General features: G+C 63.3%; 48 protein-coding genes and 1 tRNA gene (2 of these 49 running past the window's edge). 40 read left to right on the top strand and 9 right to left on the bottom strand.

All coding sequences use genetic code 11. The features are described 5' to 3' along the window. Positions 1-212, bottom strand: partial view of an STY4528 family pathogenicity island replication protein gene (locus AABM56_RS15685; RefSeq protein ID WP_347883467.1) — the start only. Its footprint begins 847 nt before the window's first position; 212 of the gene's 1,059 nt are visible here — the first part of the coding sequence; it begins with the start codon at positions 210-212; the stop codon falls past the left edge of the window. Positions 213-719: 507 nt separating this feature from the next. On the opposite strand from AABM56_RS15685, the gene AABM56_RS15680 reads away from it, so the two are divergent. From AABM56_RS15680 to AABM56_RS15525, 32 genes are all read left to right on the top strand, one after another. Continuing rightward, positions 720-989: a hypothetical protein gene (locus tag AABM56_RS15680; RefSeq protein WP_347883466.1), complete on the top strand. Its 270-nt coding sequence runs from the start codon at positions 720-722 to the stop codon at positions 987-989. Positions 990-1,718: 729 nt separating this feature from the next. After that, the gene (gene flgB / locus AABM56_RS15675; RefSeq protein WP_347883465.1) at positions 1,719-2,141 is read left to right on the top strand and encodes a flagellar basal body rod protein FlgB; all 423 of its coding nucleotides are present in this window, start codon (positions 1,719-1,721) and stop codon (positions 2,139-2,141) included. Between the two features lie 2 nt (positions 2,142-2,143). Continuing rightward, positions 2,144-2,581: a flagellar basal body rod protein FlgC gene (gene flgC, locus AABM56_RS15670; protein WP_347883464.1), complete on the top strand. Its 438-nt coding sequence runs from the start codon at positions 2,144-2,146 to the stop codon at positions 2,579-2,581. A 12-nt stretch (positions 2,582-2,593) separates the two neighbouring features. Continuing rightward, the gene (locus AABM56_RS15665; RefSeq protein ID WP_044340937.1) at positions 2,594-3,304 is read left to right on the top strand and encodes a flagellar hook assembly protein FlgD; all 711 of its coding nucleotides are present in this window, start codon (positions 2,594-2,596) and stop codon (positions 3,302-3,304) included. Between the two features lie 26 nt (positions 3,305-3,330). Beyond that, positions 3,331-4,680 carry a flagellar hook protein FlgE gene (gene flgE, locus AABM56_RS15660; protein ID WP_347883463.1) on the top strand — a complete coding sequence of 450 codons (1,350 nt, stop codon included), beginning with the start codon at positions 3,331-3,333 and terminating at the stop codon, positions 4,678-4,680. Positions 4,681-4,849: 169 nt separating this feature from the next. Further along, entirely contained in the window at positions 4,850-5,593 is a 744-nt protein-coding gene (locus AABM56_RS15655) for a flagellar basal body rod protein FlgF (protein ID WP_007160441.1), read from the top strand. 46 nt (positions 5,594-5,639) lie between these two features. Beyond that, positions 5,640-6,425, top strand: a complete 786-nt coding sequence (flgG, locus tag AABM56_RS15650) for a flagellar basal-body rod protein FlgG (RefSeq protein ID WP_027598031.1) — start codon at positions 5,640-5,642, stop codon at positions 6,423-6,425. Positions 6,426-6,446: 21 nt separating this feature from the next. Beyond that, complete coding sequence (gene flgH, locus AABM56_RS15645) at positions 6,447-7,142, top strand: flagellar basal body L-ring protein FlgH (RefSeq protein WP_133862455.1); 696 nt, start codon at positions 6,447-6,449, stop codon at positions 7,140-7,142. 11 nt (positions 7,143-7,153) lie between these two features. Beyond that, positions 7,154-8,254 (top strand): flagellar basal body P-ring protein FlgI, encoded by a 1,101-nt coding sequence (locus tag AABM56_RS15640; RefSeq protein WP_133862454.1) that lies wholly within the window; start codon positions 7,154-7,156, stop codon positions 8,252-8,254. Between the two features lie 12 nt (positions 8,255-8,266). Beyond that, positions 8,267-9,487, top strand: a complete 1,221-nt coding sequence (gene flgJ / locus AABM56_RS15635) for a flagellar assembly peptidoglycan hydrolase FlgJ (protein WP_273861436.1) — start codon at positions 8,267-8,269, stop codon at positions 9,485-9,487. A gap of 8 nt (positions 9,488-9,495) precedes the next feature. Beyond that, complete coding sequence (flgK, locus tag AABM56_RS15630; RefSeq protein ID WP_347883462.1) at positions 9,496-11,535, top strand: flagellar hook-associated protein FlgK; 2,040 nt, start codon at positions 9,496-9,498, stop codon at positions 11,533-11,535. A gap of 11 nt (positions 11,536-11,546) precedes the next feature. Next, positions 11,547-12,848, top strand: a complete 1,302-nt coding sequence (gene flgL / locus AABM56_RS15625) for a flagellar hook-associated protein FlgL (protein ID WP_347883461.1) — start codon at positions 11,547-11,549, stop codon at positions 12,846-12,848. 118 nt (positions 12,849-12,966) lie between these two features. Further along, positions 12,967-13,962: a UDP-N-acetylglucosamine 4,6-dehydratase (inverting) gene (gene pseB / locus AABM56_RS15620; protein ID WP_347883460.1), complete on the top strand. Its 996-nt coding sequence runs from the start codon at positions 12,967-12,969 to the stop codon at positions 13,960-13,962. Then, positions 13,959-15,134: a UDP-4-amino-4,6-dideoxy-N-acetyl-beta-L-altrosamine transaminase gene (pseC, locus tag AABM56_RS15615; protein WP_347883459.1), complete on the top strand. Its 1,176-nt coding sequence runs from the start codon at positions 13,959-13,961 to the stop codon at positions 15,132-15,134. Before pseB ends, pseC begins: the two co-directional genes overlap by 4 nt. A gap of 58 nt (positions 15,135-15,192) precedes the next feature. After that, positions 15,193-15,906 (top strand): pseudaminic acid cytidylyltransferase, encoded by a 714-nt coding sequence (gene pseF, locus AABM56_RS15610; RefSeq protein WP_347883458.1) that lies wholly within the window; start codon positions 15,193-15,195, stop codon positions 15,904-15,906. After that, entirely contained in the window at positions 15,894-17,387 is a 1,494-nt protein-coding gene (gene pseG / locus AABM56_RS15605; RefSeq protein ID WP_347883457.1) for a UDP-2,4-diacetamido-2,4,6-trideoxy-beta-L-altropyranose hydrolase, read from the top strand. The genes pseF and pseG overlap by 13 nt, the downstream gene beginning before the upstream one ends. Next, positions 17,384-18,436 (top strand): pseudaminic acid synthase, encoded by a 1,053-nt coding sequence (pseI, locus tag AABM56_RS15600; RefSeq protein ID WP_347883456.1) that lies wholly within the window; start codon positions 17,384-17,386, stop codon positions 18,434-18,436. The genes pseG and pseI overlap by 4 nt, the downstream gene beginning before the upstream one ends. Beyond that, on the top strand, positions 18,433-19,722 hold the full coding sequence (locus AABM56_RS15595) for a class I SAM-dependent methyltransferase (RefSeq protein ID WP_347883455.1): 1,290 nt from the start codon (positions 18,433-18,435) through the stop codon (positions 19,720-19,722). The genes pseI and AABM56_RS15595 overlap by 4 nt, the downstream gene beginning before the upstream one ends. Continuing rightward, positions 19,719-24,410: a methyltransferase domain-containing protein gene (locus tag AABM56_RS15590; RefSeq protein WP_347883454.1), complete on the top strand. Its 4,692-nt coding sequence runs from the start codon at positions 19,719-19,721 to the stop codon at positions 24,408-24,410. Before AABM56_RS15595 ends, AABM56_RS15590 begins: the two co-directional genes overlap by 4 nt. Before the next feature lie 362 nt (positions 24,411-24,772). Then, the gene (locus AABM56_RS15585; RefSeq protein WP_347883453.1) at positions 24,773-26,209 is read left to right on the top strand and encodes a flagellin; all 1,437 of its coding nucleotides are present in this window, start codon (positions 24,773-24,775) and stop codon (positions 26,207-26,209) included. Between the two features lie 72 nt (positions 26,210-26,281). Beyond that, positions 26,282-26,671, top strand: coding sequence for a flagellar protein FlaG (locus AABM56_RS15580; RefSeq protein ID WP_347883452.1), 390 nt, complete (start codon positions 26,282-26,284; stop codon positions 26,669-26,671). 71 nt (positions 26,672-26,742) lie between these two features. Continuing rightward, positions 26,743-28,197, top strand: a complete 1,455-nt coding sequence (gene fliD / locus AABM56_RS15575) for a flagellar filament capping protein FliD (protein WP_347883451.1) — start codon at positions 26,743-26,745, stop codon at positions 28,195-28,197. 94 nt (positions 28,198-28,291) lie between these two features. Further along, positions 28,292-28,672 (top strand): flagellar export chaperone FliS, encoded by a 381-nt coding sequence (gene fliS / locus AABM56_RS15570; RefSeq protein WP_026083956.1) that lies wholly within the window; start codon positions 28,292-28,294, stop codon positions 28,670-28,672. 14 nt (positions 28,673-28,686) lie between these two features. Further along, the gene (locus AABM56_RS15565) at positions 28,687-28,998 is read left to right on the top strand and encodes a flagellar protein FliT (protein WP_133862436.1); all 312 of its coding nucleotides are present in this window, start codon (positions 28,687-28,689) and stop codon (positions 28,996-28,998) included. A 164-nt stretch (positions 28,999-29,162) separates the two neighbouring features. Next, on the top strand, positions 29,163-30,641 hold the full coding sequence (locus tag AABM56_RS15560; protein WP_263258889.1) for a sigma-54 dependent transcriptional regulator: 1,479 nt from the start codon (positions 29,163-29,165) through the stop codon (positions 30,639-30,641). A gap of 194 nt (positions 30,642-30,835) precedes the next feature. Further along, a complete protein-coding gene (locus tag AABM56_RS15555; protein WP_133862434.1) occupies positions 30,836-32,035 on the top strand; it encodes a PAS domain-containing sensor histidine kinase in 1,200 nt (399 codons plus the stop codon). Continuing rightward, the gene (locus tag AABM56_RS15550; RefSeq protein WP_133862433.1) at positions 32,032-33,414 is read left to right on the top strand and encodes a sigma-54 dependent transcriptional regulator; all 1,383 of its coding nucleotides are present in this window, start codon (positions 32,032-32,034) and stop codon (positions 33,412-33,414) included. Before AABM56_RS15555 ends, AABM56_RS15550 begins: the two co-directional genes overlap by 4 nt. A 241-nt stretch (positions 33,415-33,655) precedes the next feature. Continuing rightward, a complete protein-coding gene (tkt, locus tag AABM56_RS15545; RefSeq protein ID WP_133862432.1) occupies positions 33,656-35,740 on the top strand; it encodes a transketolase in 2,085 nt (694 codons plus the stop codon). Next, entirely contained in the window at positions 35,737-38,556 is a 2,820-nt protein-coding gene (locus tag AABM56_RS15540) for a bifunctional transaldolase/phosoglucose isomerase (RefSeq protein ID WP_347883450.1), read from the top strand. The genes tkt and AABM56_RS15540 overlap by 4 nt, the downstream gene beginning before the upstream one ends. Before the next feature lie 18 nt (positions 38,557-38,574). Further along, a complete protein-coding gene (gene gnd, locus AABM56_RS15535) occupies positions 38,575-39,552 on the top strand; it encodes a phosphogluconate dehydrogenase (NAD(+)-dependent, decarboxylating) (RefSeq protein WP_133862430.1) in 978 nt (325 codons plus the stop codon). A gap of 83 nt (positions 39,553-39,635) precedes the next feature. After that, a complete protein-coding gene (gene zwf, locus AABM56_RS15530) occupies positions 39,636-41,192 on the top strand; it encodes a glucose-6-phosphate dehydrogenase (RefSeq protein WP_133862429.1) in 1,557 nt (518 codons plus the stop codon). After that, positions 41,174-41,992 carry an HAD family hydrolase gene (locus AABM56_RS15525; RefSeq protein WP_347883449.1) on the top strand — a complete coding sequence of 273 codons (819 nt, stop codon included), beginning with the start codon at positions 41,174-41,176 and terminating at the stop codon, positions 41,990-41,992. Before zwf ends, AABM56_RS15525 begins: the two co-directional genes overlap by 19 nt. 354 nt (positions 41,993-42,346) lie before the next feature. Here AABM56_RS15525 and AABM56_RS15520 read toward each other — a convergent pair whose 3' ends face one another. Then, entirely contained in the window at positions 42,347-43,249 is a 903-nt protein-coding gene (locus tag AABM56_RS15520; protein ID WP_133862427.1) for a LysR family transcriptional regulator, read from the bottom strand. 145 nt (positions 43,250-43,394) lie between these two features. Here AABM56_RS15520 and AABM56_RS15515 point away from each other — a divergent pair, with 145 nt between their 5' ends. Continuing rightward, a complete protein-coding gene (locus AABM56_RS15515; protein ID WP_133862426.1) occupies positions 43,395-44,123 on the top strand; it encodes an SDR family oxidoreductase in 729 nt (242 codons plus the stop codon). On the opposite strand, the gene AABM56_RS15510 is transcribed toward AABM56_RS15515, so the two are convergent. Together AABM56_RS15510 and AABM56_RS15505 are read right to left on the bottom strand one after the other, a co-directional pair. After that, positions 44,120-45,040 (bottom strand): LysR family transcriptional regulator, encoded by a 921-nt coding sequence (locus tag AABM56_RS15510; protein WP_133862425.1) that lies wholly within the window; start codon positions 45,038-45,040, stop codon positions 44,120-44,122. The genes AABM56_RS15515 and AABM56_RS15510 overlap by 4 nt on opposite strands. Before the next feature lie 62 nt (positions 45,041-45,102). Continuing rightward, positions 45,103-46,101: an acyltransferase gene (locus AABM56_RS15505; RefSeq protein ID WP_133862424.1), complete on the bottom strand. Its 999-nt coding sequence runs from the start codon at positions 46,099-46,101 to the stop codon at positions 45,103-45,105. Between the two features lie 480 nt (positions 46,102-46,581). On the opposite strand from AABM56_RS15505, the gene AABM56_RS15500 reads away from it, so the two are divergent. The 5 genes from AABM56_RS15500 to AABM56_RS15480 all read left to right on the top strand — a co-directional run bounded on the left by AABM56_RS15500 (position 46,582) and on the right by AABM56_RS15480 (position 52,430). Continuing rightward, the gene (locus tag AABM56_RS15500) at positions 46,582-47,928 is read left to right on the top strand and encodes an aspartate aminotransferase family protein (RefSeq protein WP_133862423.1); all 1,347 of its coding nucleotides are present in this window, start codon (positions 46,582-46,584) and stop codon (positions 47,926-47,928) included. A gap of 57 nt (positions 47,929-47,985) precedes the next feature. Next, positions 47,986-49,479 (top strand): CoA-acylating methylmalonate-semialdehyde dehydrogenase, encoded by a 1,494-nt coding sequence (locus tag AABM56_RS15495; RefSeq protein WP_133862422.1) that lies wholly within the window; start codon positions 47,986-47,988, stop codon positions 49,477-49,479. A 310-nt stretch (positions 49,480-49,789) separates the two neighbouring features. Further along, positions 49,790-50,470, top strand: a complete 681-nt coding sequence (locus AABM56_RS15490) for an SDR family oxidoreductase (RefSeq protein ID WP_347884129.1) — start codon at positions 49,790-49,792, stop codon at positions 50,468-50,470. 100 nt (positions 50,471-50,570) lie between these two features. Beyond that, complete coding sequence (locus AABM56_RS15485; protein WP_133862421.1) at positions 50,571-51,308, top strand: hypothetical protein; 738 nt, start codon at positions 50,571-50,573, stop codon at positions 51,306-51,308. A 63-nt stretch (positions 51,309-51,371) separates the two neighbouring features. Next, complete coding sequence (locus AABM56_RS15480; protein ID WP_347883448.1) at positions 51,372-52,430, top strand: Gfo/Idh/MocA family oxidoreductase; 1,059 nt, start codon at positions 51,372-51,374, stop codon at positions 52,428-52,430. A gap of 6 nt (positions 52,431-52,436) precedes the next feature. Here AABM56_RS15480 and AABM56_RS15475 read toward each other — a convergent pair whose 3' ends face one another. From AABM56_RS15475 to AABM56_RS15465, 3 genes are all read right to left on the bottom strand, one after another. Further along, on the bottom strand, positions 52,437-52,979 hold the full coding sequence (locus AABM56_RS15475) for an invasion associated locus B family protein (RefSeq protein ID WP_133862419.1): 543 nt from the start codon (positions 52,977-52,979) through the stop codon (positions 52,437-52,439). A 75-nt stretch (positions 52,980-53,054) separates the two neighbouring features. Beyond that, on the bottom strand, positions 53,055-53,393 hold the full coding sequence (locus tag AABM56_RS15470; RefSeq protein WP_133862418.1) for a zinc ribbon domain-containing protein YjdM: 339 nt from the start codon (positions 53,391-53,393) through the stop codon (positions 53,055-53,057). 70 nt (positions 53,394-53,463) lie between these two features. Further along, the gene (locus tag AABM56_RS15465; RefSeq protein ID WP_263258893.1) at positions 53,464-54,477 is read right to left on the bottom strand and encodes a sensor histidine kinase; all 1,014 of its coding nucleotides are present in this window, start codon (positions 54,475-54,477) and stop codon (positions 53,464-53,466) included. A gap of 263 nt (positions 54,478-54,740) precedes the next feature. Here AABM56_RS15465 and AABM56_RS15460 point away from each other — a divergent pair, with 263 nt between their 5' ends. Then, on the top strand, positions 54,741-55,115 hold the full coding sequence (locus AABM56_RS15460; RefSeq protein ID WP_347883447.1) for a response regulator: 375 nt from the start codon (positions 54,741-54,743) through the stop codon (positions 55,113-55,115). A gap of 82 nt (positions 55,116-55,197) precedes the next feature. Here AABM56_RS15460 and AABM56_RS15455 read toward each other — a convergent pair. Both AABM56_RS15455 and AABM56_RS15450 read right to left on the bottom strand, forming a co-directional pair. Continuing rightward, positions 55,198-55,273, bottom strand: a tRNA-Asn gene (locus tag AABM56_RS15455). Between the two features lie 82 nt (positions 55,274-55,355). Further along, the gene (locus tag AABM56_RS15450) at positions 55,356-56,558 is read right to left on the bottom strand and encodes an amino acid aminotransferase (RefSeq protein WP_133862416.1); all 1,203 of its coding nucleotides are present in this window, start codon (positions 56,556-56,558) and stop codon (positions 55,356-55,358) included. A gap of 247 nt (positions 56,559-56,805) precedes the next feature. On the opposite strand from AABM56_RS15450, the gene uvrB reads away from it, so the two are divergent. Then, on the top strand, positions 56,806-57,671 hold the beginning of the coding sequence (uvrB, locus tag AABM56_RS15445) for an excinuclease ABC subunit UvrB (protein WP_133862415.1). The gene runs 1,144 nt beyond the window's last position; 866 of the gene's 2,010 nt are visible here — the first part of the coding sequence; its start codon is at positions 56,806-56,808; its stop codon lies beyond the right edge, outside the window.

Raw genomic sequence — 57,671 nt, 5'->3', positions numbered from 1 at the left:
CCCGCCCGTTGTCCTAACGGCGTGGTGCTGAGATAGCGTCGAAGCTGGCTCAGACTCGTAAGCGAACTCACACCGTCTGCATCACTGAGCATGCGTAAGACCTGCCACCCGTTGCGCTCCAGCGGCGTCAGCCGCGGATCTACCAGCAGTGCGATTGGCGTCGTGAACCAGTTAGTCGATGCGTAGCGCTTGTGCGTGCAATAGTTTCCCATTTGCTCTCCCCCTACGAAGGCCGTTCGGCTGTCAGCGAGTCTCGTGGGGGCTGGATTGGTCTGTCCCAGAACAATCTGATTTGGCCCGTTACCGTATTTCTGTTGCGTACCAAATGGTCTGCTGTAGACCAACCTAGATGAGTCATAGGTAGCGAGCGTCGTCACGGGTTGCTAGGGCGCGTTCCAAAACGGTAAATTTGCATTGTCGTGGTCAATCCCACGACCGGGTGTGACAACCCGATTCGTTCGAGGCGCGGTAGCGCTGTAGCTAGACCACATCTGTTGTTTTCTATGGCGGGCCGTGTGGGGCAGGCTTTTGCCTGGCCGGTTGCCTCGGACGCCGGTTTGTCACCCCCTCACGGTCCGCCTCCCATCACCGAGTGACAACGGCGGGTGGCGGCTCCTTAATCGTCTGAGGAGCAGTTAAAATGCCTGTATCTCCTTTTAAGCCCGAGCTCCGCCTTGGCGCTACCTGTATGCCATCTACCTCTACAACGGAGGTTTGCTATGGCTGAGAAGAATCCCTCTATCGTCCCGTTCCCCAGCAAGCCAATCACGCTCGACCAAATGGATCTTTCCACTCGATCTATCGATGCCGATGCGGATCTTCGTGCCTCAATGCTAGGTGACCTGCTAATTCAGCTGGCAGAGCGCCACTCCGGTCATCCTGAAGAGCTGCGGCTAAAGGTTGCCTGCAATATCGCTCAGGAGCTGCTGGGCGAGATGGTTACCCTTTATCGTCGTGCTCTATCCGATGCGCGCCACAACAACTCTTGAGACAGACGTAATGTTCAACTGGCTTTGGACATCGGTTTAGGTCCTTTCCCGGCAATGGCGGGCGATAGCCTGCCATTGCCTTACTGTCAGTTGGGCGGCTGGCGCAAGACGCTGTAGCGGTGACGTGGTTCGCGACGTGATGCTAGGCGCTATCGAACATGGCTTGGAGTTAGGCGACTTTCGTTAACGGCGCAGTATCTGGCTGGTAATGAGTAGACCTATACCGCCAAACAGACTCATCTTTTGCGCAGCAGGTCGACCTGTTGCCTCTGATGAAAACGGCGTGTAGTCCCCAGGCAGCGGGATGGCGGAAAGCTTCGTGAAGACTAAGAAGGGCGGTTATATCCGCCACATGTCTAAGCTCGACCATGCAAAGACCCTAAGCAACCTGGCTATCGCTGTCAGGCATTGCGAGGGGTATCCGTACAACGCGTCGAATACCGATCGCTGCAGGATTTTAGGCGTTTGTGGCAGGCCGCAATTTGACGGGGCATTGGTCCGGTTCGATAGGGGAAAATCCACAGCATGTAGGTCTGGCTCCCGGTTTACCTTTTCTGCGCCAAAGTTTTGCCGCCCCCGATCCCGGGGCCGGCAAAGGCGGCGGAAAAACCTTGCCGCTTGCCGTCGTTCTGACTGCCGCGTTGCGCTAAACCCTTGATTTAAATGGATGCAAGAGACTGGCACGGGCCTTGCTAAATCGCTTGCAAGCCACGTCAAAGGTCTCTCGACATGAGCATCAGTTTCGACAAAGCACTCGGGTTGCACGAGCAGGCGCTGAACTTCCGTTCGCAACGCGCCGAGGTGTTGGGCAACAACATCGCCAATGCCGATACCCCGGGCTACAAGGCGCGGGATCTGGATTTCAGCGCCGTGATGGCAGAGCAGGCGGCCAAGAGCGCTCCGGGCGCTGCCGGCCACTATCAGCTGGAAACCACCAACAGCCGCCATATCGCCGCTGAAGGCTTCGACATGGGCATGGGCGATGCGGCCTTGAAGTATCGCATCCCCACTCAGCCCTCGGTGGACCAGAACACCGTGGATGCGCAGGTCGAGCAGGCCAACTACGCCGAAAACGCGATGAATTTCCAGGCCAGCTTCACCCTGCTCAATAGCAAGTTCAAGGGGCTGATGTCGGCCCTGCGCGGAGAGTAGCCATGTCCCTGAGTTCGCTGTTCAACATCGCCGGTAGCGGGATGAGCGCCCAGAACGTTCGCCTCAACACCGTGGCCAGCAACATGGCCAACGCCGATTCCGTGTCTTCCAGCGTCGACCAGACCTACAAGGCGCGGCATCCGGTATTCGCCGCCCAGCTCAATGACGCCCAGGGCGGCGCCTCGTTGTTCGACAACCAGGGCCAGGCCGGGGTCGGGGTAGAGGTGAAGGGCATCGTCGAGGATCAGAGCGAGGTGCAGAAGCGCTATGAGCCCAACCACCCCATGGCGGACAAGGACGGCTACGTCTACTACCCCAACGTGAACGTGGTGGAGGAGATGGCCGACATGATTTCGGCCAGTCGCGCCTTCCAGACCAATGCGGAAATGATGAATACCGCCAAACAGATGATGCAGAAGGTACTGACCCTCGGTCAGTAAGGAACCGGCGCCATGTCCATAAGCACGACCAATTCAACCGCTCAGTCGGTGCTCGACAAGTACTCCGTCAACAAGACAGACGCTACCTCCGAGACCGCTAGCAGCGATGGCAAGAAAGGCGGCAAGCTCGGCAAGGACGAGTTCCTCAAGCTGATGGTCGCCCAGATGAACAACCAGAATCCGCTGGAGCCCCAGGGCAACGGCGAGTTCATCGCACAGCTGGCGCAGTTCAGTACCGTCGAGGGCATCACCAACCTCAACACCAGCGTCAGCTCGATCCTCTCCGGCAGTCAGTCTTCCCAGGCACTGCAGGCGTCCACCCTGGTGGGCCGCAAGGTGATCGTCGATACCGACAAGGTCAAGGTGGATACCAGTGCGGACTTCAAGGGTGCGCTCAACCTGACCGCGTCCAGTCCGAACGTCTGGGTCAATGTCTACAACGACGCGGGCAGTCAGGTGAATCGTCTGAACCTGGGGCAGCAATCCAGTGGCCTGGTGAATTTTACCTGGGATGGTACCGACGCCAGCGGCAAGAAGCTGGATGCCGGCACCTACCGCTTCGAGGCCCAGGCGAACGTGAACGACACCACCACGGCCATGAAGACCAGTCTGCCAGCCAACGTCGACAGTGTGACGCTCGGGCAGAACGGCGGCGAAATGACACTCAACCTTGCCGGCGTCGGCAGCATCGGCATCTCCAAAGTCCAGGCGGTCGGCCAGTAAGGCGCGGCACACGAGAGGAATCCAGCATGTCTTTCAATATCGGTTTGAGCGGCATCAAGGCCGCGTCCAGTGACCTCAACATCACCGGCAACAACATCGCCAACGCCAGCACCGTCGGCTTCAAGCAGTCGCGGGCGGAGTTCCAGGACCTCTATGCCGCCTCGGTTCTGGGCACCGGCAAGAATGCCCAGGGCAGCGGCGTGCTGCTCGGCAATGTCGGCCAGCTGTTCAACCAGGGCACCATCGATTCCACGCAGAACGCGCTGGACATGGGCATCAACGGCAACGGCTTCTTCGTCACCAGCAACAATGGCGCTATCCAGTACACCCGTGCCGGTTACTTCGGGACCGACAAGCAAGGCTTCATCGTCGACAACAACGGCTACAAGCTGCAGGGCTATACCACCAACGACCAGGGTCTGCTGCAGCCGGGCGTGCGCAGCGACCTGCGCATCGAGACCGCCAGCCAGGCGCCCAAGGCGTCCAGCTCGATCAAGCAAACGGTCAACCTGAACTCGACCCAGACGACGCCGACCACGACGCCGTTCAACCCGTCCGATCCGACCAGCTACAACTCCTCGACCTCGGTGAACATCTATGACAGCCAGGGCAACGCCCACGTCCTGTCGCAGTATTTCGTCAAGGGCGCGAACAACTCCTGGACCATGAACGTGCTGATCGACGGTCGCAATCCGGGCGACCCCACCAAGGAAGATGCGACCACCAAGGTCGCCACGCCCTACAGCGTGACCCTGCCGTTCACCAGCAGTGGTGCGCTCGACGGTGCCAATGTGGCCTCGACCGATCTCAAGCAGGTCAACAACGCCAGCACCAATGCCTTCGAGGGCGTGCTCAAGCTGGACAACTGGGTCCCGGCCATTTCCAACGGCGGTACCCCGGCGACCTGGGCCTCCAACGGCGCCGTGGCCAACCCGGCCGGCATCACCCTGGATATGCGTGGCTCGACCCAGTACAGCAGCGCCTTTGCCGTGACCAGCGTCAACCAGGACGGCTACACCACCGGCCAGTTGTCCGGCCTGGAGATCGACGATACCGGCCAGATCTTCGCGCGCTACACCAACGGTCAGTCCAAGGTGCAGGGCCAGGTCGTGCTGGCGAACTTCGCCAACGTCCAGGGCCTGACCCCCATGGGCAAGACCTCCTGGACCGAGTCTTCGGAGTCGGGTCAGCCGGTGGTCGGCACGCCGCGCTCCGGAACCCTGGGAGCCCTGCAGTCCGGGGCGCTGGAGGCGTCCAACGTGGACATCTCCACCGAGCTGGTCGACATGATCGTGGCGCAGCGCAACTACCAGGCGAACGCCAAGACCATCGAGACCGAGAACGCCATCACCCAGACCATCATCAACCTGCGTTGATGTCGTTTCTCTGACGGCTTGCCGCTCAGACGTCAGGAAAAGCCTCCCTCGGGAGGCTTTTCTATTCTCAAGTCCTTGATTCATATGTGTTTAAGTTTTCTGGAACGGGCCTTGCTATAGAACCTCCGAACGCAAGCTTGGCGGCAATCTGCCGCCGTCGGAGGATCAGATGGACAAGCTGCTGTACGTCGCCATGACCGGCGCCAGCCAGAACGAAATGGCTCAGCGCGCCCATGCCAACAACCTGGCCAACGTCTCGACCTCGGGATTCCGCAAGGATCTCGAACAGGCGCGCTCGATGCAGGTGTTCGGCGAAACCATGCCGTCGCGCGTCTATTCCATGAGCGAGCGGCCGGCGACCGACTTCACTCCCGGTGCGCTGCAGGAAACCGGGCGTGACCTGGACGTGGCCATCCAGGGGCCGGGCTTCGTCGCGGTCCAGGATCCCTCCGGCAAGGAGGCCTATGTCCGCACCTCCAGCCTGCAGATCGATCCCCTCGGCATGCTGCGGACCGGCAGCGGCTTGCCGGTGCTCGGCAATGGCGGACCCATCGCCGTGCCGCCCGCTTCCAAGGTGGAAATCGGTCAGGACGGCAGCATCACCGTGCGCGGCTCTGGTCAGGCGGCCAACGCCCTGGCCCAGGTCGACCGCATCAAGCTGGTCAATCCCGACACCAAGCAGATGGAAAAGGGGCTCGACGGCCTGCTGCACATGAAGCAGGGCCAGGCCGCGCCGCCCATGGATGCCAACGTGTCCCTGGTGTCCGGCTTCGTCGAGTCGAGCAACGTCAATGCGGCGGAGGAGATGACCTCGATCCTGTCGCTGTCCCGCCAGTTCGAGCTGCAGGTGAAGATGATGCGCAGCGCCGAAGACAACGACGCGGCGCTGGCAAAGGTTTTGCAATTCTCCTGATCAAGGCTAGCGCCGACGTAAAACCGGCACTTCGAGGAATACCATCATGATGTCGTCACTGTGGGTCGCCAAGACCGGTCTGTCCGCCCAGGACATGAACCTCACCACCATTTCCAACAACCTGGCCAACGTGTCCACCACGGGCTTCAAGCGCGATCGCGCCGAATTCCAGGACCTGCTGTACCAGATCCGTCGCCAGCCGGGTGCCCAGTCCACCCAGGACAACCAGCTGCCCTCTGGCCTGCAACTGGGTACCGGTGTGCGCATCGTCGGCACCCAGAAGAACTTCACCGAGGGTTCGCTGCAGACCACCGACCAGCCGCTGGACATGGCCATCAACGGCGACGGCTTCTTCCAGGTGACCATGCCTGACGGGACCATCAACTACACCCGTGACGGTACCTTCCATCTGAATGCCGATGGCCAGCTGGTCACCGCCAACGGCTTCGCCCTGCAGCCCGCCATCGTGCTGCCGGCCGATACCAAGACCTTCACCGTTGGCGAAGACGGCACCGTGTCGGTCACTACCGCCGGCCAGGCCGCACCCCAGGTCATCGGCAATCTGCAGATCGCCCAGTTCGTCAACCCGGGCGGTCTCCAGGCCGTGGGCCAGAACCTGTTCAGCGAGACGGCGTCCAGCGGCGCCCCCCAGGTCGGTACCCCGGGCCTCAACGGTCTTGGCACCGTGCTGCAGAGCACCCTGGAAAACTCCAACGTGAGCACCGTGGAGGAGTTGGTGAACATGATCACCACCCAGCGCGCCTACGAGATGAATTCCAAGGTCATCAAAGCGGCCGACGACATGCTCGGCTTCGTCAGTCAACAGCTCTAATCCCCTGTGAGGAAGCGCTCCATGAAACCTCTGTTCGCCGTCGCCCCGCTCCTGGGAGCGCTCGTACTCGCAGGATGCGTAGCCCCGGCCGCCAAGCCGGACGATCCCTACTACGCCCCGGTGCTGCCGCGCACGCCGGTGCCGGCGGCGCAGAACAACGGCGCCATCTTCCAGTCGGGGTTCGAGCAGAATCTCTATACCGACCGCAAGGCCTTCCGCATCGGCGACATCATCACCGTCACCCTGCAGGAGAAGACCCAGGCCAGCAAGAACGCCAGTTCCGACGTCGCCAAGAACAGCAAGGCGACCCTGGGGCTGACCTCGCTGTTCGGCGCCAAGCCGAAGATCCCCAATCCCCTGGCCGATGGCGACCTGAGCCTGGACGCCGGCTTCTCCGGCAACCGCTCCAACACCGGCAAGTCCACGGCGGCCCAGGGCAACAGCCTGTCCGGCTCGCTGACCGTGACCATCGCCGAGGTGCTGCCCAACGGCATCCTGGTGGTCCGCGGCGAGAAGTGGCTGACGCTCAACACCGGCAACGAACTCATGCGCATCCAAGGCATGGTCCGCGCCGACGACATCGCCACCGACAACACCGTGTCGTCCACCCGCGTGGCCGATGCCCGTATCACCTATTCGGGCACCGGCGCCTTCGCCGATGCCAGTCAGCCGGGCTGGCTGAGCCAGTTCTTCGGCAGCCCGCTGATGCCCTTCTGAGGATGAGCGCCATGTTCAAGACCCTCATCGCCGCTGCCGCCCTGGCCCTGGTCATGCCCCTGGCCCAGGCGGATCGGCTCAAGGACATCGCCAGCATCCAGGGCGTGCGGACCAACCAGCTGATCGGCTACGGCCTGGTGGTGGGGCTGCCCGGTACCGGCGACCAGACCACCCAGACGCCCTTCACCGTGCAGACCTTCAACAACATGCTGGCCCAGTTCGGCATCAAGGTGCCGCCGGGTACCACGGCGCAGCTGAAGAACGTCGCGGCGGTGTCCATCCATGCCGATCTGCCGGCCTTTTCCAAGCCTGGCCAGACCATCGACATCACGGTGTCCTCCATCGGCAACTCCAAGAGCCTGAGAGGCGGCAGTCTGCTGCTCTCGCCGCTCAAGGGTATCGATGGCCAGATCTACGCCATCGCCCAGGGCAACCTGGTGGTCGGGGGTTTTGACGCCGAAGGCCGTGACGGCTCGAAGATTACCGTCAACGTTCCGTCATCCGGCCGCATTCCCAATGGCGCCACCGTCGAGCGACCGGTGCCGAGCGGCTTCGACCAGGGCAACAGCATCACGCTGGACCTCAATCGCAGCGACTTCACCACCGCCAAGCGCATCGTCGACAAGATCAACGAGACACTTGGCGCGGGTGTTGCATCTGCTGTTGATGCCGGATCGATTCGTGTCACGGCGCCGGTGGATCCTGGCCAGCGCGTCGACTACATCTCGATCCTGGAGAACATGGAAGTGGATCCGGGGCAGGCGGTGGCCAAGGTCATCGTCAACTCCCGCACCGGGACCATCGTCATTGGCCAGAACGTCAAGGTCTCGCCGGCGGCGGTGACCCAGGGCAGCCTGACCGTGACCATCAGCGAGGACCCCCAGGTGAGCCAGCCCAATCCCTTGTCGGGTGGGCAGACGGTGGTGACCCCCCAGTCGACCGTCAAGGCCAAGCAGGAGGCCAAGCCGATGTTCAAGTTCGGTCCGGGTACCACGTTGGACGAGATCGTGAGAGCGGTGAATCAGGTGGGCGCGGCGCCCAGCGACCTGGTCGCCATTCTCGAAGCGTTGAAACAGGCCGGCGCCTTGCAGGCCGATCTGATCGTTATCTAAGGAGAACGGGCGATGGAATCTCGTCTGGGTGGCAACTACGGCAACGTCAAGGATTCGGGGGCCTTCACCGACCTGAATCGGTTGGCCCAGATGAAGGGTAAGGATCGCGACAGCTCGGAAAACGTCAAGAAGGTCGCCGGCGAATTCGAGTCGCTGTTCCTGAGCCAGATGCTAAAGTCCATGCGCAGCGCCAACCAGGCGCTGGCGGACAAGGACAGCCCCTTTTCCAGCGAGACCACCAAGCAGTACCAGGACATGTACGACCAGCAGCTGGCCGTCTCCCTGTCCCGGGATGGCGGCGGTATCGGCCTGGCCAACGTGCTCGAGCGTCAGCTGAGCAAGACCGCCCAGCCGTCGGCGCGCCCCAATCCCTTTGCCCAGGTCGGCCAGGCTGCGCCCACCGAAGGCCAGTTGGCGGCTGGCCGCAATGCCAAGCTCAACGATGTGGCGAGCCACGGCCTCAAGCCGACCAATGCGGTGGCGTCCGGGCGTGACGATTCCAGCGCGCTCAATTCGCGTCGGCTGGCGCTGCCCGGGCGATTGGCCGAGCGTACCGCCGCCAATATTTCCGGCGCGGCGGAGCAGGGTGCTGCGCTCAAGCAGAGCTTCCAGGAAGTGGCTGCCGCCCAAAGCGCCTGGCGCCAGCAGGCCACGCAACCCGGCAGCAAGCCGGCTGCCTCGACCGAGGCCGTCGCCAGCGTGGACAGCGCCGCCGCTGCCACCGGCAAGACCCGTTTCCGTACCCGTCAGGAATTCGTCGACACCATGATGCCCATGGCCGAAGCCGCGGCGAAGCGCCTGGGCGTGGACCCCAAGTACCTGGTCGCCCAGGCGGCGCTGGAAACCGGCTGGGGCAAGCACATGGTCAAGCAGGCCGATGGCAGCAACAGTAACAACCTGTTCGGCATCAAGTCCCACGGCTGGGACGGCGGCAGCGCCCCGGCGGTGACCCAGGAATTCGTCAATGGCAAGGCGGTGACCGAGACCGCCAAGTTTCGCACCTACGATTCCTTCGCCGACAGCTTCCACGACTATGTGAACTTCCTGCAGAGCAACGACCGCTACGACAAGGCGCTGTCCACCAACGGCAACTCCGAGCGCTTCATGCAGGGCCTGCAGCAGGCCGGCTACGCCACCGATCCGCAATACGCACGCAAGGTGATCCAGATCGCCCGCAACATGAACACCTATCAGACGGTCGCCTCCCTGGGCACCAGTCCGTCCCGCGGTTGAGGTGAGCCATGGCTGATCTACTTTCCATTGGTCTGTCGGGCCTGCGCACCACGCAGAACGCCCTGACCACCACCGGCCACAACATCGCCAACGTCAACACGCCCGGCTATTCGCGGCAGGAGACCATCCAGCAGACCAACATCGCCCAGTTCAATGGCTCGGGTTATGTCGGTTCCGGCTCCCAGACGGTGGATGTACGCCGCCTCGCCAGCGATTTCCTCACCAACCAGGTGCGCTCGGCCAACAGCCAGAACAGCGAACTGCAGACCTTCAAGAGCCAGATCTCCCAGCTCGACGGCCTGCTGTCCGACAGCACGACGGGTATCACCCCGGCCATGCAGAAGTTCTTCGCCACCCTGCAGACCGCTGCCCAGGATCCGTCGTCGATCCCGGCGCGGGAGGCCGTGCTGGCTCAGGCCCAGGGCATGGCTAAGTCGTTCAACACCCTGTACGACCAGGTCGACAAGCAGAACGGCCAGATCAACGACCAGCTGTCGGCGCTGACCAATCAGGTCAATGCGCTGGCCAAGAGCGTCGGCAGTCTCAACGACGCCATTGCCCGTTCCAAGGCCGCCGGCGGTTCGCCCAACGATCTCATCGATTCCCGTGAACAGGCGATCAAGCAGCTGTCCGGCATGGTCGGGCTGCAGGTAGTGGAACAGGACGACGGCGCGCTGAACCTCTTTGTTGGCACCGGCCAGCCGCTGGTGGTGGGCAATACCGTGTCCAGCATGACGGCCAAGCCCGGCACCGACGATCCCTCGCGCTTCCAGATCGTCCTGACCTCCGGCTCGACCGAGCAGAATGTCACCAGCCAGCTGAGCGGCGGCGAGATGGGCGGCCTGCTGTCCTATCGCGACACGGCGCTGGACCACGCCTACAACAGCCTGGGGCAGTTGTCGCTGACCCTGGCGGACACCGTCAACAAGCAGCTGGGACAGGGCCTGGACCTGTCCGGCAATGCCGGCTCGGCGCTGTTCGGCGACATCAACGACACCCAGAGCATCGGTCTGCGGGTGATGGGGCGGGCCACCAATACCGGCTCGGCCAGCGCGACCCTGAGTATCACCGATACCAGCAAGCTCTCGCCCAGCGACTACCGTCTCGACTACAACGGCACCGGCTTCACGGCGCGGCGGGCGAGTGACAACGCGGCGCTCACGGTCAACCAGAGCGGTACCGATCCGGTCACCCTGACCCTTACGGATGCCAATGGCAACGATCAGGGCTTCAAGGTGCAATTCAGTGCTGCCGAGCTCGCCAAGGCCCAGGCCGGCGATGTCTTCAGCCTGCAGCCGACGCGTCGCGGTGCTTCCCAGCTCAAGGTGGATCTGGCCCAGGCCGATCAACTGGGCTTCGCCGGTACCGCCAAGACCGCGGCCACGACCAACAACCGCGGTACGGGGGCCATCACCCAGCCGGCGCTGACCAGCACGGTGTCGCCGGTCAACACCGCCGACTTCGGGCGGCTGTTCGGAGCCACTGGGCTGAAGCTGAGCTTCAACAGCACTACCAACCAGTTGGATGGCACCCTGCCGAGCGGCGCGACGCTCAGCTACGTGTCGCCTTCAACGACCGGTCTTACCAGTGGCCAGACCAACGCTGTTCGCCTCACGTATACCGACCCGACCACCAACAACAGCTACACCTACGATTTCAATATCAGCGGCGTTCCCCAGGCCGGTGACAGCTTCACCCTTGGGACCAACACGGGCGCGGTCTCGGACAACCGTAACGCGCTGAACCTGGTGGCCTTGCAGACCAAGCCCACCATGGGCGGCTATGGCAATACCGGCACCACCTACAACAACGCCTACGGCGGCCTGGTGGAGCGGGTCGGTACCCTGACCGCCCAGGTGCGGGTGGATTCGGCCGCCAGCGAAACGGTGCTCAAGCAGTCCCAGGACAATCGTGACTCCCTGTCCGCCGTCAACCTCGACGAGGAAGCCGCCAAACTCGTCCAGTTCCAGCAGTACTATGGTGCCTCGGCGCAGGTCATCAAGATCGCCCAGTCGCTGTTCGATACCCTGCTCGGCGCCTTCAGATAAGGAACCCGCCCATGCGCATCTCTACCGTCCAGGCATTCAACAACGGCATCAGCGGCCTGCAGAACAACTACGGCAGCGTCACCCGTACTCAGGAAGAGATCAGCACGGGCAAGAAGATCCTGACGCCGGCGGACGATCCGGTGGCCTCGGTCAAGCTGCTGCAGATCAGCCAGGAAGAAGCGCTCAACGGTCAGTACAACACCGGCATGACCGCCGCCAAGAACAGCCTCAACACCGAGGAGTCCATGCTGACCTCGGTGGAAACCGTGCTGACGCGCATCCGCGAGATCGCCGTCCAGGCCGGCAATGGCGCCCTCGACCCGACCGATCGCGCATCCCTGGCCAAGGAGGTCGGTCAGCGCGAGGACGAGCTGATGAACCTGATGAACAGCAAGGATGCCAGCGGCAAGTACCTGTTCTCCGGCTCCATGGGCGATACCCAGCCCTATGTGCGCAATGCCGACGGCACCTACAGCTACAACGGCGACGAAGGCCAGCGCAGCGTGCAGATCGCCAGCTCCACCTTCGTGCCCATCAGCGACAGCGGCAAGGACGCCTTCGAGAACAACTTCAACGCCAATCGGGTGGATACCACGCCGGCGACTGGCAACACCGGCAACGGGCGGGTATCGCTCGGCCTGGTGGATGACAAGAAAGCCTACGATTCCACCTTTCCCGCCAGCAACCCACCAGCCGCTACCGATGGCGTCGGCATTCATTTCCTCGATGACAAGAAGTACGTCATCTACGACCTGTCCAAGGCGCCTACCGCCGCCGAATGGGCTGCCTACGATCCGGCCAATCCACCCGCGGGCCAGCTCAAGGCGGACAGCCTCAACAGCACCCAGGAAGCCAGCAAGTTCATCACTTACGGCGGGGTGAAGGTGCAGATGGACGGCGCTCCCGCAGCCGGTGACGAGTTCAAGATCACCCGCGATACCTCCAACGAAAAGCGCAGCCTGCTCAACGTGGTATCCGACTTGCGCAAGGCCCTGGAGAGCGGCGATGGCAGTACCGAGGGCGTGTACAAGATGCGCGACAGTGCTGCAGTAGCCCTGAGCAACCTGGATACGGCCTACACCCAGGTCGACGGTATCCGCGGCAAGGTCGGTGCGCGCCTCAACGTCATCGACTCCACCAGCGACTTCATCGCCGACGTCAGCCTGGTGAACAAGTCGGTGCAGTCGGATCTTCAAGATCTGGACTATGCTGAAGCCCTGTCACGCTATGCGCTGCAGAACACCGTACTGCAAGCGACCCAGCAGAGTTTCGTGAAGGTGTCGCAGTTGAGTCTGTTCAATTATCTGGGCTGACATAGCTGGCGTTTCACAACCAGGATTGGCCGATTTTTTGCTGCTACTCTTCCGCTAGGCCTGTCGCGACGGTTTTCCGCCGCCTCGGCCGCACGACTCATCGCGAAGGGATAGCAACATGTTTGATGGCCTGTCGATCTTCATCTCGGGTGGTACCGGCTCTTTCGGTCGTGCCTTCGTCAAGCGGCTGTTGAGCGATTATCAGCCCAAGCGGGTGGTGGTGTTTTCCCGTGACGAACTCAAGCAGTACGAGATGAGCCAGGAGTTCGACGCCCCCTGCATGCGCTACTTTCTCGGCGACGTGCGCGATGAGCAGCGCCTGCAGCAGGCCATGCGCGGCATCGATCTGGTGGTACATGCCGCCGCCCTGAAGCAGGTGCCGGCGGCCGAATACAACCCTACCGAATGCATCCGCACCAACGTCAATGGCGCGGAAAACATCATCGCCGCGGCGCTGCAGAACGGCGTGAAGAAGGTCATCGCCCTGTCCACCGACAAGGCGGCCAGTCCGATCAATCTCTATGGCGCCACCAAGCTGCTGTCGGACAAGCTGTTCGTCGCCGCCAACAACATCGCCGGCAGTCGCGATACGTCCTTCGCCGTGGTGCGCTACGGTAATGTGGTCGGCTCCCGCGGCTCGGTGCTGCCACTGTTTCGCAAGCTGATCGCCAAGGGCGCCGAGGACCTGCCGATCACCGATGCGCGCATGACACGCTTTTGGATCACCCTCGACGAGGGCGTGGATTTTGTCATGCGCAGCTTCGAACGTATGCAGGGCGGCGAGTTGTTCGTGCCCAAGATTCCCTCCGCGCGGATCGTCGATCTGGCTACTGCCCTGGCGCCGGACCTGCCGCAGCGCCAGGTCGGCATCCGTCCAGGGGAAAAGCTGCACGAGATGATGATCTCCCGGGATGACAGTCCTCATACCCTGGAATTCGCGCGTCACTATGTCATCGCGCCGGCGCTGAGCTTCAACCAGCCGTGCGACTACTCCCTTGATGGCCTGGGCGAGCAGGGACATCCGGTCGAGCCGGGCTTCGAATACCTGTCCGACATCAATCCCGATTACCTCGACGTCGCGGCGCTGCGCCAGCTGGTCGAGCGCTGCCCATGAGCGCCATTCCCTATGGTCGGCAATCCATCAGCGAAGCGGACATCGCCGCGGTCACCGCCGTGCTGCGCTCCGACTGGCTGACCCAGGGGCCGATGATCGAGCGCTTCGAACAGGCGGTGGCGGGGCGCTGCGAAGCGACGCATGGTGTGGCCGTCTGCAATGCCACGGCGGCGCTGCATCTCGCCTGCCTGGCGCTGGACCTGGGGCCCGGCGATCTGCTTTGGACCTCGCCCAATACCTTCGTGGCCAGCGCCAACTGTGCGCGCTATTGCGGCGCCGACGTCGACTTCGTCGACATAGATCCGCGCACCCTCAATCTCAGCGTTCCGGCGCTGGCTACCAAGCTCGAGGTCGCCGAGCGGGCAGGGCGGCTGCCAAAGATCCTGGTGCCCGTGGCCTTCGCCGGCCAGAGCTGCGACCTGGCTGCTATCCAGCCTTTGGCACGTCGCTATGGCTTCAATGTGATCGAGGATGCTTCCCACGCCATAGGCGCGCATTACGCCGGTCAGCCCGTGGGCTCTGGCGCCCAGGCCGACATCACCGTGTTCAGCTTTCATCCGGTGAAGATCGTCACCACCGGCGAAGGCGGACTGCTCACCTGCAACGATGCCGCCCTTGCCGAACGGATGCGGCGACTGCGCAGCCATGGCATCACCCGCGATCCTGCGTTGCTGCAGGCCGCAGGGCAGGGTGGCTGGTACTACGAACAGCTGGAGCTGGGCTTCAACTACCGCATCACCGACATCCAGGCGGCCCTGGGACTGTCGCAGCTCGACCGCCTAGAGCCCTTCATCGCGCGTCGGCGCGCCCTGGTCCAGCGCTATCGGGAGCTGCTGGCAGAGTTGCCGGTCGGCCTCCTTGGCGACCAGGTCGGTGCCGAGTCGGCCTGGCACCTCTTTCCCATCCGGGTGGATGAACATCAGCGCGATCAGGTCTTCGCCGGGATGAGAGCTGCGGGTATCGGCATCAATCTGCACTACATTCCGGTCCACCTGCAGCCTTACTACCAAACGCTGGGTTTTCAGCAGGGCGATTTCCCCGAGGCCGAGCGCTACTACGCCCAAGCCATGAGCCTGCCGCTGTACGCCGACCTGAGCGAGGACCAGCAGAATAGGGTGGTGAATACTTTAGCTGGCCTGCTCGATAGCGGGGTGGCTCAATGTGGGTCGTGAAGCTACGAAGGGTTTTGCTGGGCCCCTGCCGGCGCTGCCTGTGCATCGGGGGGCGCCTATGAGAACCATAGCGATTATTCCTGCTCGCGGCGGCAGCAAACGCATTCCGCGTAAGAACATTCGCTTGTTCCACGGTCGTCCCATGCTCGCCTATTCGATCGAAGCGGCTCTTCAAAGTGGCTTGTTTGGGCGTGTGGTGGTCAGTACCGATGATGCGGAGATTGCCGATGTCGCTCTGCGTTATGGTGCTGAAGTTCCCTTTGTAAGGCCTGCCGAGCTGGCCAATGACTACGCAGGTACGCTTGCCGTCATCCAGCATGCGCTGTGTGAGCTACAGAAGGCAGGCTGCCATCCGGATTACACCTGCTGCCTCTACGCCACAGCCCCCTTTGTCCAGGTGAGCGATCTGGCTGCCGGGCTGGCGTTGCTCGAGGCGCGGGTCGACAAAGCCTATGCCTTCACTGTCGCGGACTTTCCGGCACCGGTGCAGCGTGCGTTACGCATGACAACGGACGGCAGTCTCGAAGCTCTCTATCCACAATATCGCGAGACCCGTTCGCAGGATCTGGAACCCACCTTCCACGATGCTGGCCAGTTCTACTGGGGAAGAGCCTCGGCCTGGTTGCAGGGTGAGCCCTTGCATGGCGCGAAGTCGCTACCCCTGCGTCTACCGCGCTACCAGGTCCAGGATATCGATACCCTGGATGACTGGTACCGAGCAGAGCTGATCTATGCCGCTTGGCAATCCAGGGATTCTGAATGCGCATCCTGATCAGGGCCGATGCTTCGCTGCGAATCGGTACCGGCCATGTCATGCGTTGTCTTACGCTGGCGGACGCGCTCGCGACGATGGGCTGCGCGGTACATTTCGCCTGTCGCCTGGAGCCTGGCCATGCACTTGCGGAGATCGAGTCGCGTGGCTATCCGGTACATGGACTCTCGGTTCTGGATCAACGTGATGATCCCGAATCACCATTGCCCTGGGCAGAGGACATGGACTGTCTGCTACGGGTCTTGCCCGACGAACTCGATTTCGACTGGTGTGTGGTGGATCACTACGGCCTGGGGGAGGACTGGGAACGTGCGATCAGGAATCGCGCGAGGCGCGTCCTGGCGATAGACGACTTGCCGCAACGTCGGCACGCGGTGGATTTGCTGCTGGATCAGAATTTCACTGCCTTCACGCGACTGGAAATGGCTTCGATCGAAACCGGGCGGGCATTGTTCGGACCGCGATTCGCACTGCTGCGGCCGGCATTCATGGGAAGGGAAACACCCCTGAGATCGACGGTCGAGCGGGTACTGGTGAACTTCGGTGGCGTGGATGCCAAGGGTGAGACGTTCAAGGTCCTGGGGGCATTGGCCGACTTTCCAACGTTGCAGGTCGATATCGTCGCTGGCTCGGCCAACCCGGCGTTCGACAGACTTCAACAGCTCACGGCGAAGCATTCGCACTGGCATTTGCAGCGACATGTAGAGGATTTCGCTGCGCTCATGGCCGCTGCCGATCTCTGTATTGGGGCAGGAGGCAGTAGTACCTGGGAGCGTGCCGCCCTGGGGCGACCGACTCTCTGTGTGGCTCTCGCGCCGAACCAGCAGGGCAATGCCGCGTCGCTGGCGGAGCGCGGCGCTCATCTGTATCTCGGCGAGGCCGAAACGCTCGAGGTTGCCGATTATCGTGCGGCCGTACGTACGCTTCTGCTGAGCAATGAGCTGCGGCGCAGTCTCGCCGCGCAATCAAAGGCGCTGGTGGACGGGCGGGGAACCATCCGTGTGACCACGGCCATGCTCGGTCAGGATCTTCGACTGCGTCCGGCCACTGCAGATGATGCCCGGCTGCTCTACGATGGACGTAATGCCGAGGTGGTTCGTCGAGCTTCCCTGAACACGAACCCGCTCTCCTGGGATGACCATCTTGGCTGGCTGACCCGAACCCTGGCCGACACCGAAGGACACTTGCTACTGATAGCGTCCGTTCTCGACGCCCCTGTTGGGGTTATCCGTTTCCAGCGACGCTCCGCAAAGATCGCGGAGGTCTCGCTCTATCTCCTTGAGGAGCGGCTGGGTGCAGGATGGGGAATGCTGCTATTGCAGACCGGAGAAGACTATCTCGCCAACCATGGGTGGGAAATCGAAGAGATCGAGGCGCGAGTGCGTAACGACAATCCTGCCTCGATACGACTCTTTCAACAGGCCGGCTATCAGCCGCGCCTTCATCAACTCTACCGTCCTTTGCGGGGAGACTGTCGATGAGTGAATTTCGTATCGGTGAGCGGCTGATCGGCCGTGAAGCTCCCCCCTTCATAATTGCCGAAATGAGCGGCAACCATAATCAATCTCTGGAGCGTGCGTTCGCCATCGTCGAGGCAGCCGCTGCCGCGGGTGCTCATGCCATCAAGCTGCAGACCTACACGGCCGACACCATGACGCTGGATCTGGATGAAGGGGAGTTCCACGTTTCCGATCCGAATAGTCTTTGGCAGGGCACTTCTCTGTATCGCCTGTACGAGCAGGCCTACACGCCCTGGGAGTGGCATGAAGCCTTGTTCGCACGCGCGGCGGAACTCGGGTTGCTGGCGTTTTCCACGCCCTTCGATGCCAGCGCCGTCGATTTTCTCGAGCGTCTTTCGGTACCGGCCTACAAGATTGCCAGCTTCGAAAATACCGATCTCCCGCTGATCGCTCGGGTAGCCGCTACGAACAAGCCGATGATCATTTCCACCGGTATGGCCTCAATCGCGGAATTGGATGCCGCCGTCACCACGGCCCGTCAGGCTGGATGCCAAGAGCTGGTGTTACTCAAGTGCACCAGCACCTACCCGGCCTCTGCCGCTGACAGCCATTTGCGTACCCTGCCGCATCTGCAAGAGCTGTTCGGCTGCGAGGTAGGGCTTTCCGATCATACCGGCGGTATTGGTGCGGCCGTCGCCGCGGTCGCGCTCGGGGCGACGGTCATCGAGAAGCACTTCACCCTGGATCGCGCTGACGGTGGTGTTGATGCGGCCTTCTCCCTGGAGCCCGATGAACTTCGTAGCTTGGTTACCGAGACCGAACGGGCCTGGCAGGCATTGGGTGGAATCCGTTATGGCGTTCAGGCGGCCGAGCGACCATCGCTGCAGTTTCGTCGTTCGCTATACGTGGTGAAGGATCTCGGGGCAGGCGAGATCCTTACTCCCGGGCACGTCAGGTCGATACGTCCAGGACTCGGGCTCGCCCCCGCTCATCTAGACGAGGTGATAGGCCGGCGAGCGCGGCAGGCCATTCCTCGTGGTACCCCTCTTGCTTGGAGCTTGCTGCAATGAGTGCTAACACTACCCAGGCTGCCGGCCATACCCCGCACGCTGCCCTGATCAACTGGAAAACCCACGCGTGGACTGACCCAGGGATGGTTTCCTGGTACTCGCAGCGAATGGTCGAAAATAGCGGCACCAATCAGCTCAAGCATCTGCTGGAGATCGATCTGATTCGGCGAAACGCCAGCGGAAAGCAGGTCGTCGATGTGGGAACGGGTACAGGGCGGGCGGCCATCGCTCTGGCGCGCGACGGTTACCAGGTGACCGGGGTGGATAGCTCCCAGGCGATGCTGGACGAAACGCGCCGTCTGGCCGAGGAACTGCCCCTTGATCTTCGGCAGGGCGACCTATTGGCGCTACCCTGCACTGACGGCAGTGCCGACACCGTGGTCGCTCTAAACGTCCTGGTGCATTTTCCCAATTGGCGTGAAGCCCTGATGGACTGGCTGAGGGTCGTGCGGCCGGGGGGGCGGATATTATTTGATATACATTCCTTGGCCAACGCTCATTATGCATTCGGTCAGGATCGGGCTTCGTGGCCTGAGCCTCTGACACGAAGCTCAGACCCTAACGACTTCATGCATTTCAATATGCGGGTCACTGCCGAAGAGATAGTCGAGTTCGCAACGGATCAGCAGCTGTGCGTCCGTGGTATTCATCCGTATGGGGCGTTTTTGTCCGCAGGAAATGTCAACTGGAAATTATGGCGTTCACTTGAGCTGAACCGCAGATGGCAACGGTTGCAAAGTTGGATCGCCAAGGATTCTGCGCTGTTTCAGCTCAATCTGTTTATCGAGCAGGCGCTGATCGAACACCTGGCACCCTCGATGGCTGGACGACTCTTTGTCGTGCTGGAGAAACGTAATGATCCGGCAGCCAATGTAGCTTTCCTTGAAGACTTCAATGAACTCGAGCGAGGCTTGCAGGGGCAGGCCGATACCTCGCTAGTGGCAAAGCTGCCATTGAGCATTGCCGATTATCATGCGGCGTGGACTGCGCTACTGCCCACGTTACGCTGCCAACATTATCTGTTTCAGGTATTCAAGAGCTTTGCCGAGCACTGGCCTGGATTGGACTGGTTTTCCCTGCTTCCGACCGATATCAGAGCGCTTTTCACCAAGTGGCAGTCTGCTTTGGACATGGACCAGCAGGCGCTTTCCATCGCTCGCCATTGGGCCGATGGGCTTGGCGTTCCTTCCGGGCTTCAACGGGAAATAGCCGCCGGTGCTCAATACAATCTGGTTGAGCAGTTGCTCAGGCAGCACTATGGCTGCTTCAGCGGAGTGAGAACATGATGCGCCAGGCAATCGTCAGTTTGCTGTGGGGAGCCCAGCGCGAGGCCCTGCTTCGTTTCGTCAGAACGCAAGGGCCAATGACCGTTTTCAGCCTTTCATCCTTGATCGACGCAGATCTCGAGCGAGCGCTGGCGGAAACCGGTTCTGCCGTGGTCGACCTAGTGGGGCTGCTGGATGTGGAGCAGCAACGGCATGTCCTGCAGAACGCTGAACTGGACTGGAGCAGTCTGGAAAGCGGCCTCACTCACGAGCACCTGCAGCAGGCGTTGGGAGATTTGGCGCATCCGGGCTTGACGAAGATCATCCTGGAAACGCTTCAGGCTGATTTGCCGACGGTACTCCTGCTGACAGCCGCCCTGAATCGTGCAGCAGAGCAGCATTCCATCGGGCTGGTAGTGGTCAACGAGGATATGCAGGCTTCTGCCAAGACGGCAGTCAATTGGGCCGTACAAAAAAATATTCCTAGTCTCCATCTCGCCCACGCACTGGCCCTGTCCGAGCCCTATACCGTCCACGCCCATCTACAGGCTGATGTTTTGGCGGTGTACGGAGAGCGAGGCTGTGAAGGATATCTCGACATAGGTATACCTCCGGAGCGCATCAGAGTAACCGGTAATCCGGCATGGGACGGTTACCTGCAATGGCGCGGTCAGCGGCCTCAGGCCCGCGAGATGTTGTGTCAGCGCTATGGCTATCCCGTCAATCGTCCGATCGTCGTCTTCGGTAGCACCTGGGCCGCCAATCTGACTGCGCTCGGCGACGAGCACCTGTATGGCAACACGCTACGGGTCTTTATCGATGCCTGCGAACAACTGCGTCGAGCGGGCTGGGACTTCGCGGCAGTCATCAAGGATCGTCCTGCCAATGCCCACTTTGGGACACAGCGTGTTGAGGAGCTTCTCGCCGAGTCGGGGGCGAACGCCGCGCACTATTTGCATACCAGCGAGAATGGCCGCGAGTGGCTCCTGGCGGCTGACGTACTGATCGCCATGGACTCCAACTACAGCGTAGAGGCCATGTTGGCGGGTACGCCGGCCATCAATCTCGTCAACCAGCCTGGGGTATTGCTTGGGCCGAGTTTTGATGCGGCATCCGGGGTTCTGGAGGTCGAGCCGTCGGAATTGGCCGCCGAGCTGGCCTCCTTGCTTGGCGACAACGAGCGACGTCGCGTCATGGTTGCCGAAATGCAGGCCCGCGCGGGCTACTACAACCTGGGTGTCGACGGGTTGGCGACTGATCGAGTCGCGGCACTCATGCAGGAGATGATGGCTGGAGCGGCGGCTGTCGAATCCTATGTGTGGCAGACCCACCTAGATGTGAGCGTCAGCGATGTCGAGGCTGCCTACCATCAAGCGCCCCGTGAAGAGCTGATCGGCGCGTTCGCCACGCCGCCCCGTTTCCTGCTTGACGTGGGTTGCGCAGCAGGGGCGACCAGTGGGCTATTCAAGCAGCGCCATCCTCACTCGCGGGTCTGGGGCATCGAAGTCAACGAGTCCGCCGCGCAGATCGCGGGGCAACGGCTCGACAGGGTACTGGTCGGCAAGTTCGAAGACTTCGATCTCCAGGCTGAAGGCATAGAAGCCGGAACACTGGATGGGGTGATCCTAGGGGATGTCCTGGAACATCTCTACAATCCATGGGCGGTGATGAAGGCCTTGCAGCCCCTTTTGTCGCCTGATGCGCAACTGGTGATCTCGATTCCCAACGTACGTAACCTCTGGCTGATGTCGGAACTGGCACAAGGCTATTGGAAATATGAAGGGGCGGGTCTGCTTGATGTCACCCACATCCGCTTTTTCACCCTGGCTGAATTTCGGCGCTTTCTCTATGAAACGGGTTATCACACCGAAACGCTAAATTATCTCCTTGATGGTCGTGTCGCTCAGGCCTATTACGAAAACAAGGATAAGCACGATGTAACCTTGCAGGTCGGCAACATGACGTTGCAGCACTTACAGCCAGAGGATGTTGGCGAACTTTGCAGTCTGCAGTTTCTCATTCGCGCTCGACCCGGTAGGGATTCCGGCGACTTGTCCAGACGTTACGTCAAGAGGACACCCGTCGCCACGGACGCTTCCTCGCAGGTGGCGCCCTTTGTCGCCCAGCCTTTTGCTGCTGCGGCCCAGGAAGCCCCAGTCATTCAATACACCGACTGGCTCGCAGCCAGACGCTCGAGCCCCGCCCGTCTTGATGTTTACCACCAGGCGATAATTCAGGATGCGCAACTGCATTTTCTCGTGGTGATCGTGGGCGAGGCAGCGTTGGCGGAGGTGACGCTGTCTTCGTTGAAAGAGCAGCATTACCCGAGTTTTACGACGGTCCGGTTGGAACAGTCTGTTGCCGACTTGGCGAGCTGGCAGGCAGCATTGGCGAACAGCGAAGCGGCTTGGTCCTTGAAAATCGCCGCGGGTGATCGCCTCGAACCTGAGGCTCTGTTGCGGCTAGCCGAGCGCATTCTGGTATCCGGGAATGTGCATGCGTGCTACGTCGATGAAGATCACCTCGCCGACAGTGGTCCTGAATGCCCGATCTTCAAAGCGGCCTTCAATCTGGATCTGCTGCGCAGCTATCCCTATACCGGTCCGCTGCTGGCAATCAGTCGCGAGGCGTTGCTGGCATCCACCGCCAGCGTCCCTGCGCCTGGCGTGGCACTGGTCCAGGACTTGCTGCTGCAGGTGGTCGAGCGTCATGGCGTCACGGCCATTGCCCATCTGCCGGACGTGTTGCATCACTCGTCGCAGACCTTCCCCGACTGGCTGCAGCAATGCGAACCGGCAGCGACCCATGGCATCGTCCGCGCGCACCTGGCCCGCCTCGGCGTGCCGGCAGAGGTCGGTGCGGGTGCCCTGCCATGCGTGAGCCGCATTCAGTACCTGAGCGATCACCAGCCGCTGGTGTCCATTCTGATCGAGGCTCAGGGGCCGCTGGAAGAAATGGGTCGCTGCCTGGAATCCATCCTGGGCGGCACCGCCTATCCGCATTACGAGATCCTCGTCGGCCGGCCGGCGAACGTCGCGGCCGATATAGGTCTCTGGCTCGATGAACTGGTGACGCTGGGCCTGGAGCAACTGAGGGTCATCCCTGCCGATGGGCCCCAGCCGCTGGCCCAGGCGGCCAAGGGCGAGTACCTGCTCTGGCTCAGTGCCGGTTGCCTGAGCATCAAGGCGTCCTGGCTGGACGAGCTGGTCAACCAGGCACGGCGTCCGGAGGTCGGCGTGGTCGGCGCCAAGTTGCTGGATCGCGAAGGCAAGGTGGCCATGGCCGGCCTGGTCCTCGGGCTACGCGGGCCGGCCAGCAGCCTCTTCCAGGGTGAACCCGACGATCGCGCGGGGTATCTCTACCGGCAGCAGGTGGTGCAGAACTTCAGTGCCGTCAGTGGCCGTTGCCTGCTGGTGCGGGCGGAGGTATTCCACGCCATCCCCGATTGCGGCTCCTTCGCCACTCAGCCGTTCGCCGATGTCGAGTTCTGCCTGCAAGTCGGCCAGGCCGGCTACCTGGTGGTCTGGACACCCTATGCGCGGCTCGGCTGGGAGTCACAGCAGGGCTTCGACGATACGGAGCTGAAGAGCGCGGAAACACAGCTTTATCAGCGCTGGTCGCCAGTGCTCGGGAGCGATCCGGCGTACAACTCCAACCTGGCACTCGATCAAGCCGATTTCACCATGGAGCTCGATGCCGACAATTTGTGGCGTCCGCTGTCCTGGCGGCCCTTGCCCGTCATCCAGGTGCTACCCGGCGACCGTTGGGGATGTGGCCACTATCGGATGATCCAGCCGTTTCAGGCGATGCAATCCGCCTTGTTGGTCGATGGGATCCATCAGGAGCGCTATCTCGAGCCCGTCAATCAGGCTCGCATCCAGGCGGACAGCATCGTCGTCCAGCGCCAGATCACCGATTCCCAGTTGGAGGCCTTGCAGTCGCTCAAGCGCAACACCTCGTCTTTTATCGTCTTTGACTTGGACGACTTGCTGGGGAATATCCCGCTCAGGAGTATCCATCGCGAATCCTTCCAGCCGCCGCAAGTCACCCGAGCGATACGCCAGGCGCTGTCGATCGTGGATCGTCTGACGGTGTCCACTGAGCCGCTGGCAGAGAAAATGCGCGGACTCCATCCGGACATCCGTGTCGTTCCCAATCGCTTACCTGTGCCGTGGTGGGGAGACCTGCAGAGTGGACGACGGGAGGGGCGTCCCCGGGTCGGTTGGGCGGGAGGTTCAAGTCATGCAGGCGATCTCGGGATCGTGGTCGATGTGATGAAGGAGCTGGCGGGGGAGGTGGACTGGGTGTTCCTCGGCATGAGTCCGCCCGGTGCACCGCCGCATGAATTCCATCAAGGCGTCGAAATTGAATCTTTCCCAGCCAAGCTCGCGAGTCTGGACCTGGATCTGGCTATCGCCCCCTTGGAAATTAATTCCTTCAACCGATGCAAGAGCAATCTGCGGCTGCTGGAACTCGGCGCCTGCGGTTATCCCGTCGTAGCCACCAATATTGAGCCCTACCGCTGTGGTCTGCCAGTGACCCTGGTCCGCAATAAGTACAAGGACTGGCTGGATGCTATTCGTGAGCACCTGTCGGATCAGGAAGGCGCGCGGACGCTGGGCGCTGAATTGCGCGCCGCTGTTCACCGCGACTGGATGCTGGCGGGAGACAACCTGCTGGCGTGGCGGGCTGCCTGGTTGCCTGGCTGATCGCGCTACGGTATGACGGCGATGCCGTCAAAGCCTGCCGGCCGTCTTCATAAGCGCCCTTCATTCGGGGCGCTTTTCATTTCACCCAGTCGCTCAATGCTGCGCGCCACAGACGTCGGTGTCCGCATTCCCTCCGAGTTGTCTCAAGCGGGCTAAATAAATCGCTACTCCGGTCGATAACCCTTTTGCACGAATCGGAAGATTACTTGCTGTCAAGCTTCTGCTGAAGAAAATCGCAGAAAAATCCTAAAGGTTTGACGGACAGTACCGATAAATATCTTGAATGCGAAATACAGGGGCGTCTGAGCAAGCAGGTCCCATTCGCATGCTCAGGCACACAAGGTTCAACTGGAGACGCCACCATGGCACTTACCGTCAATACCAACATCCCTTCCCTGAACACTCAGCGTAACCTGCAGAACGCGTCCAGCTCGCTGGCCACTTCCATGCAGCGCCTGTCCACTGGTAGCCGTATCAACAGCGCCAAGGACGATGCCGCCGGTCTGCAGATCTCCAACCGTCTGACTAATCAGATCAACGGTTTGAACCAGGCCACTCGCAACGCCAACGACGGTATCTCCCTGTCGCAGACCGCTGAAGGCGCCATGCAGCAGTCCACCAACATCCTGCAGCGTATTCGCGACCTGGCCGTGCAGTCCGCCAACGGCTCCAACAGCGACGCCGACCGTTCCGCCCTGCAGAAGGAAGTGACCGCGCAGCAGAACGAACTGACCCGTATCGCCCAGACCACCACCTTCGGTGGCCGCAAGCTGCTGGACGGTTCCTTCGGTACCACCAGCTTCCAGATCGGCGCCAACGCCTACGAAACCATCGACGTGACCCTGAAGGACACCTCGGCCACCGCGCTGGGTTCGAACCAGGTCGGCTCCGGTGCCAGCACTTCCGCAGGTAGTGTCGTTGCAGGTAGCGGCAACGCCCTGGCTTCTGGTGGTACCGTCACCTTGGTGGGCGGTGGCAAGAGCCAGGACGTAGTCTACGCCGCAGGCGACTCTGCAAAGACCATCGCTGGCAAAATGAATGGCCAGATTCCCGGCCTGGCTGCCTCGGCACGTACCGTGCTGACTGTGACCGATAGCATCTCCAGTGGTGCGGCCAACATGACCATGACCGTTGGTAGCAACTCGCTGAATCTGGTCGGTGTAGCCAGTACCAAGGATATGGCTGACCAGATCAATGCCAACGCCGCCAAGCTGGGCGTCACTGCCAACTACGACGATCAACTCAAGAAGCTGACGATTACCTCTGCTACTGGGGAAAACGTAACCTTTGGCAAGGATACCGGTAACGCCGCAGGCGCCATTAGCGTCTCCTCGCAGAAGTCCGACGGTTCCTTCAGCACCCCTGCGGTTGATATCCGGGCTAATGGCGGTCAGGCTATGGGTTACGTCAAGCTGGACTCGCCTACGACCTTCGCGATGACCGGTGACACCGCCCAATTGTTCGGCGCTAACAAGTCCTCGCTCAGCCAGGTTTCCAACGTCGACATCTCCACCGCCGACGGCGCCCAGAAGGCTCTGTCCGTGATCGACCAGGCCCTGGCCAACATTGACTCCCAGCGCGCTGACCTCGGTGCGGTGCAGAACCGCTTCGACAACACCATCAGCAACCTGACCAACATCTCGGAGAACGCCACCTCCGCCCGTAGCCGCATCAAGGACACCGACTACGCCGCGGAAACTGCGAACCTGTCGAAAAACCAGGTGCTGCAACAGGCTGGTACCGCGATCCTGGCTCAGGCTAAGCAGCTGCCCCAGTCGGTTCTCAGCCTGCTCCAGTAAGGGCAGAGGTCGGTCTAGGCAGGGAGAAGGGGGACGCCCCTTCTCCCTTTCATGCGTTGTGAGGACATTACAATGGACATCGTCAAGACAACAGGTTTTTCAGCGGTAAGGCCCTATGGCGCTCAATCGAGCCCTGCGGCCGCGACGTCCTTCAGCGCTGCGGCGCCTACGGCGGATTCCACGGTCAAGCCGGTTTCCCAAGCCAGCAAGGCCAACGGGGACAAGGCCGAGAAGCCGGAAGACGGCAACGTGGATGGCGCCCTGTCCAAGCTGAAATCGAAATTCCAGGAAGATCATCGCAACCTGGATTTCAGTATCGACGACTCCACCGGCGAGGTGGTGGTCAAGGTGCTGGACGGCGAATCCGGCAAGCTCATCCGACAGATGCCCAGTGAGGAAGTGCTCAAGCTGGCCAAGCAGCTGGACGACATGCGCAGCCTGATGTTCAAGGCCGAAGCCTAGTTGGCGCGGAACTTGTATCAGGCTACCTGAACGCAGAGGCGACGACGTAACGTTGGCAGGGGGATAGTGACATGGCAGGTATCAGCGGGATTGGCGGCTCGGGACTGGACATCGATTCCATCGTCACCAAGATGGTGGCTGCCGAAAAGGCACCCAAGCAGGATCAGTTGAACGCGACGCAAACCAAGGCGACCGCGCAGCTGACCGCGATCGGTTCCCTGAAGGGCGCCATCAGCGAATTTCAGACCGCGCTGACCTCGCTCAATAGCCCCACCAGCTTCCAGGCGCGGGCCGTCACCCTGTCGAAAAGCGACTATCTCACCGCCACGGCCAGTACCAGCGCCAGCGTCGGCAGCTATCAGGTCGCAGTCACGCAATTGGCTGGCAGCAGCAAGGTGGCCCTGGCATCCGTACCAGCCACCTCCACCACGACTGCCAGCGATGGCACCAAATCTTCTTCTCCCACCACCTTCGGCAAGGGCACGCTGAGCATCAAGATCGGCGATACCAAGTTGTCGGATATCCAAGTCGATGCTACCAACAATACCCTCAGTGGCATTCGCGATGCCATCAACAAGGCCGGTCAGAGCCAGGGCATCAGTGCCAGTGTCGTCAATGACGACACGGGTTCACGACTGGTATTGAGCAGCACCAAGACCGGCGACGGCAACGATATCTCGGTGTCGGTAAGTGGTGACGACGGTTCGGGAAAACAGAGTTTGACCAAGCTGGCCTACACGCCAAGCAACAGTGACTCCAGCGATCCTGCTGCCGCTCATTCACTCACGAAAGCCAAGAGCGCCCAGATGACCATCGATGGTCTGAAGGTCACCAGCGCTTCGAACACGGTGAGCAATGCGGTCGATGGTCTGAGTTTCACCCTCAAGGCCACCACCCCGGCGGACAGTCCGATGACCGTCGGCGTCAGTCAGGATGAGTCGGGGGTCAAGAGCAACATCAAGGGCTTCGTAGATGCCTACAACAAGCTCATGGGTGTCATCAAGACTCAGACCTCGGTGACGAAGGTCGGGGACAATAGCTCGCCCATCGCGGCTGCGCTGGTGGGGGATGCTACTGCTCGCGGCCTCACGACCACCATCCGCGGCGAACTTGGCACCATGCAGGGGACAGGCGCCGTCAAGGCGCTGGCCGACCTGGGTATCACCACCCAGAAGGATGGCACCTTGGCCATTGACGACACCAAGCTTGGCAAAATGGTGAGTTCCAACTTCAGTGATCTGTCCAGCTTCTTCACCGGCGACCAGGGCATAGCGGCGCGCCTCAAGGGCAAGCTCGATCCCTATACCATGACCAATGGCATTCTCGAGCAGCGCTCTAACTCCCTGAGTACCACCTTGAAGAACGTGGATGCCCAGACCGCCACGCTCAACACCCGGATGACGGCGCTTTCGGATCGCCTCTATAAGCAATACAACGCCATGGACCAGCTGTACTCGTCGTTGTCGAGCACCGCGTCCTCGCTGTCCCAACAGCTGGCGGCCATGCCCTTCGCCAACAAGAGCTGAGTGGGCGGATTCGGCCAATCCGGTCGATAAAGGGGTCAAGTTCTTCGCGTCATGACCGATAAACAAAGTATCGGAAACACACAGAGGTCGTGACATGAACGCAATGACAGCCATGCGCCAATACCAGCAGGTCGGCCTGCAGGCGCAGGTGTTCGAAGCCAGTCCCCATCAGCTGATCCAGATGCTCATGCAGGGCGCGCTGGATCGTCTGGCCAAGGCGCAAGGTGCCCTGGAACGCGGTTGGCTGCCGGAGAAGGGCGAGCTGATCGGCAAGGCGGTATCCATCATCGCCGGCTTGAAGGACGTTCTGGATTTCGAGCAGGGTGGCGAGCTCGCCACCAACCTGGATCGTCTGTATGACTATATGATCCGGCGGCTCAGCGAAGCCAACCGCAACAATGATCCTGTTATCCTGGAAGAAGTATCCGGCCTGATCCGCGAGATCAAATCCGGCTGGGATGCCATTGCCCCCTGATCTGGAGTCGACCGATGAACGTCGCCATGCAAAAGACCCCGGTGGAACGCGTCGAGCTCGTCTATGAGCAGATGGCCGCTGCGCTCAAGGCCGGAGACTGGACGCGTATCGCCGAGCTGGATCTGGATTGCCGGCTGTTCGTCGACGAAGCCATGTATGCCACGGGCGACGAGGCCGTAGCCCTGCGTGCCAGCCTTGAGCGCCTGCTGGCCCTCTATGCTTCCCTGCTGCAGGGCTGCAAGGCAGAGCGGGACGCCACCGCCCAGGAGCTGACCAAGCTCAACAAGTCGAACCAGGCTGCCAAGGTCTATCAACTGTTCGGCTGACTGTCATCTGCTGGACGGTAATTCAAAGTTTGGATATTTCGCCGCCATAAAATTGACCCCGCATCACAATTTGTCTTAACTTGCGCAAGATGCCGACCAGTTGGCACTTGGATGCAGGCGACACCTGCGCGTAGCGAACCGACAAGCCGAATTGGGGCAGGGACATGTGGCGTGAAACCAAGATCCTTCTGATCGACGATGAAGCCGAGCGGCGCCAGGCGGTATCGGTCATTCTCGATTTTCTCGGCGAAGATCACCTCGCCTGCACCAGTTCCGATTGGCAAGCCGCCCTCGCAGCGCTCGACAGCAGTCGCCAGGTCAGCTGTGTGCTGGTCGGCCGCGTCGACAGCCGTGGCAACAGCGTCGAGCTGCTCAAGCAGGTTGTGGCCTGGGACGAGATGGTCCCGCTGCTGTTGCTGGGCGAATCGGCGCAGCCGGAATGGCCGGACGACGTTCGCCGCCGCGTGCTGGTCTCTCTCCAGTATCCGCTGGCCTACAACAAGCTGCTGGACTCCCTGCACCGCGCGCAGGTCTATCGAGAGATGTACGACCAGGCTCGGGATCGCGGACGTCAGCGTGAGCCCGAGTTGTTCCGCAGCCTGGTGGGTACCAGTCGCGCCATTCAAGGGGTGCGCAAGATGATGCAGCAGGTGGCCGATACCGAGGCCACGGTGCTCATCCTCGGCGAATCGGGTACCGGCAAGGAGGTGGTGGCGCGTAACCTGCACTTTCACTCCAAGCGCCGCGAGGCACCCTTCGTGCCGGTCAACTGCGGCGCCATCCCTGCCGAGTTGCTGGAAAGCGAACTGTTTGGCCATGAGAAGGGCGCCTTTACCGGTGCCATCACCAGCCGCGCCGGCCGCTTCGAGCTGGCCAACACTGGCACCCTGTTCCTCGACGAGATCGGCGACATGCCGCTGCCCATGCAGGTCAAGCTGTTGCGGGTACTGCAGGAGCGGACCTACGAGCGGGTGGGCAGCAACAAGACCCAGAGCGTGGACGTGCGCATCATCGCGGCGACCCACAAGAACCTGGAGCAGATGATCGCCGCGGGCACCTTCCGCGAAGACCTCTACTATCGTCTCAATGTCTTCCCCATCGACATGGCACCGCTGCGCGAGCGGGGCGAAGACATTCCGCTGCTGATCAACGAATTGATCGCCCGCATGGAACACGAGAAGCGTGGCTCCATCCGCTTCAACTCGGCGGCGATCATGTCGCTGTGCCGCCATGAGTGGCCGGGCAATGTCCGCGAACTGGCCAACCTGGTGGAACGCATGGCGATCATGCATCCCTATGGCGTCATTGGCGTGGCCGAGTTGCCGCTCAAGTTCCGCTACGTGGAGGACGAAGCCGATCCCATGGTGGAATCCCTGCGCGAGGAATTGCAGGAGCGCGAGGCCATGGCCGGGATCGGGACCCTTGAGGTGTCCTCCTCGGCGCTATTGCCCAGTGAAGGCCTGGATCTCAAGGACTACCTGGCCAACCTGGAAAAGAGCTTCATCCAGCAGGCGCTGGACGATGCCGGTGGCGTAGTGGCGCGTGCCGCCGAGCGACTGCGTATCCGCCGGACCACCCTGGTCGAGAAGATGCGTAAGTACGGCATGGGTCGCCGCGACGACGAGTTCGACGAAGAGATCTAGTGCAGCTTCAGCGATGCTGAGCGTATCGAGGTAGGGTGGATGACGGCGCAGCCTCATCCACCTTCTACTTTGTAATGCTGCAAGTGGGTGGAAAAGGCTGCGCCGTTTTCCACCCTAGGGCGCTTTGGCGCCAGGGCGGCATGGGTCTTGCTCCAGCCCGGATAATGTCAATTGTCCGTCGCGAGCCTTAGCCGATGCCTGCGCAAGCCCTTTCTTCCGCTGTCCCTGCCGACGCTGCCGTAGAGACCTCCGCCTCGGCCCAGGCTCGCGAAGCCCTGGGGCAGATGTCGCGCCAGCTGAGCGAATCCTTCCAGCTGCTCGAAGCCCGGATGAATTCGCTGCAGGGCGAACTGGAGTGGGTGTCCGCCCAGCGCCTGCAGGAGCTGGCGGAAAAGGAGCGCCTGGCCAGCCGGCTGCAGAATCTGCTCGATGTGCTGCCCGCCGGTATCGTGGTGGTGGATGGCGCCGGACGCGTGCGCGACGCCAACCCGGTGGCGGAGGCCCTGCTCGGCGAACCCTTGGCCGGTGAACTGTGGCGTACGGTGATCGCGCGGGCCTTTGCGCCGCGCCATGACGATGGCCACGAGGTATCCCTGCGTGACGGTCGGCGCCTGTCCATCGCCATCCGTTCCCTGGATGGTGAGCCGGGGCAACTGGTGCTGCTCAACGACCTCACCGAAACCCGCCATCTGCAGGGCGAACTGGCACGGCATGAGCGGCTTTCGGCGCTGGGGCGGACCATGGCTTCGCTGGCGCATCAGATCCGGACCCCGCTAACCGCGGCGCTGCTCTATGCCAGCCATCTGGAGGAGGGCGGTCTGGCGCTGGCGCAACAGCAGCGTTTCGCCGGCCGCCTCAAGGAACGGCTGCACGAACTGGAAAACCAGGTCCGCGACATGCTGGTGTTCGCCCGGGGCGAATTGCCGCTGGCGGATCGGCTGACGCCGGCCGCGTTGTTCACTGCCCTGCGCGAGGCCGCGAACCCGCATCTCGGCGACTGCCCCGTGCGCTGGCAACTCGATGTCCAGGCTGGGCTGCTCACCTGCAACCGCGACATGCTGGTGGGCGCCGCCTTGAACCTCATTCACAACGCCTTGCAGGCCATGGCCGGCAGTGGCCGCCCGGGACGACTCAAGGTGCATCTCCATCGTCGTGACGGGGAGCTGCGCCTGGCGATCAGTGACAGCGGTCCCGGCATTCCGCAGGCGGTCCAGCAACGGCTGGGCGAACCCTTTCTCAGCACCAAGACCACCGGCACCGGTCTTGGCCTGCCGGTCGCCCTGGCGATGGCCAAGGCCCATGGCGGGCGGCTGAACGTGCGCTCCCGATTGGGCCGTGGCACGCTGGTGACCTTCATCCTGCCGCTGCTGGCGAGCGAGGAGACCCCGGCATGACCCTGCCCATCCTGCTGGTGGAAGACGACCGTGCCCTACGCGAAGCCCTGGCGGACACCCTGGAGCTCGGTGGCTATCGCTATCGCGCCGTGGACAGCGGCGAGGCGGCGCTGCTGGCGCTGGCCGAGGAACCCTTCGGCCTGGTGATCAGCGACGTCAACATGCCAGGTATCGACGGGCATCAATTGCTGGCCAGTATCCGACTGCGCGATCCGGCGCTGCCGGTGCTGCTGATGACCGCGTTCGGCAGCATCGAACGCGCCGTCGAGGCCATGCGCGGTGGGGCGGCGGACTATCTGGTCAAGCCCTTCGAGCCGCGCCTGTTGCTGGAGACCCTGGCGCGCTGCTGCCTTCAGGGACGGCGGGCGCCCGGTGGTCGCCAGCCGGTGGCGGCCGATCCCCAGAGTCGACAACTGCTGGAGTTGGCCAGCCGGGTGGCCCGGAGCGAGGCCACGGTGCTCATCACCGGTGAGTCGGGCACCGGCAAGGAGGTGCTGGCGCGCTTCATCCACGATCAATCGGCACGGGCGGATGGTCCCTTCGTGGCGGTCAATTGCGCGGCCATTCCCGATCACCTGCTCGAGGCCATCCTCTTCGGGCACGAGAAGGGCGCCTTTACCGGGGCCATCGCCGCCCAGCCGGGCAAGTTCGAACTGGCCCAGGGCGGTACCCTGCTGCTGGACGAGATTTCCGAGATGCCGCTGGGCCTGCAGGCCAAGCTATTACGCGTCTTGCAGGAGCGCGAGGTGGAGCGGGTCGGGGCGCGCAAGCCGCTGGCGCTGGATATCCGCGTGGTGGCCACCAGCAACCGCAAGCTGGCGGAGGAGGTGGCCGCCGGGCGCTTTCGCGAAGACCTCTTCTATCGCCTGTCGGTGTTTCCGCTGGCCTGGCTGCCGCTGCGCCAGCGACCGGCCGATATCGTGCCCCTGGCCGAACGACTGCTGGCGGTGCAGGCCGCACGGATGAATCGTCCGGTACCGGTCCTGAGCCCTGCCGCGCGCCAGGCCCTGGCCGAGCACCCCTGGCCGGGCAACGTGCGCGAACTGGACAACGCCGTGCAGCGGGCGCTGATCCTGCAAACGGGCCAGCAGATCCAGTCTGAGGACTTCGGGCTGCACTGGTTGCCGACCGGGGTATCCCCGTCGCCTGCCGCCGCGCCTGTGCCAGCGACAGGCATTAGCGATGACATACGTCCGCTGGACGCCGATCTGCGCGATCGGGAATTCCAGGTGATTCTCGATACCCTGAAGGCCGAGCGTGGTCGGCGCAAGGAGACCGCCGAGCGCCTCGGCATCAGCGCGCGTACCCTCAGGTACAAGCTGGCGCAGATGCGCGACGCCGGCCTGGATGTCGAGCTGGCCCTCGCCGCCGGCTACTGAGTGCGCAAGTCGATAGCCGGCTATCTACCCGTGCGGAACCAACCCTCTGGCGTGCTGTTCTAGAGAAAGGATCGCGACTGCGGCGTGGGGTCGCAGAGGATGCATGCCCCCGCCGCCCCGGACCCTGTCCGGCCGCTTTGCTTTCTTCTCTTAGGCGCTGCCTTTGCTGAAAACGGTTTCACGGACGGTGTTTGCCGTTTTCGCCGCGGGTGGCGCGCCTGCCAGCACGAGGACGCTTGCCATGGGTTCCACCGCACCTTCCAGCTCCAACGCCGACCAGCTTGTCATCAATACCATCCGTACCCTGTCCATGGACGCGGTGCAGAAGGCCAACTCCGGGCACCCCGGTACGCCGATGGCCCTGGCCCCGGTCGGCCACACGCTGTGGAGCCGCTTCCTCCGCTATCACCCCGAACATCCGGACTGGCCCAACCGCGACCGATTCGTGCTGTCGGTCGGCCATGCCTCCATGTTGCTCTATTCGCTGTTGCACCTGGCGGGCGTCAAGGAAATCGACGAGCACGGTACCGCCACCGGCAAGGAAGCGGTCAGCCTCGACGACATCAAGCAATTCCGCCAACTGGATTCCAAGACCCCGGGCCACCCCGAGTACCGCATGACCACCGGCATCGAGACCACCACCGGTCCGCTGGGGCAGGGCTGCGGCAACAGCGTCGGCATGGCGCTGGCGCAGAAGTGGCTGGCCGCCCGTTTCAACCAACCGGGCATGACCCTGTTCGACTATGACGTCTATGTGCTCTGCGGCGATGGCGACATGATGGAAGGCGTCACCGGCGAGGCGGCCTCCATGGCTGGCCACCTGGGGCTGGACAACCTCTGCTGGATCTACGACAACAACACCATCAGCATCGAAGGGCACACCGAGCTGGCCTTCAGCGAAGACGTGGCCGAGCGCTTCCGTGGCTATGGCTGGCACACCCTGCACGTCAAGGATGCCAACGACGCCGAAGCTCTGGCCGCCGCCCTGCATCGATTCAAGGGCAATACCGGCAAACCGACCCTGATCGTGGTCGACAGCCTCATCGGCTACGGCGCACCCAACAAGCAGAACACCGCGGCGGCCCACGGCGAACCCCTGGGTGCGGACGAGATCAAGCTGGCGAAGAAGGCCTATGGCTGGCCCGAGGATGCCGACTTCCTGGTGCCCGACGACGCCCGTCACCACCTGCGCGATGCCCTGCTGGAACGTGCCAGCGGTCTTTACGAAGACTGGAATCGTGCCTTCGATCGTCTGCGTCAGGACGATCCGACCCGCGCCGATGAACTCCAGCGCATGCGCGCCGGTGAGATGCCGGAAGGGTGGGATGCCAAGCTGCCCAGCTTCGATACCGATGCCAAGGGTGTGGCGTCCCGCGAGTCCGGTGGCAAGGCGCTCAATGCCTTTGCCCAGAACATTCCCTGGCTGGTCGGCGGGGCGGCGGATCTGGCGCCGTCCACCAAGACCAATCTCAAGTTCGATGGCGCGGGCAGCTTCTCCGCCCGCGAGCCGTCCGGGCGCAACATGCACTTCGGCATCCGCGAGCACGCCATGGGCTCCATCGCCAATGGCATGGCGCTCTGCTACCTGCGCAGCTTCACCGCGACCTTCCTAGTGTTCAGCGACTACATGAAGCCGCCGATCCGCCTGGCGTCCATCATGGAATTGCCGGTGGTGTTCGTCTTCACCCACGACTCCATCGGCGTCGGCGAAGACGGCCCCACCCACCAGCCCATCGAGCACCTGGCGCAATTGCGCGCCACCCCGGGTCTGCTGACCCTACGTCCGGGCGATGCCAATGAAACGGTGCAGGCCTGGAAGATCGCGCTGCAGCAGACCAATCGACCCTCCTGCATGGTGCTGTCGCGGCAACCGCTGCCGACCCTGGATCGCGCCAAGTACGCCAGCGCTGAGGGCGTTGCCCAGGGTGCCTATGTGGTGGCCGATGCCGAAGGTGGCAAGCCCCAGGTGATCCTCATGGCCACCGGCAGCGAACTGGGCCTGGCGATGCAGGCCTATGAGCAGCTCCAGGGCGAAGGGGTGAAGGCACGAGTCGTCTCCATGCCCTGCTGGGAGCTGTTCGAGGAGCAGGACGAGGCCTACAAGCAGTCGGTGCTGCCGGACGAGGTCCTGGGCCGTGTTGCCATTGAGCAGGCCGGTCCCCTGGGTTGGGAGCGCTACATCGGTCGCAAAGGTGCCTCGGTGACCATGAGCACTTTTGGTGCCTCCGCGCCCATCGGCAAGCTGCAGGCGAAATATGGCTACACCGTGGAAAACGTGGTCAAGCTGGCCAAGGAGCAGGCGCAACGCAAAGGGAGCGCCACATGAGCAATCCACTCAAACAGTTGACGGAGCAGGGCCAGGCGGTCTGGCTCGACTTCGTCAGCCGCGAGTTCCTCGCCAAGGGTGAGCTGCAAAAGCTGATCGAGCGTGACGGCCTCACCGGTGTCACCTCCAACCCTTCGATCTTCGAGAAGGCCATGGGCCACGGCAGCGACTACGATGCCAGCCTCAAGGCCTTCCTGGAACAGGCCGATGCCGAGCCGGTGGACGTCTACGAGCATCTAGCCATCGAGGACATTCAGCAGGCCGCCGACATCCTGCGGCCGGTCTATGACCGGCTTGAAGGGCGCGATGGTTATGTGAGCCTGGAAGTTTCGCCCTATCTGGCGCTGGATACCCGTGCCACCCTCGACGAGGCGCGCCGTCTCTGGCAGGCAGTGGATCGGCCCAACCTCATGGTCAAGGTGCCCGGTACGCCCGAAGGGGCGGTGGCCATCCGCAAATTGATCGAGGAGGGGATCAACGTCAACGTGACCCTGCTGTTCGATCGCAACGCCTACATGGCCGTGGCGGAGGCCTATATCGCGGGCCTGGAAGCCCGGCTGCACCATGGCAAGGACATCGGGCGGCTCGCTAGTGTCGCCAGCTTCTTCATCAGCCGGGTCGACGGCGTGCTGGACAAGCTGATCGACGAGCGCAAGGGCGACGACGGCGAACTGGCCGAGCTGCGCGGCAAGGTCGCCATCGCCAACGCCAAACTGGCCTATCAGGATTACCTGCGTCTCATCCAGTCGCCACGCTGGAAGGTGCTGGAAGCCAAGGGCGCTCATCCGCAGCGACTGCTGTGGGCCTCCACCGGCTCCAAGGATCCGGCCTATCCCGATACCCTGTATGTCGATCAACTGATCGGCCCGGACACCGTCAACACCATGCCGCCCAAGACCATGGACGCCTTCCGCGACCATGGCACGGCAGCCCCCATGCTGAGCACCGATATCGACGCCGCGCAGCGGGTGGTGGATGCGACGGTCCGTTTCGGGCTGGATCTCGATGGCGTGGCCAAGCGGCTGGTCAAGGACGGCGCCCGGCAATTCGAAGATGCCGCCGATGCCCTGTTGGGCGCGGTTGGGCAGAAGCGCCTCGAGTTTCTTGGCGAGCGCCTGAATGCCGCGGACTATCGTCTGCCAGACGATCTGAAAGAAGCCGTCGAGGCCCGCCTGGACGAGGCGCGGCGTGAAGGGTGGTCGCGCCGGCTCTGGCAGGGCGACGCCTCGCTCTGGACCGGTCGTGACGAAGACCAGTGGCTCGGCTGGCTGGCCGCGGCCCAGGGGCGTCAGGCCGATCCGGTTGCCCTCGGGGCCTTGACCGAGGCCGTTCGCAAGGAAGGCCTGGATACCGTGGTGCTACTGGGCATGGGTGGTTCGAGCCTGGGCCCGGAAGTGCTGGCCAATACCCTAGGTACCGCCACGGGCGGACTCACCCTCAAGGTGCTGGATTCCACCGACCCGGCGCAGATCGCCGCGTTGGAAGAACAGTTGGACCTGCGCAAGACGCTGTTCCTGATATCGAGCAAATCCGGCTCGACCCTGGAGCCGGAAATCCTGCGGGCCTACTTCCACAAGGCCGTCGAGCAGGCGTTGGGGGCGCAAGAGGTGCGGCGGCGCTTCGTCGCCATCACCGATCCAGGTTCCAAGCTCGAAGCCAGTGCCACGGCCGAAGGCTACCGCGCCATCTTCCAGGGCGATCCCCATATCGGCGGGCGCTATTCGGTGCTGTCGGTGTTCGGCATGGTGCCCCTGGCGCTGCTCGGCCATTCGGTGGCCGACTTCTTCCAGGTGACCCAGCCCATGGTGCTGGCCTGCAGCCCCAGTGCGCCCCCCGCCATCAATCCCGGCATTCGCCTGGGTGTGGTCCTGGGCGAGGCGGTGCGTGCGGGACGCGACAAGGTCACTCTGATCGCTTCACCGGGTGTCGCCAGTCTGGGCGCCTGGCTGGAGCAGCTGCTCGCCGAGAGCACCGGCAAGCAGGGCAAGGGCATCATCCCGGTGGACCTGGAGCCCCTCGGCGAGCCAGCCGTCTACGGCAGGGACCGGGTGTTCGTCAGCCTGGTGCTGGCCGGCGAGGAAGACGCCGAGCGCGACAGTCGCCTGCAGGCCCTGGCCGCCGCGGGGCATCCGGTGGTGGATATCCGTCTGGCGCGCGCCGAATTGATCGGCCAGGAATTCTTCCGCTGGGAGGTGGCCACCGAGGTAGCCGGTGCCGTCATCGGTATCAATCCCTTCGACCAGCCTGATGTGGAAGCCAGCAAGATCAAGACCCGTGCCCTTACCGATGGCTACGAGCGCGAGGGTCGTCTGGCCGGTGATGAGCCGCTGCTGGAGGAGGGCACGCTGACACTGTTCGGCGATGCCGACCTGCAGGGGCAGGACACCGCCCGCGCGGCGATCAAGGCGCACCTGGCACGCCTGCAGCCCGGCGACTATCTCGCCGTGCTGGCCTATCTCGAGCGCAATGCCGTGCACGAGGAGGCCTTGGGCGCCATGCGTGATAGCATTCGCGACAGCAAGCGCGTAGCGACCGTCGGCGGCTTCGGCCCCCGTTTCCTGCACTCCACCGGACAGGCCTACAAGGGCGGTCCCAACTCGGGTGTGTTCATTCAGATTACCGCCGATGCCCAGAACGACCTGCAGATTCCAGGGCGGAGTCTGAGCTTTGGTGTCGTCGAGGCCGCCCAGGCCAAAGGCGACCTCGAGGTGCTGGCCGAACGGGGACGGCGCTATCTGCGCGTGCATATCAAGGGCGGCGACATCGACGCCGGCCTGCAACAAATCGTCGAACTGGTCGAGGCGGCGGTCGCCTGACCTCAAGGAGTCATCAGCATGCAATTGGGAATCATCGGACTGGGCCGCATGGGCGGCAACATCGCACGGCGTTTGATGAAGCATGGGCATGAAGTCGCGGTCTATGACCGCAGTGCCGAAACCGTGGCCGGCCTCGGCAAGGAAGGCGCCATCACCGCCGATAGCCTTGATGGCGTCATCGCCGCCCTGGCACAGCCGCGGGCCATCTGGGTCATGCTGCCGGCGGGCGCGCCGACCGAACAGACCATCGCCGAGCTGGCCGACCGCCTGGCTCCCGGTGACGTCATCATCGATGGCGGCAACACCTACTACAAGGACGACATCCGTCGCGCCAAGACCCTGGCCGAGAAGGGCATCGACTATGTCGATGTCGGTACCTCCGGCGGTGTCTGGGGCCTGGAGCGCGGCTACTGCATGATGATCGGCGGCAAGTCCGCGGCTGTGGAGCGCTTGGAGCCCATCTTCGAGGCCCTGGCTCCCGGCTACGGCAGCATCGAGCGGACCCGTGGCCGCAACGCCCCGGACGAGCGTGCCGAGCGCGGCTTCATCTTCACCGGTCCGGCCGGTTCGGGTCACTTCGTCAAGATGGTGCACAACGGCATCGAGTACGGCCTGATGCAGGCCTACGCCGAGGGCTTCGACATCCTCAAGATGAAGAACAGCGACAAGCTGCCGGAAGACGAGCGTTTCGAGCTGGACCTGGCCGACATCGCCGAAGTCTGGCGCCGTGGCAGCGTGGTGTCCTCCTGGCTGCTGGACCTGACCGCCCAGGCCCTAGCCGGCGACGTCGAGCTGGAGAAGTTCTCCGGTTCGGTGGCCGACAGCGGCGAAGGCCGCTGGACCATCGAGGCGGCCATCGAGGAGGCGGTGCCGGTCAACGTCCTGTCCGCTGCCCTCTATGCGCGCTTCCGTTCTCGCCAGCAAGCCACCTACGCCGACAAGCTGCTGTCGGCCATGCGCTTCGGCTTTGGCGGCCACGTCGAAATCCCGCAATAAAACCCCGGCCGTTCCCCTGTGGAGCGGCCACGGGCCGCGTCCCGGGGGACGGCATCAGCCGCCCTCGTGGATAAGGCCCTGTCATGACCGATTCTCCTGCCGTTACCCCCAGCACCGCCGCCCAGGAGCGCCGCTCCTGTACCAAGGCGCCCACCGCGCCGCCCGCCACGCTCTTTCTGTTCGGCGCCAATGGCGATCTGGTCAAGCGACTGCTGATCCCCTCGCTATACAACCTGCTGCGTGACGGCCTGCTCGACGACCGCACCCAGATCATCGGCGTCGACCACAATCCCAACACCGACCAAGGTTTCGCCGACCGGTTGGAAGCCTTCATCCGCGACCAGGCCGAAGCCAAGGGCAGGTCCCGGGACGAGGCGCTGGATGCCGATCTCTGGGGCCAGTTACGCGGGCGCATCCGCTATCTGCAGGGTGACTTCCTCGAAGACGCCACCTATCAGGCGGTAGGCGAGCGCATCGCCCAGGCCGACACCGACAATGCCGTCTTTTACCTGGCCACCGCCGCCCGCTTCTTTGGCGACGTCGCCGAGCGCATGGGCAAGGCCGGACTGCTGGAAGAGCGTGAAGACGCCTATCGCCGACTGGTGGTGGAAAAGCCCTTTGGCGCCGACCTGGCCAGCGCCCAGGCGCTCAACCAGCGCCTGCTGGCGAACATGGACGAAAAGCAGATCTATCGGATCGACCACTACCTGGGCAAGGAGACGGTGCAGAACATCCTGGTCAGCCGATTCTCCAACGCCCTGTTCGAGTCGTTCTGGAACAACCACTACATCGACCATGTGCAGATCACGGCGGCCGAGACCGTGGGTGTGGAGTCGCGGGGCGATTTCTACGAGAAGACCGGCACCCTGAGGGACATGGTGCCCAACCACCTGTTCCAGCTGCTGGCCATGGTCGCCATGGAGCCGCCGGCGTCCTTCAATGCCACCTCGGTGCGTGACGAGAAGGCCAAGGTGGTCGGCGCCATCCGCCCCCAGACCACCGAAGAGGCCCTGGCCAATTCGGTGCGCGGCCAGTACGCCGCCGGGACGATGAACGACAAGCCCGTCAAAGGCTATCGCGAGGAAGAGCGGGTCGATCCGCAGAGCGAGACCGAGACCTATGTGGCACTCAAGCTGTTCGTCGACAACTGGCGCTGGGCGGGTGTGCCCTTCTACCTGCGTACCGGCAAGCGCCTGACCGCGCGCGACACCGAGATCGCCATCTGCTTCAAGCACGCGCCCTATGCGCAGTTCCGCGATACCAAGATCGATCGGATGCGGCCCAATTACCTGATCATCCAGATCCAGCCCGACGAAGGCATGTGGTTCGATTTCCATGCCAAGCGCCCGGGACCGCTGGTGGAGCTGGAAAACATCCGCATGGGCTTCGCCTACAGTGACTTCTTCGAGATGCAGCCCTCCACCGGCTATGAAACCCTGATCTACGATTCCCTGATCGGCGACCAGACCTTGTTCCAGCGCGCTGACAACATCGAGAACGGCTGGCGCGCCGTGCAACCCATCCTCGACGCCTGGCAACAGGGCGGCGCGGTGGAAAGCTACGCCGCAGGCAGTGCCGGTCCCGCTGGTGCCGATGAACTCCTGCAGAAGGACGGCCGCTCATGGCATCCGCTGACCTGATCCCCATCGACCTGCTGGTGTCGGATATCGACGGCACCCTGGTGCGTGACGACAAGAGCCTGAGCGAGGCGGTGATCGCCGCCGTCAAGCAGCTGCAGGCGGCCGGCAAGGCCATTACCCTGGTCAGCAGCCGCCCGCCGCGGGCGCTACTGCCGCTGGTACGACAACTTGGCATTCATCAGGCGGTGGCCGGTTTCAACGGCGGCAATCTGGTGAAGGCGGACGGCACCCTGATCCGCGCCCATCGCCTCGCCGAGCCGGTGACGCGCCAGGTGCTGGAGCGGCTGGACAATGAAGCCTTCGAGGTCTGGCTGTTCGCCGACGACCTCTGGCTGACCCGCGATGGTCAGGGTGCCTACGTTCCGCGTGAGACTCGGGCGCTGGGGTATGGGCCGACTGTGGTGGAATCCTTCGAACCCTACCTGGATCGCGTCGACAAGATCGTCGCCGCCGGTAGCGATCACGCCGGCCTTGAAGCCCTGGAAGGCGAGTTGGGCGAGCGGCTGGGAGAGGGCGCCACGGTGCTGCGCTCCCAGCTCTATTATCTCGACATCACCCACCCCAAGGCCAACAAGGGCGATGCCCTGATCGAACTGGCCCAGGCCGCGGGCGTACCGGTGGCGCGCACCGCGGCCATTGGCGATGGCAGCAACGACGTGCCCATGTTCCGCCAAGCTGGCCTGGCCATCGCCATGGGCCAGGCCGGCGCAGGGGTCCGGGAAGCGGCCGACCGGGTAACGGCCAGCAACCAGGAAGATGGCCTGGCCCAGGCTATCGATCGGTGGATCCTGGAGAGCTGATATCGGTCGGTCGATGTTGGGCCTCGCTGCGCTTAGCCCAACCTACAGGATGCCTAGGTTGGGTTGAGGCGATTCCACCGCCGAAGCCCAACCGGGTTGGCCCTCGATCCGGGTGGCAAAGGCTGCGCCGTTTTCCACGCTATGGTCTGGTGGGTGATGTTGGGCTTCGCTTGCCCTCAGCCCAAGCTACAGGATGCCTAGATTGGATCGAGGCGGTTCCACCGCCGAAGCCCAACAGGGCCTGCCTTCGCACCAAGTGGAAAAGGCTGCGCCGTTTTCCACCCGACGCGGGCTCAGGCGAGCGCCTCCTCTCCCTCTGGGATAGGGCCGGGGTGAGGGCCGCCCCAACTCGCGCTACCCCTCGTTCTCCTCCCGATACCCCCGCACATGCTCCACCAGCGCCCGCAGCTTGGGCGCCAGGTTGTGGCGGTTCGGATAGTAGAGGTAGAAGCCGGGAAAGGGCGGCAGATAGTCTTCCAGCACGCGCTCCAGTTCACCCCGCTCCAGATAGGGGCGGAAGGTGTCCTCCATGCCAAAGGTGATGCCGCCTCCGGCCAGGGCGGTGCGCACCATCAGCAGCATATCGTTGGTGGTGATCCGCGGCGCGACGGCCACATCGAAGGCGCGACCGTTCTCGCTGAATTCCCAGCGCCAGGGCGCCACCTCCGGGGCCGGGCGCCAGCCAATGCAGCGGTGGTCCGCCAGTTCGCGCGGGTGTCGGGGGCGGCCATGACGGGCGAAATAGCCCGGGGTCGCCACAGCCACTTCGCGCTGCGGTCCGGTCACCGGAATGGCGATCATGTCCTGCTCGATCACCTCGCCCAGCCGTACGCCGGCATCGAAACCCCACGCGACGATATCGAATTCCTCGTCGGTGACGGTGACGTCCAGGGTCACCTCCGGATAGGCCTCGACGAAGCTGGCCAGCAGCGGCCCATCGAGAAAGCGCTCGGCGATGGAGGTGACCGCGACCCGTAACAATCCGCGCGGCGGGCCGGCGTGACTGGCGTCCTCCAGGGCGCCCAGCAGACCGGCCAGGGGCCCGGCAATCTGCCGCTGCAGGCGTTCGCCAGCCTCGGTCAGCCGTACGCTGCGGGTGGTGCGCTGCACCAGTGAGCTGCCCAGTTCGTCTTCCAGACGGCGGATGGCCTGGCTGACCGCAGAGCGACTGACGCCCAGACGATCCGCCGCCACGCGGAAATTCTCGGCCGTGGCCACCACGACGAAGACCTTGAGCAGATTCAGATCAGTGTGCATTGGTGAGTCTCGCTAACCATGGCAGTCAGGAACGGGGGAATTATCACGACAATGAGCCTTCGCTAAGGTGGTGGCAAGCCTGGAAGGGCACGCAGCCGATCAGCAGATCGTCCAGGCAAACCACCCCATTCGAGAGGAACACTTCATGGCTATCGACAAGGTCGTACTCATCACCGGCGCCTCCAGTGGCATAGGCGCGGGCATCGCGCGCGAACTGGGCGCGGCCGGCTGCAAGCTGCTGCTCGGCGCGCGCCGCAGCGAACGGCTGGAGGCCCTGGCGGCCGAGATCAACGCCGCGGGTGGCGAAGCCGCCTGCCGTCGGCTGGACGTCACCGACAGCGCCGACGTGGCCGCCTTCGCCCAGGCGGCTCGCGAGCGCTGGGGCCGGGTGGACGTCATCGTCAACAACGCTGGGATCATGCCGCTGTCGCCCATGGCCTCACTCAAGACCGAAGAATGGATGCAGATGGTCGACGTCAACATCAAGGGCGTGCTCAACGGCATCGCCGCGGTGCTGCCGGAATTCACCGCCCGTGGCGCCGGGCACATCATCAACCTGGGCTCCATCGGAGCGCTGTCGGTGGTGCCCACGGCGGCGGTCTATTGCGCCACCAAGCACGCGGTACGGGCGATCTCCGAGGGACTGCGCCAGGAGCGCGACGATCTGCGGGTCACCTGCATCCATCCGGGCGTGGTGGAAAGCGAACTGGCTTCCACCATCACCGATCCCGCGGCGCGGGCGATGATGGACGACTATCGCGCCATTGCCCTGCAACCCGACGCCATCGGCCGCGCGGTGCGCTATGCCATCGAGCAGCCGGACGATGTGGACGTCAACGAAATTGTCGTGCGCCCGACCCGCAGCGCCAACTAGACGGTCTCGGCCAGGGCTTCGAGAAAGCGCTCCAGCACCAGATTCGGTCGCCGGCCCTTGCGGGTGACGGCGGCCAGGGTGGTGTCGAAGTGAAAGCGCTCGGGATTCAGGGCGCGCAACTGACCCTGGGCCACCCAGGGCTGGGCGACGTGGTCGGGCAGGTAGCCGATGTAGCAACCGGTGAGGATGAGAAAGGCCACGCCTTCGCGATCCGAGGCGCGTGCCGTGCAGTTCAGCGCGGCATGGCGTTCGTGGCCGTCCTGGTTGAGGAGGTGATTGGGGCCGACGGCGTCCTGAGCGGCCAGGAGGGCGTCGTCCAGCGCCGCGTCGGCCACTGCGAACAGCGGATGGCTGCGGCTGCAATAGAGCAGGGCGCGCTCTTCGTAGAGGGGCAGGTAGTCCAGCCCGGCCAGGGCATTGATCAGCGGCAGCACGCCCAGGTGCAGGTGGCCGTCGAGCACGCCGGTCTCGATCTCGCCGGGCAGGGTCATGCCGATGTTGACCACTACCCCCGGCGCGGCGCGCTTGAGCGCGGCCAGGGCATGGGTGATGCGCATGCGCGGCTGGGTCACCAGATTGTTGATGATGCCAAGGTTCAGCTCGCCACGCAGGTGCTGGTGCAGCTGGTTGACCTCGCTGCGAAAGCCTTCCAGGGCGGCGAACAGCGACTGGCTGGCCTTGAGCACCTCGCGGCCTTCGTCGGTCAGGGAGAAACCGGCGCGCCCGCGCTGGCAGAGGCGCATGCCGAGGCGTTTTTCCAGGTCGTTCATGTGCAGGCTGATGGCCGAGCGGGTGATGCCCAGCCGGCCTTCGGCAGCGGTGAAGCTGCCGCACTCCACCACCGTCTTGAACAGTCGCAGCAGGCGGATCTCGAAATCGCCGACCTGGGCGAGCAGGGCCTTGCGCGTCGTCTTCATGGCTGCCACCGCAAATGCGGGACAGCATAAGGCGCCGTCGGGAGCGGCGCCAGCGACCGGTTTTAGGCGCCGATCAGGACCCGGCTGCGCTGCCGGGTGACCTGCTTGACCACCCAGACCGCGGCGATGCAGCAGAGCAGGGTGATCAGCGTCAGGCACAGGCGGGTGCCCAGGTACTGGGCGAAGTTCTGCTCACCCAGCAGGCGACCCAGCACGCGATAGGCGCCGGCGAGATAGCCGTGCAGGAAGTAGATGGCGAAGCTGTAGGCGCCCAGCAGGGCCATGCCCTTGGTCAGGCGGCTCTCGGCGTATCCCGGCGCCTTGACCTTCTGGCTGAAGACCGCGAACAGCAACAGGCACAGTGCCAGTTTCTGCAGCCCGTAGAAGGCGCTGTCGAGTACTGCCGCGCCACTCAGCAGCAGCAGGGCCGCCAGCAGCCAGTAACGCGCCTGGGGCCGTTGCAGCCGCTCGCGCTGTTCGCAGGCCAGCATGCCGCAGAGGTAGATCGGCAGGAAGTGCAGGGCCGCCAGCAGCGGATCGGCGTCATTGATCGGGCGATCGGACACCAGGAAATACAGCAGGCCGACCATGGTCGCCGCCGGCAGCAGGCCACGCTTGACGATCCACTCCAGGGCCGGCGCGAGCAGGAAGATCAGCGTCAGCGCCGGAATGAACCACAGCGGACCCAGGTGGGCGCCAGTGGCCAGCAGCAGCGCGGTCTGGGCAAAGGGCGGCCAGTCGTGGAAGGCGTTCATGTCGATCCACTCGTGTTCCTGCTTGAGTCCGGAGACATAGAGCAGTACGGCGGGAATCGAGATCAGCAGATAGGGGAGGATGACGTTCTGCAGCTTTTTGCCCAGATAGACCTGGTAGCTGTATTTGCCGAGGTTGTAGCGAAAGAAGAAGCCCGAGAGCGCGACGAAGATGCAGGTGGTTTCCAGCGACAGCAGATTCAGGGCGATCTGCTGATGTTCGGTGGTCTGGTAGCTGCCCACGGTCATGTGGTGGAAAACGATGAGAACGGCCGCCAGGCCGCGGATCCAGTTGAGCTGAATCAGCATAGGGGAGGTTTCCTTGAGGAATAGCTAAACCGCGCGCTCTGCCTCGGGGGAGGGGCACGGGTTGGCAAAAGCGGAAAGTTGGGTACGCGGCAGAGACGGCGGACAGGCTACCGCGCCCGGCTGGACTACGCGCCGGGAGAAGAGGTGAGGCGAGGGTGCCTCGGCGCCACGGGACTACGGTGGCAGGCGGCCAGCTTAAAGTGTTTCAGGCAAGTTACTGATTACTAATCAAATTTGTTGGTTTCAAGATGTTTCTTGGGTGCCGAGTTGGCACGGATAATTGCGTCTATAGAAGGCTTTTCAGCCAATCCGTGACTGCAGGAAGCGGCGTGGTTCTCCCCGCCAGTTTCTTTTGATTTAGCGAGTTAGAACCCGTGATTGGGTGAGTTTTAAGATGTTTAGGCGCGAGAAAAAAATCATTTAACTCACGCAAGACTGGGCGCACTCTGCAGGCTCAATGTCACCGCCCGAGGCCCCGTCATGAACCAGCCGCTGACCGTTTCGCCACCTGTCGCCGCCCAGCTCAACCTGCGTGCCCACTGGATGCCCTTTACCGCCAATCGCGCCTTTCAGAAGGATCCGCGCATCGTGGTGGCCGCCGAAGGCAGCTGGCTGATCGACGACCAGGGGCGGCGCATCTATGACAGCCTCTCCGGACTCTGGACATGCGGCGCCGGTCACTCGCGCAAGGAGATCCAGGAAGCCGTGGCGCGCCAGCTGGGCACCCTCGACTATTCGCCGGGCTTCCAGTACGGCCATCCGCTGTCCTTCCAGCTGGCCGAAAAGATGGCCGAGCTGACCCCGGCGGGTCTGGACCATGTCTTCTTCACCGGCTCGGGTTCCGAGAGCGCCGACACCTCGGTCAAGCTGGCGCGGGCCTACTGGCGCATCAAGGGTCAACCGGCCAAGACCAAGCTGATCGGCCGGGCCCGCGGCTACCACGGCGTCAACATTGCCGGCACCAGCCTGGGCGGCATCGGCGGCAACCGGAAGATGTATGGCTCCTTCATGGACGTCGACCATCTGCCCCATACCCTGCAACCGGGCATGGCCTTCACCAAGGGCATGGCCGAGACCGGCGGCGTCGAGCTGGCCAACGAGCTGCTCAAGCTGATCGAGCTGCACGATGCCTCCAATATCGCGGCCGTCATCGTCGAGCCCATGTCCGGCTCGGCCGGAGTGATCGTGCCGCCGGTGGGCTATCTGCAGCGCCTGCGCGAGATCTGCACCCAGCACGACATCCTGCTGATCTTCGACGAGGTCATCACCGCCTTTGGCCGCATGGGCCGTCACACCGGCGCCGAATTCTTCGGCGTGACGCCAGACATCATGAACGTGGCCAAGCAGGTCACCAACGGCGCCGTGCCCCTGGGCGCGGTGATCGCCAGCAGCGCCATCTACGACACCTTCATGAACCAGGCCACGCCTGAGCACATGGTCGAGTTTCCCCATGGCTACACCTATTCGGCCCATCCGGTGGCCTGTGCCGCGGGTCTGGCGGCGCTGGAACTCATGGCGCGAGAGAATCTGGTGCAGCAGGCCGCCGAGCTGGCACCCAAGTTCGAAGCCTCGCTGCATGGCCTCAAGGGCGCCAAGCACGTGGTGGACATCCGCAACTGCGGCCTGGCCGGTGCCCTGCAGCTCGCCCCGCGTGATGGCGATGCGGTAATCCGCCCGTTCGAGGCCGGTATCGCCCTGTGGAAGGCCGGCTTCTACGTCCGCTTCGGCGGCGACACCCTGCAATTCGGGCCCACCTTCAACGCCAAAATCGAAGACCTGGATCGCGTCTTCGCCGCGGTCGGTGACGTCCTCAATCGCCTCGACTGACCCTCTTTCCGGCGCTTCCCCGTGGAAGCGCCCATCCCTCGTACAAGGAGTCCCTTCATGAGTCCCAAGCATCTCATCGGCGGCCAGCTGGTCGACGGTGGCAGCCGCCGCGCACCGGTCTACAACCCTTCCACGGGCGCGGTCATCCGCGAAGTACCCCTGGCCGATGCGGCCACCCTGCAGCAGGCCATCGATGCCGCCCAGGCCGCCTTTCCGGCCTGGCGCAATACCCCGCCGGCCAAGCGCGCCCAGGTGCTGTTTCGCTTCAAGCAGCTGCTGGAGAGCAACGAAGAGCGCCTGGTGCAGCTGATCAGCGAAGAACACGGCAAGACCCTGGAAGACGCCGCCGGCGAATTGCGTCGCGGCATCGAGAACGTCGAATACGCCACCGCGGCACCCGAGTTGCTCAAGGGCGAATACAACCGCAACGCCGGTCCGAGCATCGACACCTGGTCCGACTTCCAGCCCCTGGGCGTGGTGGCCGGCATCACCCCCTTCAACTTCCCGGCCATGGTGCCGCTGTGGATGTATCCGCTGGCCATCGCCTGCGGCAACACCTTCATCCTCAAGCCCAGCGAGCGCGACCCCAGTTCCACCCTGGCCATCGCCCAGCTGTTCGAAGAAGCCGGCCTGCCCAAGGGCGTGTTGAACGTGGTGCATGGCGACAAGGAAGCCGTGGACGGCCTGATCGACGCCCCCGAGGTCAAGGCGCTGAGCTTTGTCGGCTCCACCCCCATCGCCGAATACATCTATGCCCGCGGCACCGCCAAGGGCAAGCGCGTCCAGGCCCTGGGCGGCGCCAAGAACCATGCGGTGGTCATGCCCGACGCCGACCTAGGCAACACCGTCAATGCTTTGATGGGCGCCGCCTATGGCTCCTGCGGCGAACGCTGCATGGCCATCTCGGTGGCGGTCTGCGTCGGTGACCAGGTCGCCGATGCGCTGATCGCCCGGCTGGTGCCGGAGATCGAAAAACTGAAGGTCGGCCCGGGCACCCAGTGCGGCCTGGACATGGGCCCGCTGGTTACCGGCGCGCACCTGGACAAGGTCACCGGCTATGTCGTCGATGGCGTGGCGGCGGGCGCCAAGCTGGTGGTGGACGGCCGCAGTCTCAAGGTTGCCGACCACGAAGAAGGCTTCTTCCTCGGTGGCTGCCTGTTCGATCAGGTCACCCCGGAGATGCGCATCTACAAGGAAGAGATCTTTGGTCCGGTGCTCTGCGTGGTGCGGGTCAAGAGCCTGGCAGAGGGCATCGCCCTGATCAATGCCCACGAGTACGGCAACGGCACCTGCATCTTCACCCGTGATGGCGAAGCGGCGCGACTGTTCGCCGATCAGATCGAAGTGGGCATGGTCGGCATCAACGTGCCGTTGCCGGTGCCGGTGGCCTACCACAGCTTCGGCGGCTGGAAGAGATCGCTGTTCGGCGACCTTCACGCCTATGGCCCCGACGGTGTGCGCTTCTACACCCGGCGCAAGACCATCACCCAGCGTTGGCCGCAGCGCGAGGCCCAGGAGGCTTCGCAATTCGCCTTCCCCAGCAACGGTTGAGTCAGCCGGGTAGTGGCAACGCTGGCGTCACAGGCGCCAGCGTTGCTGCTTCAGCACTATCCAACGTCCTGTTTGCTTTGGATTTGAGGTGAATAGCCGCGTTGCGCTCCCGCATGGACTTCATCAGCGGCTGTGGCTCCAGCCAACGCTGGACGCTCCCTGTCCTGGCTGGCGGAGCCGCGTGCCACCTAGTGCATGCTTTCTGTTCAGACATGTATTGCCTGAGAAAAAGATGAACAAACCCTTGCTAGGTCAGACGGTATTGGTCACTGGCGCATCTGGCGACATTGGAGGTGCGATCGTTCGGTAGATAGCGAGCCAAGGGGCCAAGGTCATCATCCATTACAGTAGCGACAGAGGACGTGCCGAGCATCTGCTCGCCAGCATCGGTGGCGTCGGGCATCTCGTTTGTGGCGACCTGGGAAGTGACGGTGGGCCCGTCGAATTGTGGAACCAGGCTATGGCCATCACGGGTCGCATAGATGCCTTGGTGAACAATGCCGGGGTCCGCAACGAGGTTTCGGTGGAAGCTGACCATGCGGAATGGCAGAGGGCTTGGCGGAGCGAGTTTCAGATCAATTTCTTTGCCGCTGCGGACCTGTGCAAGGAGGCCATAAGCCATTTCCGGTCGAACGGAAGTGGCCGCATCGTCAATATGGCAAGCCGGGCAGGGCAGCGGGGCTATTCCGCTAATGCCATGCAGTATGGGGCGTCGAAAGCGGCACTCATCAATCTGACCAAATCTATTGCCACCTCATTCGGCGCTGACGGGATCACTGCGGTAGCCATAGCGCCTGGCTGGGTGGGTACCGAAATGGCGGAAAGCTTCATGGCTATTCACGGTCAGCAAGCTGTGACGCGGGATATTCCGATCGGCCAGGCTGTTGCGCTGGAAGAGCTTGGCGAGTTGGTAGCCTTTGTTCTACGGACTTCGCAGCGCTCATTAAACGGCGCAACGCTTGATATCAACGGTGGAAGCTACATCCGATGACAACGCCTGACCGTTAGAAACCCCATTCCTTGGCCTGCCGCACAGCAGGCCGGCCAGGGAAGGCCTTACCCTTCGGCTGCCCTTAGCCGCCGAAGCCCCCATGCCTGCCCTTACCTTCACAGCCGTCGCCCGTCTCGGGTGTGTGATTGGCCTCCTGCTCGCGAGCCTGACCGGCTGCACCAGCCAGTCCGCCCAGGACATTGCCCGGCAATTCGGCAAGACCCGCCCCAGCGAATTCCTGCAGACCAGCTCCGACCGCATGGCTACCCTCGCCATGCAGGCCAATCTGCAGAGTCTCTATCGGCTGATGAACAAGCTCTACCTGCGCAATCCGGCCGAATGGAAGAAGACCGGCCTGCCCGATGCCGCCAGCGCCGAGCGCGAGATCCGCATGGCCATCGAGCAGCAGCGCAGCCTGCCTGCGCTGGGCGGACGCAAGGACGTGGCGGCCCTGAGCTACGTGCTCGACGACGACTACCGTGGCGACCGCGTCGGCGCCTTCATCTATGCCATCGGCAGCATGATCATCGCGGCCCACGGCAATCGCACCGAGTTCTACATCACCGATGTGGTGAATGCGCGCTTCGTCAACAACGCGGCCCGCAACATCGAAAAGGCCACCTGGCTGCTCGGCCAGCGCAAGAACGCCGAGGACGAACCGCTGCTGTTCGCCAACGAGATCTCGGAGGAGGGCAGCAACCTCAGCTTCGCCACCGAGTTCGGCAAGATCGTCGCCCGCCTGGACTTGCTCGCCCAGTTGCTGGACGAGCGCTATCGGCGCATCGGCGTCAACTACGCCCAGAGTCTGCTGTTTATCAATTTCCTGCCGGTGCAGTAGCGCCTTCGACCGGGCGTCCCTTAGAGTCGAGCGACCTCGACAACCATAACAAGGGGTTCTCTCATGGTCGCTGCCTTGCGCATCGCCCTCATCGGCGCCGGCAACATGGGCCGCCAGTACCTGCATCATCTTCAATCCGTGCCGAGTGCCCGGCTGTGCGGCCTGGCCGATCCCGATCCGAGGGCGGCCGAGCTCGCCGCGCAGTGGGCCGTGCCGCATTTCCGCGATCATCGGCAGCTGCTGGAAAGCGTGCGCCCGGAAGCGGTGATCGTCGCCAATCCCAACGCCCTGCATGTGGCCACCGCCCTGGATTGTCTGAATCTGGGCATCCCGCTGCTGCTGGAGAAGCCCGTGGGGATCACGTCAGCAGAGGTGGCTCAGTTGCTGCACGCCCAGCGCGACCGGCGCGTGCCACTGCTGGTCGGGCATCATCGTCGCCACAATCCGCTGATCGCCAGGGCTCATGAACTGTTGCGCCAAGGCGCACTTGGCCGCCTGGTCACCGTCACCGCGCTGTGGCAACTGCAGAAGCCTGAGAGCTATTTCGAGAGCGCCTGGCGCCGCGAAGCGGGGGCCGGGATGCTGCTCACCAATCTGATCCACGACCTCGACCTGCTGCGTCATCTCTGCGGTGAGGTGCGCCAGGTCCAGGCCTTCGCCGACAACGCCCTGCGCGGCTACGCCAATGCCGACAGCGCCGTGATCAATCTGCAATTCGAGAGCGGCGCCCTGGGCAGTCTCACCGCCAGTGACGGCGCCGTCGCGCCCTGGAGCTGGGAGCTCACCAGTGGCGAGAATCCGGTCTATCCCCACCAGCCTGACCAGTCCTGCTACCTCTTCGCCGGCACCGAAGGCGCCCTGAGCGTGCCGCAGCTGCGCCTCTGGCGCTATGCCGAGCCGGGCGCCGGCTGGCACCAGCCGCTTGCGACGGAGGTGCGGGCCGCGGCCCCGGACGAGGCCTTGCGGCTGCAGCTGGAGCACTTCGTGCGGGTCGCGCGGGGAGTGGAGGCTCCCCTGGTCAGCGCCGAGGATGCCGCCCGTACCCTGGCGCTGGTGGCCGCCGTGGAGCGCGCCGCCGCCAGCGGCACGGCGCAGCACCCGGCAACGCCCTTGCCAGACTAGCGGTCCTTACAGCGGCTTGGTCAGTTCCTTGGCGCGGTCATAGGCCTTGGAGAAGCCCTTGAGCGACAGGCTTTCGCTGGCGGTCTCGCCGTTGGCGACCGGGGTGGTCACGGTCAGGCGACCGCCGCGCTGCAGCTGCTTGAAGACGTCACCGACGAATTCCACCGGCACCACGCAGCCCTGGGGGATGCAGGTGTGGAAGGGCCGATTCTCCAGGCTGCGCTTGTCGATCTGCAGCGAGATCGGCTTGGTCACCGCCACGCCAAAGGGCAGCACCAGGATGCCGTCCACGCCTTCCCGATTGGGGCGCAACTCGGTGACCAGCATGCGCTGGCCCTTGGCGCTGTCCTTCTGCTGGGTGATGGCGCATAGCTGCGCGGAGCGGTCCGCGTTGCGGGCGATGCGGCAGATCACCTGCCAGTCGCCATACTTCTCCGTGACTGACGGCTGGGGTTCCTGGGCGTTGGCAGGCGCCGACTGGGCGAAGGCCTGGCCGGCGAGCAGCAGAGGCGCGAGGAACAGGGCCGAGCGGAGGAAGCGCTGAGACATGGAGAGTCCTTGGCAGGAGAGAAAGAGCCTCAAGGGTAGGGCATCGCTCCGCCAGGGAACACCCCGGCACGACGATCAGACCTTTTTGACGAACTCGGATTTGAGCTTCATCGCACCTATGCCATCGATCTTGCAGTCGATGTCGTGATCGCCGTCGACCAGGCGGATGTTCTTGACCTTGGTGCCGACCTTGACCACCAGCGACGAGCCCTTGACCTTGAGATCCTTGATCACGCTGACGGTATCGCCGTCCTGCAGGGGATTGCCGACCGCATCGCGGATCACCTTGGCTTCAGCCGCGATACCGGCGTCCCCGGGCGTCCATTCATGGGCGCATTCCGGGCAGATCAGCTGATCGCCATCGGCGTAGGTGTATTCGGAAGCGCAGAGGGGGCAGGGCGGCAAAGCGGTCATGGCGGGGCACCTGGCTGGAAAAGCCGCGCATTGTATAGGGTTTTAGCCCGGCGCGGGTGGAGGCCATGCCCTAGGCTGCCAGCTGTACCTCGACCACGGTACCGTGGTCGTTGCGGTAGTGCGCCTCGCCGCCGAGCTGTTCGGCCAGGCTCTTGATGATCTTGAAACCCAGGCGCTGGCTGGTACGCGGATTAAATTGCGGCGGCATGCCCCGACCGTTGTCGGCGATCCGCAACAGCAGTCGCTGATCGTCGCCGCGCTGCAGGCTGATGCTGATCAGGCCACGCTGGTCGGCGTCGAAGGCGTGCTTGAGGGAATTGGTCACCACCTCCGCCACCAGCATCGACAGGGTGGTCAGGCGGGGCAGGTCGAAATTGAGCGGTTCGGCGGTGATGGCGCAGGAGACATTGGCCTGTCCTGCGGCGGCCAGCAGATCACTGGTCAGCAACTGCAGATGATGGGCCACCGGCTGATCGGCATCGGCGGGGTCGTGCAGGCGCCGATGGATGCGCGAGATGCTCTCCAGCCGCGAACGGGCTTCTTCCAGGGCCTGGGACGCCTGGCTGTCGCCGGGCAACTTGAGTTGCTGCAGCATGAGCAGCGAGGCGATGAACTGGATGTTGTTGGCGACCCGGTGCTGCAACTCCTGGAACATCGTCGTCTGGACGTTGTAGAGGTCGTGGATCACCTGTTGTTCGGCGCGCAGCCGGGCGCTGGCCGTGTGCATGTAATGGATCAGCACTATGTCGACGCTGACGATGACCACATAGAAGGCCAGGGCCAGGGCACCCTGGGGCCCTACGTTGAAGGTCCAGCCCGGCGGAATGAAGAAGTACCAGGCGGCCAGTCCGGACAGCACGGCACACAGGGTGCCGGCGCGGCTGCCGCAGAAGAAGGCGGTCAGGATGACGGCGGGAAAGAAGGTCAGGTAGGGAAAGCCCTGCATCAGGACGTCCACCAGGGCGAAGCGTGCCGCCAGGGCCAGGGCGAATGCCAGCAAGGCGAGGCTGTAGGCCAATGCCGGGCGAGCGCGGATCCTGCTGCTGAGATCGCTGATCCAGTGACGACGAGACGACGGATCCAAGGCTCTGACCTGCGGGGTAGACGGCGGCGGCGCAAGCTTAACGCAAAGCCGTCTCGCTTGGGCGGATGGTGGCACCAAAGGTGGCTCTGTCCGGCTCGACGGCGATTTCCTGTACAAGGCCTGCACCTTCCCGAGCGAAATGGCTGGCTCTGGGCGGGACGAGGGCTTTTTCTTGTACAGAGTGCCCTTGGTCGTACAAGTCAGGACGGCAGCGAAACGTTATGGTCAAACGATTACGTCTTTAACCATCACAGGATTCGCTCATGAGTCGCCAGCGCGTATTGGTCGCCGAAGATGAGCCCGTCCTATTGGATCTGCTGCAGGAGCTGTTCGAGGGCTGGGGTTATCAGGTGCATGCCTTCGGCAGCGCCGATGCGGCCTGTGCCTTTCTGCAGGACGAGCAGCCGCAGTTGGATCTGCTCTTCACCGATGTGCGCATGCCGGGAATCCTGAGCGGCGTTGACTTGGCACTGCAGGCCCGTGGGCGGCAGGCCAATCTGCCCATCGTCATCACTTCGGGCTATTGCGACGACAATCCCGCTCGCGCGGCACGAGCGACCTTTCTGCCCAAGCCCTGGGATCTGGAGGCGTTGCACCGCAGTTGCCCGCCGCCCGGGCGCCCGGGGCGCTATGCCTAGACCCTTTGCAGGGGCCGGTAACAGGTAAATTGCGCCCATGAAAAAGCACGTAGCGGTCACCCGCTACGGGCTTTTCAGATTTTGGCTCCGCGACCTGGACTCGAACCAGGGACCCAATGATTAACAGTCATTTGCTCTACCGACTGAGCTATCGCGGAACAACGGAGCGTATCTTACTGATAGATAACGGGAAGTCAAGCCTTGGCAGCGCCCAGAAAAGGCGCTGCCGGAAGTGCCGTCTTAGCCCTTCAGGACGGCGGCGATGGCCTGGACGGTCGGTGGCAGATTGCGCTCGTTCAACGCCGCCACGCAGATGCGTCCGGTGCTGACCGCATAGATGCCGAATTCGCTTTTCAGCCGCTCGACCTGCTCGGCGGTGAGGCCGGAGTAGGAGAACATGCCGCGCTGCGCGTTGACGAAGGCGAAGTCGCGAGTGGCGCCAGCCGCGGCCAGGCCTTCCACCAGGGCGTTGCGCATGGTGCGGATGCGCTGGCGCATCTCGCCCAGTTCGGCTTCCCACAGGGCGCGCAGCTCGGGATTGCTCAGCACGCTGGCGACGATGGTGGCGCCATGGGTCGGCGGGTTGGAGTAGTTGGTGCGGATCACCCGCTTGACCTGGGACAGCACCCGGGCGCTTTCCTCGCGGCTCTCGCTGACCAGGGTCAGGGCGCCGACCCGCTCGCCATACAGCGAGAAGGATTTGGAGAAGGAACTGGAGACCAGGAAGGTCAGGCCGGAGTCGGCGAACAGGCGTACCGCCTGGGCGTCTTCCTCGATGCCGTCGCCAAAGCCCTGGTAGGCGATGTCGAGGAAGGGCACCAGGTTGCGCGCCTTGACCACGTCCAGCACCGCCTGCCAGTCGGCTGGTTGCAGATCGACGCCGGTGGGGTTGTGGCAGCAGGCATGCAGCACCACCACCGAGCGCTCCGGCAATGCCTGGAGATCGGCCAGGAAACCTGCGCGGTTCAGGCCATTGCTGGCGGCGTCGTAGTAGCGATAGTTCTGCACGGGAAAGCCGGCGCCCTCGAACAGCGCGCGGTGGTTTTCCCAGCTCGGGTCACTGATGGCGACCACGGCATCCGGCAGCAGCCGCTTGAGGAAGTCGGCGCCGATCTTCAGTGCACCGGTGCCGCCAACGGACTGCACGGTGACGGCGCGGCCTTCGCGCACCAGGCTCGACTCGGCGCCGAACAGCAGGTGCTGGACGGCCTGGTCATAGGCGGCGATGCCCTCGATGGGCAGGTAGCCACGCGGTGCCTGGGCGGCCACGCGCTGCTGCTCGGCCTCGGCCACGGCGCGCAACAGCGGAATGCGGCCCTGCTCGTCGTAGTAGACCCCCACGCCCAGATTGACCTTGTGCGGACGGGCATCGGCGTTATAGGCCTCGTTCAGGCCAAGGATGGGGTCGCGGGGTGCCATTTCGACGGCGGAGAACAAACTCATGGGGCAGGGGCTCGAATGAGGGGTGAAGGGAAGGGCGGAACGCTTAGGAACCAGGAGTATAGCCCCCTGCAGGCACCATCGCGACCCGACCTCGGTAGGAGATTTCCTGACGTGCGGCGCCGCAGGCGGATTGCAAAGGGGTGCATGCGACCTCATCTAGGGCATTCCAGCTTTTTCCTCGTCCACACCGCCCTGACCTTGCGTCGGCGCGGTGGTGTCCGTGCATTTCCGCGCTCTTGAGGCAGCCATGTCCGCATTCCAGCTCTCCACTCGCTACACCCCGGCCGGCGACCAGCCCGAAGCCATTCGCCAGATGGTGGAAGGCCTGGAGGCGGGCCTGTCGCACCAGACCCTGCTCGGCGTGACCGGCTCGGGCAAGACCTTCAGCATCGCCAACGTCATCGCTCAGGTGCAGCGCCCGACCATGGTGCTGGCGCCGAACAAGACCCTGGCTGCCCAGCTCTATGGTGAATTCAAGGCCTTCTTCCCGAACAACTCGGTGGAGTACTTCGTCTCCTACTACGACTACTACCAGCCGGAAGCCTATGTGCCCTCGTCGGACACCTTCATCGAGAAGGACTCGTCCATCAACGACCATATCGAGCAGATGCGTCTGTCCGCCACCAAGGCGCTGCTGGAGCGCAGAGATGCCATCATCGTCGCCTCGGTGTCGTCGATCTACGGCCTGGGCAGTCCCGAGGCCTACCTGAAGATGGTCCTGCACCTGGATCGCGGCGACCGCATCGACCAGCGCACCATCCTGCGTCGCCTGGCCGAGTTGCAGTACAGCCGCAACGACATGGAATTCGCCCGCGCGACCTTCCGGGTGCGCGGCGACGTCATCGACATCTTCCCTGCGGAATCCGACCTGGAAGCGGTACGCATCGAGCTGTTCGACGATGAGGTGGAAAGCCTGTCGGCCTTCGATCCGTTGACTGGCGAGGTGATCCGCAAGCTGCCGCGCTTCACCTTCTATCCCAAGACCCACTACGCCACGCCACGCGAGACCCTGCTGGGCGCCATCGAGAACATCAAGCGGGAGCTCGCCGAACGCCTGGAATGGCTGCGCAGCCAGAATCGCCTGCTCGAAGCCCAGCGGCTGGAGCAGCGCAC

Source organism: Pseudomonas aestiva (assembly GCF_039908605.1).
Lineage (GTDB): Bacteria > Pseudomonadota > Gammaproteobacteria > Pseudomonadales > Pseudomonadaceae > Chryseomonas > Chryseomonas aestiva.
Note: the sequence above shows the minus strand (reverse complement) of the source record. Positions and strands in the feature narration are given on the sequence as shown.

What these genes read in the sequence shown, in the direction of transcription:
- pseB (WP_347883460.1), top strand. Translation starts at nt 12,967, where the DNA reads ATGTTTGATGGCCTGTCGATCTTCATCTCGGGTGGTACCGGCTCTTTC.
- AABM56_RS15495 (WP_133862422.1), top strand. Translation starts at nt 47,986, where the DNA reads ATGAGTCCCAAGCATCTCATCGGCGGCCAGCTGGTCGACGGTGGCAGC.
- AABM56_RS15550 (WP_133862433.1), top strand. Translation starts at nt 32,032, where the DNA reads ATGACCCTGCCCATCCTGCTGGTGGAAGACGACCGTGCCCTACGCGAA.
- AABM56_RS15565 (WP_133862436.1), top strand. Translation starts at nt 28,687, where the DNA reads ATGAACGTCGCCATGCAAAAGACCCCGGTGGAACGCGTCGAGCTCGTC.
- AABM56_RS15505 (WP_133862424.1), bottom strand. Translation starts at nt 46,101, where the DNA reads ATGCTGATTCAGCTCAACTGGATCCGCGGCCTGGCGGCCGTTCTCATC.
- AABM56_RS15525 (WP_347883449.1), top strand. Translation starts at nt 41,174, where the DNA reads ATGGCATCCGCTGACCTGATCCCCATCGACCTGCTGGTGTCGGATATC.
- zwf (WP_133862429.1), top strand. Translation starts at nt 39,636, where the DNA reads ATGACCGATTCTCCTGCCGTTACCCCCAGCACCGCCGCCCAGGAGCGC.
- AABM56_RS15485 (WP_133862421.1), top strand. Translation starts at nt 50,571, where the DNA reads ATGCCTGCCCTTACCTTCACAGCCGTCGCCCGTCTCGGGTGTGTGATT.
- AABM56_RS15595 (WP_347883455.1), top strand. Translation starts at nt 18,433, where the DNA reads ATGAGTGCTAACACTACCCAGGCTGCCGGCCATACCCCGCACGCTGCC.
- AABM56_RS15480 (WP_347883448.1), top strand. Translation starts at nt 51,372, where the DNA reads ATGGTCGCTGCCTTGCGCATCGCCCTCATCGGCGCCGGCAACATGGGC.
- AABM56_RS15590 (WP_347883454.1), top strand. Translation starts at nt 19,719, where the DNA reads ATGATGCGCCAGGCAATCGTCAGTTTGCTGTGGGGAGCCCAGCGCGAG.
- fliS (WP_026083956.1), top strand. Translation starts at nt 28,292, where the DNA reads ATGAACGCAATGACAGCCATGCGCCAATACCAGCAGGTCGGCCTGCAG.
- AABM56_RS15500 (WP_133862423.1), top strand. Translation starts at nt 46,582, where the DNA reads ATGAACCAGCCGCTGACCGTTTCGCCACCTGTCGCCGCCCAGCTCAAC.
- flgH (WP_133862455.1), top strand. Translation starts at nt 6,447, where the DNA reads ATGAAACCTCTGTTCGCCGTCGCCCCGCTCCTGGGAGCGCTCGTACTC.
- tkt (WP_133862432.1), top strand. Translation starts at nt 33,656, where the DNA reads ATGGGTTCCACCGCACCTTCCAGCTCCAACGCCGACCAGCTTGTCATC.
- AABM56_RS15470 (WP_133862418.1), bottom strand. Translation starts at nt 53,393, where the DNA reads ATGACCGCTTTGCCGCCCTGCCCCCTCTGCGCTTCCGAATACACCTAC.
- flgE (WP_347883463.1), top strand. Translation starts at nt 3,331, where the DNA reads ATGTCTTTCAATATCGGTTTGAGCGGCATCAAGGCCGCGTCCAGTGAC.
- AABM56_RS15680 (WP_347883466.1), top strand. Translation starts at nt 720, where the DNA reads ATGGCTGAGAAGAATCCCTCTATCGTCCCGTTCCCCAGCAAGCCAATC.
- AABM56_RS15555 (WP_133862434.1), top strand. Translation starts at nt 30,836, where the DNA reads ATGCCTGCGCAAGCCCTTTCTTCCGCTGTCCCTGCCGACGCTGCCGTA.
- AABM56_RS15655 (WP_007160441.1), top strand. Translation starts at nt 4,850, where the DNA reads ATGGACAAGCTGCTGTACGTCGCCATGACCGGCGCCAGCCAGAACGAA.
- AABM56_RS15560 (WP_263258889.1), top strand. Translation starts at nt 29,163, where the DNA reads ATGTGGCGTGAAACCAAGATCCTTCTGATCGACGATGAAGCCGAGCGG.
- pseI (WP_347883456.1), top strand. Translation starts at nt 17,384, where the DNA reads ATGAGTGAATTTCGTATCGGTGAGCGGCTGATCGGCCGTGAAGCTCCC.
- pseC (WP_347883459.1), top strand. Translation starts at nt 13,959, where the DNA reads ATGAGCGCCATTCCCTATGGTCGGCAATCCATCAGCGAAGCGGACATC.
- pseF (WP_347883458.1), top strand. Translation starts at nt 15,193, where the DNA reads ATGAGAACCATAGCGATTATTCCTGCTCGCGGCGGCAGCAAACGCATT.
- AABM56_RS15580 (WP_347883452.1), top strand. Translation starts at nt 26,282, where the DNA reads ATGGACATCGTCAAGACAACAGGTTTTTCAGCGGTAAGGCCCTATGGC.
- flgJ (WP_273861436.1), top strand. Translation starts at nt 8,267, where the DNA reads ATGGAATCTCGTCTGGGTGGCAACTACGGCAACGTCAAGGATTCGGGG.
- AABM56_RS15665 (WP_044340937.1), top strand. Translation starts at nt 2,594, where the DNA reads ATGTCCATAAGCACGACCAATTCAACCGCTCAGTCGGTGCTCGACAAG.
- AABM56_RS15460 (WP_347883447.1), top strand. Translation starts at nt 54,741, where the DNA reads ATGAGTCGCCAGCGCGTATTGGTCGCCGAAGATGAGCCCGTCCTATTG.
- fliD (WP_347883451.1), top strand. Translation starts at nt 26,743, where the DNA reads ATGGCAGGTATCAGCGGGATTGGCGGCTCGGGACTGGACATCGATTCC.
- gnd (WP_133862430.1), top strand. Translation starts at nt 38,575, where the DNA reads ATGCAATTGGGAATCATCGGACTGGGCCGCATGGGCGGCAACATCGCA.
- AABM56_RS15540 (WP_347883450.1), top strand. Translation starts at nt 35,737, where the DNA reads ATGAGCAATCCACTCAAACAGTTGACGGAGCAGGGCCAGGCGGTCTGG.
- flgG (WP_027598031.1), top strand. Translation starts at nt 5,640, where the DNA reads ATGATGTCGTCACTGTGGGTCGCCAAGACCGGTCTGTCCGCCCAGGAC.
- AABM56_RS15640 (WP_133862454.1), top strand. Translation starts at nt 7,154, where the DNA reads ATGTTCAAGACCCTCATCGCCGCTGCCGCCCTGGCCCTGGTCATGCCC.
- AABM56_RS15515 (WP_133862426.1), top strand. Translation starts at nt 43,395, where the DNA reads ATGGCTATCGACAAGGTCGTACTCATCACCGGCGCCTCCAGTGGCATA.
- flgK (WP_347883462.1), top strand. Translation starts at nt 9,496, where the DNA reads ATGGCTGATCTACTTTCCATTGGTCTGTCGGGCCTGCGCACCACGCAG.
- AABM56_RS15510 (WP_133862425.1), bottom strand. Translation starts at nt 45,040, where the DNA reads ATGAAGACGACGCGCAAGGCCCTGCTCGCCCAGGTCGGCGATTTCGAG.
- pseG (WP_347883457.1), top strand. Translation starts at nt 15,894, where the DNA reads ATGCGCATCCTGATCAGGGCCGATGCTTCGCTGCGAATCGGTACCGGC.
- flgL (WP_347883461.1), top strand. Translation starts at nt 11,547, where the DNA reads ATGCGCATCTCTACCGTCCAGGCATTCAACAACGGCATCAGCGGCCTG.
- AABM56_RS15475 (WP_133862419.1), bottom strand. Translation starts at nt 52,979, where the DNA reads ATGTCTCAGCGCTTCCTCCGCTCGGCCCTGTTCCTCGCGCCTCTGCTG.
- AABM56_RS15520 (WP_133862427.1), bottom strand. Translation starts at nt 43,249, where the DNA reads ATGCACACTGATCTGAATCTGCTCAAGGTCTTCGTCGTGGTGGCCACG.
- flgC (WP_347883464.1), top strand. Translation starts at nt 2,144, where the DNA reads ATGTCCCTGAGTTCGCTGTTCAACATCGCCGGTAGCGGGATGAGCGCC.
- AABM56_RS15585 (WP_347883453.1), top strand. Translation starts at nt 24,773, where the DNA reads ATGGCACTTACCGTCAATACCAACATCCCTTCCCTGAACACTCAGCGT.
- AABM56_RS15450 (WP_133862416.1), bottom strand. Translation starts at nt 56,558, where the DNA reads ATGAGTTTGTTCTCCGCCGTCGAAATGGCACCCCGCGACCCCATCCTT.
- flgB (WP_347883465.1), top strand. Translation starts at nt 1,719, where the DNA reads ATGAGCATCAGTTTCGACAAAGCACTCGGGTTGCACGAGCAGGCGCTG.